At 67.9% G+C, this 56,815-nt stretch carries 48 protein-coding genes (1 of these 48 running past the window's edge); 18 read left to right on the top strand and 30 right to left on the bottom strand.

Annotated features, from left to right (window positions below):
- Positions 1-93: the 3' portion of a phosphoethanolamine transferase gene (locus LG3211_RS22815; RefSeq protein ID WP_057944849.1), read on the top strand. 1,581 nt of this gene lie to the left of the window's left edge; 93 of the gene's 1,674 nt are visible here — the last part of the coding sequence; its start codon lies off the left edge, out of view; its stop codon occupies positions 91-93.
- 466 nt (positions 94-559) lie between these two features.
- Here the strand turns inward: LG3211_RS22815 and LG3211_RS22805 are convergent, their stop codons facing one another.
- From LG3211_RS22805 to LG3211_RS22795, 3 genes are all read right to left on the bottom strand, one after another.
- Positions 560-1,831, bottom strand: a complete 1,272-nt coding sequence (locus tag LG3211_RS22805; protein WP_057944847.1) for a patatin-like phospholipase family protein — start codon at positions 1,829-1,831, stop codon at positions 560-562.
- Positions 1,832-2,001: 170 nt separating this feature from the next.
- Positions 2,002-3,402 carry a glycosyltransferase gene (locus LG3211_RS22800; protein ID WP_222837548.1) on the bottom strand — a complete coding sequence of 467 codons (1,401 nt, stop codon included), beginning with the start codon at positions 3,400-3,402 and terminating at the stop codon, positions 2,002-2,004.
- A 10-nt stretch (positions 3,403-3,412) separates the two neighbouring features.
- A complete protein-coding gene (locus LG3211_RS22795; RefSeq protein WP_057944845.1) occupies positions 3,413-7,435 on the bottom strand; it encodes a non-ribosomal peptide synthetase in 4,023 nt (1,340 codons plus the stop codon).
- Between the two features lie 871 nt (positions 7,436-8,306).
- Between LG3211_RS22795 and LG3211_RS22790 the strand changes: the two genes are divergently transcribed.
- Positions 8,307-8,969: a TetR/AcrR family transcriptional regulator gene (locus LG3211_RS22790; RefSeq protein ID WP_057944844.1), complete on the top strand. Its 663-nt coding sequence runs from the start codon at positions 8,307-8,309 to the stop codon at positions 8,967-8,969.
- A gap of 21 nt (positions 8,970-8,990) precedes the next feature.
- Here LG3211_RS22790 and LG3211_RS22785 read toward each other — a convergent pair whose 3' ends face one another.
- From LG3211_RS22785 to LG3211_RS22765, 4 genes are all read right to left on the bottom strand, one after another.
- The gene (locus LG3211_RS22785; protein ID WP_148649109.1) at positions 8,991-9,443 is read right to left on the bottom strand and encodes a hypothetical protein; all 453 of its coding nucleotides are present in this window, start codon (positions 9,441-9,443) and stop codon (positions 8,991-8,993) included.
- A gap of 102 nt (positions 9,444-9,545) precedes the next feature.
- Positions 9,546-10,907, bottom strand: coding sequence for an ATP-binding protein (locus LG3211_RS22780; RefSeq protein WP_057944842.1), 1,362 nt, complete (start codon positions 10,905-10,907; stop codon positions 9,546-9,548).
- On the bottom strand, positions 10,908-11,606 hold the full coding sequence (locus LG3211_RS22775; protein ID WP_057944841.1) for a response regulator: 699 nt from the start codon (positions 11,604-11,606) through the stop codon (positions 10,908-10,910). It lies immediately after the preceding gene.
- 613 nt (positions 11,607-12,219) lie between these two features.
- Positions 12,220-13,212: an alpha/beta fold hydrolase gene (locus LG3211_RS22765; protein WP_057944839.1), complete on the bottom strand. Its 993-nt coding sequence runs from the start codon at positions 13,210-13,212 to the stop codon at positions 12,220-12,222.
- A gap of 146 nt (positions 13,213-13,358) precedes the next feature.
- Between LG3211_RS22765 and LG3211_RS22760 the strand changes: the two genes are divergently transcribed.
- From LG3211_RS22760 to LG3211_RS22750, 3 genes are all read left to right on the top strand, one after another.
- Positions 13,359-14,213, top strand: a complete 855-nt coding sequence (locus tag LG3211_RS22760; RefSeq protein ID WP_057945685.1) for a helix-turn-helix domain-containing protein — start codon at positions 13,359-13,361, stop codon at positions 14,211-14,213.
- A 90-nt stretch (positions 14,214-14,303) separates the two neighbouring features.
- Positions 14,304-14,762: an SRPBCC family protein gene (locus LG3211_RS22755; RefSeq protein WP_057944838.1), complete on the top strand. Its 459-nt coding sequence runs from the start codon at positions 14,304-14,306 to the stop codon at positions 14,760-14,762.
- Positions 14,752-15,120 (top strand): ArsR/SmtB family transcription factor, encoded by a 369-nt coding sequence (locus tag LG3211_RS22750; RefSeq protein ID WP_057944837.1) that lies wholly within the window; start codon positions 14,752-14,754, stop codon positions 15,118-15,120. Before LG3211_RS22755 ends, LG3211_RS22750 begins: the two co-directional genes overlap by 11 nt.
- A gap of 6 nt (positions 15,121-15,126) precedes the next feature.
- On the opposite strand, the gene LG3211_RS22745 is transcribed toward LG3211_RS22750, so the two are convergent.
- The 3 genes from LG3211_RS22745 to LG3211_RS22735 form a co-directional block, all read right to left on the bottom strand.
- Positions 15,127-15,600: a cupin domain-containing protein gene (locus LG3211_RS22745; protein ID WP_083512776.1), complete on the bottom strand. Its 474-nt coding sequence runs from the start codon at positions 15,598-15,600 to the stop codon at positions 15,127-15,129.
- A gap of 37 nt (positions 15,601-15,637) precedes the next feature.
- Positions 15,638-16,444 carry an MBL fold metallo-hydrolase gene (locus LG3211_RS22740; protein WP_057944835.1) on the bottom strand — a complete coding sequence of 269 codons (807 nt, stop codon included), beginning with the start codon at positions 16,442-16,444 and terminating at the stop codon, positions 15,638-15,640.
- 106 nt (positions 16,445-16,550) lie between these two features.
- Positions 16,551-17,246 carry a glutathione binding-like protein gene (locus LG3211_RS22735; protein WP_057944834.1) on the bottom strand — a complete coding sequence of 232 codons (696 nt, stop codon included), beginning with the start codon at positions 17,244-17,246 and terminating at the stop codon, positions 16,551-16,553.
- 89 nt (positions 17,247-17,335) lie between these two features.
- Between LG3211_RS22735 and pdxR the strand changes: the two genes are divergently transcribed.
- A complete protein-coding gene (gene pdxR / locus LG3211_RS22730; protein ID WP_057944833.1) occupies positions 17,336-18,799 on the top strand; it encodes a MocR-like pyridoxine biosynthesis transcription factor PdxR in 1,464 nt (487 codons plus the stop codon).
- A gap of 1 nt (position 18,800) precedes the next feature.
- Here pdxR and LG3211_RS22725 read toward each other — a convergent pair whose 3' ends face one another.
- Positions 18,801-19,253 (bottom strand): cysteine peptidase family C39 domain-containing protein, encoded by a 453-nt coding sequence (locus tag LG3211_RS22725; protein ID WP_057944832.1) that lies wholly within the window; start codon positions 19,251-19,253, stop codon positions 18,801-18,803.
- 227 nt (positions 19,254-19,480) lie between these two features.
- Here LG3211_RS22725 and LG3211_RS22720 point away from each other — a divergent pair, with 227 nt between their 5' ends.
- Positions 19,481-19,966 (top strand): hypothetical protein, encoded by a 486-nt coding sequence (locus LG3211_RS22720; RefSeq protein ID WP_057944831.1) that lies wholly within the window; start codon positions 19,481-19,483, stop codon positions 19,964-19,966.
- A 27-nt stretch (positions 19,967-19,993) separates the two neighbouring features.
- On the top strand, positions 19,994-21,469 hold the full coding sequence (locus tag LG3211_RS22715) for an XVIPCD domain-containing protein (RefSeq protein ID WP_148649108.1): 1,476 nt from the start codon (positions 19,994-19,996) through the stop codon (positions 21,467-21,469).
- A gap of 166 nt (positions 21,470-21,635) precedes the next feature.
- Here LG3211_RS22715 and LG3211_RS22710 read toward each other — a convergent pair whose 3' ends face one another.
- On the bottom strand, positions 21,636-24,758 hold the full coding sequence (locus LG3211_RS22710; RefSeq protein WP_083512775.1) for a TonB-dependent receptor domain-containing protein: 3,123 nt from the start codon (positions 24,756-24,758) through the stop codon (positions 21,636-21,638).
- 706 nt (positions 24,759-25,464) lie between these two features.
- Here LG3211_RS22710 and rpoH point away from each other — a divergent pair.
- Both rpoH and LG3211_RS22700 read left to right on the top strand, forming a co-directional pair.
- On the top strand, positions 25,465-26,343 hold the full coding sequence (gene rpoH / locus LG3211_RS22705) for an RNA polymerase sigma factor RpoH (protein ID WP_057944828.1): 879 nt from the start codon (positions 25,465-25,467) through the stop codon (positions 26,341-26,343).
- 247 nt (positions 26,344-26,590) lie between these two features.
- Positions 26,591-27,058 (top strand): DUF1203 domain-containing protein, encoded by a 468-nt coding sequence (locus LG3211_RS22700; RefSeq protein WP_057944827.1) that lies wholly within the window; start codon positions 26,591-26,593, stop codon positions 27,056-27,058.
- A 94-nt stretch (positions 27,059-27,152) separates the two neighbouring features.
- Here LG3211_RS22700 and LG3211_RS22695 read toward each other — a convergent pair whose 3' ends face one another.
- A complete protein-coding gene (locus LG3211_RS22695; protein WP_057944826.1) occupies positions 27,153-28,430 on the bottom strand; it encodes an NAD(P)/FAD-dependent oxidoreductase in 1,278 nt (425 codons plus the stop codon).
- 10 nt (positions 28,431-28,440) lie between these two features.
- A complete protein-coding gene (tal, locus tag LG3211_RS22690; protein WP_057944825.1) occupies positions 28,441-29,391 on the bottom strand; it encodes a transaldolase in 951 nt (316 codons plus the stop codon).
- A 165-nt stretch (positions 29,392-29,556) separates the two neighbouring features.
- Between tal and LG3211_RS22685 the strand changes: the two genes are divergently transcribed.
- Complete coding sequence (locus tag LG3211_RS22685; RefSeq protein WP_057944824.1) at positions 29,557-30,378, top strand: NYN domain-containing protein; 822 nt, start codon at positions 29,557-29,559, stop codon at positions 30,376-30,378.
- A gap of 45 nt (positions 30,379-30,423) precedes the next feature.
- Here the strand turns inward: LG3211_RS22685 and LG3211_RS22680 are convergent, their stop codons facing one another.
- Entirely contained in the window at positions 30,424-31,065 is a 642-nt protein-coding gene (locus LG3211_RS22680) for a hypothetical protein (RefSeq protein ID WP_057944823.1), read from the bottom strand.
- Positions 31,066-31,356: 291 nt separating this feature from the next.
- Between LG3211_RS22680 and LG3211_RS22675 the strand changes: the two genes are divergently transcribed.
- The gene (locus tag LG3211_RS22675; RefSeq protein ID WP_057944822.1) at positions 31,357-31,803 is read left to right on the top strand and encodes a hypothetical protein; all 447 of its coding nucleotides are present in this window, start codon (positions 31,357-31,359) and stop codon (positions 31,801-31,803) included.
- A 42-nt stretch (positions 31,804-31,845) separates the two neighbouring features.
- On the opposite strand, the gene LG3211_RS22670 is transcribed toward LG3211_RS22675, so the two are convergent.
- A complete protein-coding gene (locus LG3211_RS22670) occupies positions 31,846-34,089 on the bottom strand; it encodes a primosomal protein N' (RefSeq protein WP_057944821.1) in 2,244 nt (747 codons plus the stop codon).
- A gap of 443 nt (positions 34,090-34,532) precedes the next feature.
- On the opposite strand from LG3211_RS22670, the gene LG3211_RS22665 reads away from it, so the two are divergent.
- Together LG3211_RS22665 and LG3211_RS27235 are read left to right on the top strand one after the other, a co-directional pair.
- The gene (locus LG3211_RS22665; protein WP_148649106.1) at positions 34,533-35,546 is read left to right on the top strand and encodes a hypothetical protein; all 1,014 of its coding nucleotides are present in this window, start codon (positions 34,533-34,535) and stop codon (positions 35,544-35,546) included.
- Positions 35,546-36,196, top strand: coding sequence for a DUF3106 domain-containing protein (locus LG3211_RS27235; RefSeq protein ID WP_057944819.1), 651 nt, complete (start codon positions 35,546-35,548; stop codon positions 36,194-36,196). Before LG3211_RS22665 ends, LG3211_RS27235 begins: the two co-directional genes overlap by 1 nt.
- A gap of 196 nt (positions 36,197-36,392) precedes the next feature.
- Here the strand turns inward: LG3211_RS27235 and LG3211_RS26590 are convergent, their stop codons facing one another.
- Together LG3211_RS26590 and LG3211_RS22650 are read right to left on the bottom strand one after the other, a co-directional pair.
- The gene (locus LG3211_RS26590; protein WP_057944818.1) at positions 36,393-36,728 is read right to left on the bottom strand and encodes a DUF4286 family protein; all 336 of its coding nucleotides are present in this window, start codon (positions 36,726-36,728) and stop codon (positions 36,393-36,395) included.
- Positions 36,725-38,230 carry a DUF3667 domain-containing protein gene (locus tag LG3211_RS22650; protein WP_057944817.1) on the bottom strand — a complete coding sequence of 502 codons (1,506 nt, stop codon included), beginning with the start codon at positions 38,228-38,230 and terminating at the stop codon, positions 36,725-36,727. Before LG3211_RS22650 ends, LG3211_RS26590 begins: the two co-directional genes overlap by 4 nt.
- Before the next feature lie 124 nt (positions 38,231-38,354).
- Between LG3211_RS22650 and LG3211_RS22645 the strand changes: the two genes are divergently transcribed.
- Positions 38,355-39,776: an MATE family efflux transporter gene (locus LG3211_RS22645; protein WP_057944816.1), complete on the top strand. Its 1,422-nt coding sequence runs from the start codon at positions 38,355-38,357 to the stop codon at positions 39,774-39,776.
- Positions 39,777-39,954: 178 nt separating this feature from the next.
- Complete coding sequence (sppA, locus tag LG3211_RS22640) at positions 39,955-41,841, top strand: signal peptide peptidase SppA (RefSeq protein ID WP_057944815.1); 1,887 nt, start codon at positions 39,955-39,957, stop codon at positions 41,839-41,841.
- Between the two features lie 384 nt (positions 41,842-42,225).
- Here the strand turns inward: sppA and LG3211_RS22635 are convergent, their stop codons facing one another.
- Positions 42,226-42,453 carry a hypothetical protein gene (locus tag LG3211_RS22635; RefSeq protein WP_057944814.1) on the bottom strand — a complete coding sequence of 76 codons (228 nt, stop codon included), beginning with the start codon at positions 42,451-42,453 and terminating at the stop codon, positions 42,226-42,228.
- 94 nt (positions 42,454-42,547) lie between these two features.
- On the opposite strand from LG3211_RS22635, the gene LG3211_RS22630 reads away from it, so the two are divergent.
- Complete coding sequence (locus LG3211_RS22630) at positions 42,548-43,324, top strand: SDR family oxidoreductase (RefSeq protein WP_057944813.1); 777 nt, start codon at positions 42,548-42,550, stop codon at positions 43,322-43,324.
- 207 nt (positions 43,325-43,531) lie between these two features.
- Here LG3211_RS22630 and LG3211_RS22625 read toward each other — a convergent pair whose 3' ends face one another.
- From LG3211_RS22625 to LG3211_RS22575, 11 genes are all read right to left on the bottom strand, one after another.
- Entirely contained in the window at positions 43,532-44,203 is a 672-nt protein-coding gene (locus LG3211_RS22625; RefSeq protein ID WP_057944812.1) for a DUF4124 domain-containing protein, read from the bottom strand.
- Complete coding sequence (locus LG3211_RS22620) at positions 44,203-44,985, bottom strand: DUF4124 domain-containing protein (RefSeq protein ID WP_057944811.1); 783 nt, start codon at positions 44,983-44,985, stop codon at positions 44,203-44,205. Before LG3211_RS22620 ends, LG3211_RS22625 begins: the two co-directional genes overlap by 1 nt.
- A 73-nt stretch (positions 44,986-45,058) precedes the next feature.
- On the bottom strand, positions 45,059-45,493 hold the full coding sequence (locus tag LG3211_RS22615) for an EamA family transporter (protein ID WP_057944810.1): 435 nt from the start codon (positions 45,491-45,493) through the stop codon (positions 45,059-45,061).
- A 117-nt stretch (positions 45,494-45,610) separates the two neighbouring features.
- Positions 45,611-46,171, bottom strand: coding sequence for an L-threonylcarbamoyladenylate synthase type 1 TsaC (gene tsaC, locus LG3211_RS22610; protein ID WP_057944809.1), 561 nt, complete (start codon positions 46,169-46,171; stop codon positions 45,611-45,613).
- 239 nt (positions 46,172-46,410) lie between these two features.
- On the bottom strand, positions 46,411-47,406 hold the full coding sequence (locus tag LG3211_RS22605) for a lytic polysaccharide monooxygenase (RefSeq protein WP_057944808.1): 996 nt from the start codon (positions 47,404-47,406) through the stop codon (positions 46,411-46,413).
- A gap of 405 nt (positions 47,407-47,811) precedes the next feature.
- Positions 47,812-50,328, bottom strand: coding sequence for a DNA topoisomerase I (locus LG3211_RS22600; protein ID WP_057944807.1), 2,517 nt, complete (start codon positions 50,326-50,328; stop codon positions 47,812-47,814).
- 284 nt (positions 50,329-50,612) lie between these two features.
- Positions 50,613-51,725: an RDD family protein gene (locus LG3211_RS22595; protein ID WP_057944806.1), complete on the bottom strand. Its 1,113-nt coding sequence runs from the start codon at positions 51,723-51,725 to the stop codon at positions 50,613-50,615.
- A 139-nt stretch (positions 51,726-51,864) separates the two neighbouring features.
- Positions 51,865-52,671, bottom strand: coding sequence for a pilin (locus tag LG3211_RS22590; protein ID WP_057944805.1), 807 nt, complete (start codon positions 52,669-52,671; stop codon positions 51,865-51,867).
- A gap of 300 nt (positions 52,672-52,971) precedes the next feature.
- Positions 52,972-53,460 carry a DUF494 family protein gene (locus tag LG3211_RS22585; protein ID WP_057944804.1) on the bottom strand — a complete coding sequence of 163 codons (489 nt, stop codon included), beginning with the start codon at positions 53,458-53,460 and terminating at the stop codon, positions 52,972-52,974.
- Between the two features lie 89 nt (positions 53,461-53,549).
- Positions 53,550-54,767, bottom strand: coding sequence for a DNA-processing protein DprA (gene dprA / locus LG3211_RS22580; protein ID WP_057944803.1), 1,218 nt, complete (start codon positions 54,765-54,767; stop codon positions 53,550-53,552).
- A gap of 87 nt (positions 54,768-54,854) precedes the next feature.
- Positions 54,855-56,009 (bottom strand): LysM peptidoglycan-binding domain-containing protein, encoded by a 1,155-nt coding sequence (locus tag LG3211_RS22575; RefSeq protein WP_057945684.1) that lies wholly within the window; start codon positions 56,007-56,009, stop codon positions 54,855-54,857.
- 160 nt (positions 56,010-56,169) lie between these two features.
- Between LG3211_RS22575 and def the strand changes: the two genes are divergently transcribed.
- A complete protein-coding gene (gene def / locus LG3211_RS22570) occupies positions 56,170-56,682 on the top strand; it encodes a peptide deformylase (protein ID WP_057944802.1) in 513 nt (170 codons plus the stop codon).
- Positions 56,683-56,815: the final 133 nt, after the last annotated feature.

Genomic DNA, 56,815 nt, shown 5'->3' with positions numbered 1-56,815 from the left:
GTACTGGGGCTGATGCAGGTGGAGACCGGTGTGTATCAGAAGCGGCTGGATTTGTTCGCGCCGTGCGATGGCGGGGCTGTGGCGAAGGGTTAAGAGCTGGCTCGGAGTCGCTTGTTGTTTCCGCGAAGGCGGGCTCCGCTTTACTTCGGCGGAGCCGAACATCCAGAGACTTCAGCGCCATCCCTCCAGACCGTCATTCCCGCGAAGGCGGGCTCCGCTTTACTTCGGCGGAGCCGAACATCCAGAGCCTTCAGCGTCATCCCCCAGACCGTCATTCCCGCGAACGCGGGCTCCGCTTTACTTCGGCGGAGCCGAACATCCAGAGCCTTCAGCGTCATCCCCCAGACCGTCATTCCCGCGAACGCGGGAATCCAGCGACTTCAAAGGTTCTCGCACGAAAGGCCCTGGATGTTCGGCTCCGCCGAAGTAAAGCGGAGCCCGCCTTCGCGGGAATGACGGGCAAAAGCGGTTCGACGCGAGGCTGTGGCTTATCGCACCGCCGCACCGCCGCACCGCCGCACCGCTGCAGCAGCCACAGCCACAGCCGCAGCCCCACAAATCAAGTCGTCCCCCACCACCGCCGATGCAGCACGCGCGCGTGGCTGCGCCGCAGCCAGCGCCGCACCTGACTCTCGTTGGCGCGCTGTGGATACGGCCACGCCGGCGGCGTCGCCGTCCGCGACACCCAGCCGTTGTCCTGCCCCAGCGCGTCGGCGCAGGCGAAATAGCCGTGGTTGAGCAACACCTCGAACTCGACATCGAGGAAACGGTCGAGATCGGTGCGGATCTGTCCGATCACTTCCGTGACCAGCGCCGGGCTGTAGCCGTCGGCGCCTTCGTCGCGATGGCTGGTCAGGCCCCAGTACACGCCGATCATCGAGCCGCTCTGCGCCTGCCCGAAGAACAGGCGCTTGCGCAGCGCCTCGGCCTGATTGCTCATGACCTGGGTGTAGCGCATCAAGTGCTGCAGCCACCAGCGCTTGCTTTCGAACACGAACGGACCGCCGGCATCGGACACCAGCACTTCGCGATAACGGCGCAGGGTCGGCTCGGTCGCCAGATTGTCGTAGACGCCGCCGTCGCTGAGTTCGATGCGGGCGCGCAATTCGTCGGCGTCGTCGCCCTGGTAGTTGCCGCGCTGATAGTCGCCGGGCGCGGCTTCGAAGCGCACCGGCCCGAACACCGGCGGAAACGACGAGGACGCCGCCACCGCGCAGCTCAACCGCACCCGTTGCGCGCCCTCGCGCAGGTAGCCGGCGAGGTAGTCGCCGACGCGCCGGCGCGAGAATTCCCAGTTCACGCCGAAGGTGAGGTCGGTGGCGCAGAACACGAACGACGGGGTTTCCGGCAGTTCGTCCAGATGGCGTTCGCCGAACATGCGCTGATAGCCGCGGTCGAGCAGGGCGATGCGGTGCGACGGCCACAGCCAGTTGTGCGCGGCCGTGGCCAGCACCGGCCAGGTGCGCAGGTCGCGCGCGACCACGGCGCGGAACGGCTCGACCACGGCCGCGCGGAAATCGATGCGGTCGCTCCAGGCGGCGAAGCTTTCGTGTTCGTCGCGGCGGGTATCCAGGTAACGGCAGGCGAGCCAGGCCGAGACGATGCTGCCGCCGGACACCGAGCTGACCATGCCCAGGCCGGCCAGCACGCCGGTCTCGTGCAGCCGCAGCAGGCCGCCCAGATGGAACAGCGCGGCGCGGTAGCCGCCGCCGGACAGGCACAGGGCGCGGCCTTCGCGGTCCTTGGCGCCGCCGCTGGCGGCGGCGAGCTCGGCGCGGCGCGCCTCGCGGCGGATGCGCAGGCGTTCGAGTTCGACGTCGGTGCTCTTCATGCGAACGCTCCGGAGGTTTGCGGCGCGACAACAGCATCGCGCGGCCAGCCGGTCATTGTCCGATGAAAGCGTCTCGGTGTTTAGGATCCCAGTTCGATCGGCTCCGCGCTCCGGCCCCTCTCGCTATGAGAGAGACCGGAGCGCTCGCGCCCCTTGGTCGAGGCGGTCGCTCAGGCTACCTGCACCAGCTCCAGCTCAGCCGGTGCGGCGGCCGGCGCCGTCGCCTCATCGCTGTCGCGCAACGGCGGCAGCAGTCCCCACTCCCCTAAGGTCCGTACCGCGGTCGCGGTGCCGTTCTCGGCGTGGATTTTCTCGCCCAGCTCGCGCGCGGCCTGGATGCGCTGCGGCTGCAGCGCGTCGTTGATCGCCTGCGCCATCTGTTCGGCGTTGACCGTGCGCCGGTCCAGCGCCGGCGGCGCGGTGCCCAGCTCGTTCATGCGCCGCGCCCAGAACGGCTGATCGCCGAAGAACGGCACGAACACCGAGGGAATGCCGGCGCGCGCCGCAGCCACCGTGGTGCCGGCGCCGCCGTGATGCATCGCCATGGCCATGCGCGGGAACAGCCAGTCGTGCGGCGCGGCTTCGATCACGTAGATCTGGTCGTCCATGCGCCCCGCGTCGCGGCGCAGGCCGCCCCAGCCGGTCGCCAGCACCGCGCGCCGCCCGCTCAGGCGCACCGCATCGACGACGATGTCGGTGAAGGCTTCCGCGTTGTTGGCCAGCATGCTGCCGAAACCGATGTAGATCGGCTTCTCGCCTTCGGCCAGGAAGTCGGTCAGCGACTGCGGCGGCTGCCATTCGTCGGCCTGATCGAGGAACCAGCTGCCGGTGACGCAGACCTGCTCGGGCCAGTCGTCCGGACGCGGCAGGATGTGGCGGCTGTAGCCGTACAACACCCGCATGCGCTCGGGGTCCTTGTCGAAGAACGGCCCGTACCACGGGAACAGCGGCAGCTTGAGCTGCGGCCGGATCGCGCCGTTGACCGCCGGCTTGAGCGTGTACCAGGCCAGCAGCTTCATGACCGAGAACAGCGCCATGTTCAACCAGCCCGGGAATTCGCGCTTGGACCAGAACGACAGCGGCGAGAGTTTGCGCGAAGGCGTGAACGGTTGCAGATGCGCCTGCAGGAACGGAACGCCCTCGGCCTCGCCCAGTGCTTTCGCCAGTTGGGTGACGATGCCGGTGCCGATCAACAGCGATGCGCCCTTGCACACCGGCCGCGCTTCCTGGGCCCAGGTCGCGGCCCACTCGGCGAACTTCGCCCGCGTGTGCTGGACCAGGAACCAGGGATTGAGCGCCTTGTCGACGGTCTCGGGATTGTTCGTCAGCAGATCGCTGAAGTCGGCGCTGATGCCGTAGAACTCCAGCCCGGCTTCGCGCACCAGCGGGGCGAAGTTCTCGCTGGTGACGATGCGCACCGGGTAACCGGCGCGATGCAGCGCCTGGCCCAGGCCGATGCACGGACGCGCATCGCCCTGGGTGCCGACGGTGAAGATCACGATCGCGCCGGGCGTGGTGTCGCTGTTGGCGGCGGGCGTGTGGGCGGAAACGGAAAGCGCAGTGGCGGACACGTGCATCTCCTTACGAATAAGCGGCGATCGCCAGCGGCGCGGCGCCGACCGGGGCCGGCAGCGGGGTTTCGCGGCGCTGCGGCTCCGCGTGCGGCGCCTGCAGGCGCTCGCGCAACACCCGCGCGATGTGCGCGGCCGAGCGCGGCTCGAGCATGGTCTGGTGATGGCAATCCACGTCGTGCACTTCGATCTTGCCGCCGACGAAGGGCTGCCATGCATGGGCGTGGTAGTGCAGCAGGCCGTCGAGATCGACGTGATCCTTGAGCCGTGCGTTGAAGAACACCACGTCGGCGTCGATCGGCGTCGGCCGGTAACGCCGCGCCAGCATCAGGTTGTTGCGGGTGACCGCGGCGACGTTCTCGATCAGCTTGGCGTCGGCCTTCATGATCTCCTGCACCAGCGGAATCGCGAACACCTCGTACTCCTGGCACAGCAGGTCGGCCAGGCTGCGCATGTCCTGCGGCGGGTTGTCCTTGGCGCGATGATGGAAGCCGAGGAACTTCAGCACCGCCAGCGCCTGCTGGGCTTCGCTGGATTCCACCGGCTCGGCGACGAAGGGATACGAGTCCATCATCGCCAGCAGCTCCACCCGCTCGCCGATCTGCTGCAACTGCGCGGCGATGGCGTGGCCGATCAGTCCGCCGAGCGACCAGCCGAGCAGGCGGTACGGCCCGTGCGGCTGGATCTTGCGCATCTGCGCGATGTAGTCCGCGGCGATCTCCTCGATGCTGCCCGGCAGTGCGCCGCCGCCGCGCAGACCGCGCGACTGCAGCGCATACACCGGCAGCTGATCCAGGTGGCGCAGCATCGTCGCGTAGGCCCAGCTGAAACCGGTGACCGGATGGATGCAGAACAGCGGGCGCTCTTCATCGGTGGGGCGCAGCGACAGCACCGCGCCGAGCGGATCGTTCTCGCCGCCGCTGCGTTCCAGGTAGGCGGCCAGGCTGGCGATGGTCGAGCCTTCGAACAACGCGCCCAGCGACAGTTCGGAATTGAAGTGCTTGGGGAAGGTGGCGATCAGTTCCGCCGCGCTCAGCGAATCGCCGCCGAGTTCGAAGAAGTTGTCGTGGATGCCGATCTGATCGATGCCGAAGATCTGCTGCCACAGCGCCACCAGCTTGCGTTCGGTCTCGCTGCGCGGCGCCACGTAGGTCGATTGCCGGTTGCGCGCCGGCGGGACCAGCGCCTTGCGGTCGAGCTTGCCGCTGGGGGTGAGCGGCAGCGCGTCCAGTTCCACATACACCGACGGCACCATGTAGTCGGGCAGGCGCGAGGACAGCACGCGCCGCACCGCTTCGCTGTCGATCTGCGCGGCGGCGGCCGGCACCACGTAGGCGGCCAGCATGAGGTGACCGACCGGATCGCGATGCAGTGCGACCGCGGCCTCGGCGATCGCGTCCAGGGCGCGCAGATGGGTTTCGATATCGCCCAGTTCGACGCGATGGCCGCGGATCTTGACCTGCTGATCGACGCGGCCGAGGTATTCGATCACCCCGTCCTCGCGCCAGCGCGCCAGATCGCCGGTGCGGTACATGCGCGCGCCGGGCGCGGGGTTGAAGGGATCGGGCAGGAAGCGTTCGGCGTTGAGTTCGGGCCGGTTGCGATAGCCGCGCGCCACGCCTTCGCCGCCGATGTACAACTCGCCGATGCTGCCGACCGGCATGGGATTGCGCGCCGCATCCAGCACGTAGACCTGGGTGTTGAGGATCGGCCGGCCGATCGGCGGCGCCATGCCGGCGCCGGCGTCCACGTCCTGCGCGGTGAGCTCCATCGCCGTGGACCACACCGTGGTTTCGGTCGGCCCGTACAGATTGGTGACCCTGGCCGCCATCTGGGTCAGGCGCTGGGCCAGTTCCACCGGCAGCGCTTCGCCGCCGACCAGCGCATGCACCTCGTCCAGGCGGATGTCCGAACCGGTCAGCAGGATGCGCCACAACGACGGCGTGGCCTGCATGACGTCGATGCGCTCCTCGCGGATCACCCGCGCCAGCGCCAGCGGATTGCGCGTCACCTCGCCGGTGACCATCACCACGCTCGCGCCGACGGTCAGCGGCAGGAACAGCTCCAGGCCGGCAATGTCGAAGGAGATCGTGGTCTGGGCCAGATAGCGCTGATCCGCCGAGGGCCGCAGCTGCTGCTGCATCGCCCGCAGGAAGTTCCACAGGTTGCGGTGGGTGAGCTCCACGCCCTTGGGCACGCCGGTCGAGCCGGAGGTGTAGATCAGATACGCATTGGCCTGGCCATGCGCGAGCGGCAGCGGCGCGGCGGCGTCGCTGTCGTAGTGCTCGTCCTGTTCGTGCGCGAAGAGCACCGGCAGGCCGCGGCCGCTGAAGGCGTCGGCGAAGTTCGGCGTGGTCAGCAGCGCGCGCGGGGCGGCATCGTCCAGGGTCAGGGCGATGCGTTCCATCGGCGCTTCCGGGTCCAGCGGCAGATACGCCGCGCCGGCCTTCCACACCGCCAGCAGCGCCGCCATCAATACTTCGTCGCGCGGCAGGGCGATGGCGACGATGTCGTCGGGACGCACGCCGCCGGCGATCAGGCGCTGGGCCAGGCGGGTGCTGGATTCGTCGAGTTCGCGATAGCTCAGCCGGGTTTCGCCGGCGACGACAGCGACTGCATCGGGCGTGCGCGCGGCCTGCTGCTGGAACTGCTCCAGCGCGGTGGTCTGCGCCAGCGGCGCGGCAGTGTCGTTCCAGTGGCTGAGCACCCGCTGGCGCTCGTCGTCGCCGAGCACGTCGATCGCGCCGAGCGTGGTCGCCGGATCGGCCAGCACCGAATCGATCAGCCGCATCAGCCGGCGCCGGTGTTCGTCCAGGTGCGCGGCCGGGTACAAGGTGGGGTTGGCGTCGAAGTCGATGATCAGGCCGTTGCCGTCGAGACGGTCGAACACGAACACCATCAAGTCTTCCGCGCTGCCGTTGTGCAGGTTCTTGCCGCTGGCGCGGTGGCCGCCGAAGCTGCCGTAGTCGTAGGGCTCGATGTTGATGCCGAGCCAGGCCATGTGCTGGTCGGGATTGACCAGGCCCAGGTCGCGGCGCAGGTCTTCGTAGCGATACTGCTGATGGCGCAGCGCCGACTTGACCACGCGCGAGACCTGCGCGAACAAATCCGACATGTGCATGTCCGGCTCGAACTTCAGGCGGATCGCGACCACGTTGGCGACCATGCCCGGGGTGTTGCGCATGGCGTGATTGACGCGGCCGGTGACCGGCATGCCGAACACCAGATCGTGCGCGCCGCTGGCGCGGTGGTAGTACGCGGCGATCAGGCCGATCAGCACCTGCGGCAGGCTCACGCCGCAATCGCGCGCGATCTGCGCCAGGCGCTCGCGCGAAGCCTCGGATACGTGACCGCTGGCGCGGCGCAGGCCGCCGCCGTTGCGCACGCGGCGGCGCGCGAGGGTGACCGCTTCGGGCAGGTCGGACAGTTGTTCCAGCCAGTACTCGCGATCGCGGCGATAGCGATCGGATTGGCGGTAGCTGGTTTCCATCTCCACCAGCGAGGCCACCGTGCCGAAGCCGGCCGGCTCGGGCTCGCGGCCTTCGAGGTAGGCGCTGTAGAGCTCGTTCAGGCGCTTGGCGGCCATGCCGCCGCTGAAACCGTCGTAGACGGTGTGGTGCGCGCGCTGGTACCAGCAGTACAGATCGTCGGCGTACTTGAGGATCGCGCCGACCCACAGCGGATCGTGGACCAGATCGACCGGCCGGTTGAGCTCGGCCTGCATCCAGGCCTCGGCGGCCGCGCGCGGATCGGCTTCGCCGCTGAAGTCGATGTAGGGGGATTCGAACGGGTAGTTGTCGCGCACGATCTGATACGGCAACCCGCCGTGTTCGACGATGCATGCGCGCGTGGCTTCGGCTTCCTGCGCGAACTGGCGCAGCGCGCGTTGGAACAGCGTCGGATCGATCGGTCCATGAATTTCAACCGCTTCGGCGATATTCAGTGTGGCTTCGACCGAAGCGAGCTTCTGTCCGACCCACAGACCGCGCTGTGCGGTGGTCAGGGGCAGGCCGGGGGGATGGACGTCGTTCATGGCGCTTCCTTTGAGCGGCCGCCGGGGCGCACGCCGCCAACGGCCAACGGACGCAATGTCCGTCGGCGCGTGGTGTTCGACGCGCGCGAGCCTGCGGCCAACTCGTTCTTACGAGTGGCCCCCTCTCCGTGTGTGTTACGAACTAAGTACAAGCATGGCCGCGGTGCTGCGCACCTGGGCATGGCCTCTTCCGTGTGCATCCGGCGCTTGCGCGCGGACGGCGGGCCTGAATTCTTATGTGTGTTGCTGGGGTACGGCGGGGGAGTGCATGAAATCGGCCTGGACGAGCGCGCCAGAAGCAACGCTGATCGCTCGCGCAAGCCGTGGTGTACGAAAACCCGATCGCGCCAAGGGCGTGTTGGGCCTTCGGAATCAATATCCCCGAGCGCTCAAGTCATGTCTATCAAGGCGGATGAGAGCCGGATCACAAGTCGAGTATTTACGGCGCGAGCGTTGAGAGCAGGGTCACAAGACGGATATGTGAACCTTTTAATGCAGCCCTTTATGAATGGAATAGGCCGCGCGCGGATTTGTATGACAATGGTTTTTTCCCGGGAAATCGGCTGTTTTTTACGGGCTGGTGCAAGCCGGTTCGAATTCACGCGCGAGTTGTGATCATTTCGGATTTGTTTCCGTTGCGCGCGGATCGCTTTTGTCTTCGCAAAATGGATTTGTCTCAGATCAATATCGATGTTCGTCGCATACGCCGGTGAGCATTGGTGAGTATTGGCGCTTGCGGAAAAAATCGCCGCAGCGGAAATATCGATTGCGTGCGCTGGCAAAACGGCGAGGTCGATGTGGGTCCGGCCGGGCTCGGCACGGCCGCCCGGGATCGGTTATGATGAGAACGATTCTCATTTGTAGGGGTCCGATGACGGCCTTCCTGTTGCCGGTCGCGGGACCGGAATCCGCATTCCCACCGCCCGCCGCGGCCGCCGCGACGGGCGAGGCCGCGGTGCGCGCCGCGGCGCTGGACGCCGCCGCGCGCCTGTTCGTCGAGCGCGGCCTGGAGCGCGTGGGCCTGGCCGATATCGCCGCCGCGGCCGGCCTGGAGCCGCGCGCGCTGCGCGCCTGCTACGCCTCGCGCGAGCACGTGCTGCTGGCCTTGCAGGAACGCTTCGTGCGCGACTTCTGCCAGCGCGCGGCGCAGGCCATGGACGCGTGTCGCGAAGGCGACTGGAGCGGCCGCCTGCGCGCGTGGGTGCGCACCGGCGTCGATGGGTATCTCGACAACGTCGCTTTGCACGATGTGGTGTTTCACGATCTGCGCACCCACGACCGCCACGCGTGGCAGGACAACCCCGTGGTCGATCAGCTGGTGGAACTGCTCGAAGGCGGCATCGCCGCGCGCGTATGGGCCGCGCCGGATCCGCGCATGACCGCGCTGATTTTCTTTACCGCCCTGCACAGCGCGGTGGACCGGGTGATCGTCTGCGGCGAGCCGCAGGACGATCCGGTCCAGGTCAGGCACCGCCTGGCGCAGACGCTGATCGGCTACTTCGAGCGCTCGGTGCAGTGGTGGTCGCGGTTCTGAGCGCAGCGGCGGCGGCCACGCTCATGCCGCGCGCGTCTGCGCCATCAGCTGTGCGATGCCGTCGCGATGCTCGCTGTCGATGGCTTCGAAGAAACGCGAGCCGATCATCGACTGCGCCTCGCGCAGCGCGTCCAGCGCCGCCTCGGCATGGCCGCGGCGGAACAGCGACTGGCCCAGCAGCAGCGACGCCAGCGGCGTCTGTTGCTGCAGGCACCAGGCCCGCGCTTCGCGCGCGGCGGCGATGCAGGCATCGTCGTCGCCGAGCTGGTACAGCGCCTCGGCCAGGCCGCTGCGCAGCCAGTAGCGGATTTCGTCTTCGTCCATGCCGGTATCGGCCAGCGCGATCGCCCGCGCCCAATGTTGCGCGGCCTGGCGGGGTTCGCCGTTGACCTGATGGCCGATCGCCTGATTGGCCAGGTCCAGGACCTGCGACTCGACGTCGTCGAGCAGGGGGTTCATATCCGTATGCATCATGGTTCCTTCCTAGGAGCCGGTTACCGCGTAAGTCCGTGGGGCGCAGGCGCCTACAACTCGGGGCTCTGCAAACCAGTCAACGTAGTCTGATGGAAAAAAGGGTCACTGGATGTGAAAGGAATGATCCAGTTCATCCAGATCCTCGTCGCCGGCCCGGCGCCGGTGCGGCCACAGCCCCGGCTGGCGGGGCAGGCGCGCGACCAGCCGGGCGCCGCCCAGCGCTGAGCTTTCCACGTGAATGGCGCCGCCGTGGCGCTCGATCACCTGGCGCACGATGCTCAGGCCCAGGCCGAAGCCGCCGGTGGAGCGGTCGCGGCTGCGGTCGAGGCGATAGAAGGGTTCGAACACCCGGCGCCGGTCCTCGGGCGGAATGCCGACGCCGTCGTCCTCGACGATCAGCAGCCAGTCCTCGCCGTCGAGTTCGGCGGCGACGCGGATGGTGTTGTCGGCGTAGCGCACGGCGTTGCGCATCAGGTTGGAGAAGGCGCGGCGCAGGCTGCGCGGCTCGACGTTGACCTCGTCCAGCGCCGGCGAGATCGCCCATTCGATCGTGGTCGAACGAATCCGCAGTTCCTCGGCCGACACGCCGGTGGAGGCGCGCAGGAACGCGGACAGCTGCACCGGTTCCAAGGTGGGCTCCGGGCCGTTGCGTTCCAGCATGCCCAGGGTCAGCAGTTCGCCGACCAAAAGGTCCAGTTCTTCCACGTCGCAGCGCAGCGCGTGCACCCGCGCCCGCGCCACTCGATCGTCCAAAGTGTCGGCCAGATTCGCCAAGCCGAATTCCAAGCGCGTGATCGGCGTGCGCAGCTCATGCGAAGCGGCGTTGACCATGTCGCGCTGCGACTGGATCAGCCGGCCGATCTGATCGGCCATGTTGTTGAAGTAGGCGCACAGCTGGCGGATCGACGAGCCGCCGCGCAGACGCGCACGCGCGCCCAGATCGCCGTCGCCGAATTGCGCCGCGGTTTCGCGCAGGCGCTCCAGATCGCGCCAGTGCGGCTGCAGCCACATCAGCAGTCCCAGCAGCACCATCGCGAACACGGTGAGGTAGGCGATGTAGCGGATCGGAAAATCGTTTTCGTTGTAGCCGATCTGCACGACCTCGCCGCCGGCCAGACGCAGATAGATGTGGTGATGCTCGCTGCTGACATGATCGCTGGCGGTGCCGCCGAGGAGCAGGTCGTCGCGCACGCGCTGGGGCAGCGCGGCCACCTGCGGCGCCGGCATCAGGCTGTAGCGCTCGGGCGTTTGTCGATTGAGCGCGGCCAGGCGCAGCGCCAGATCGCGGCCGCTGGCGCCGTCGAGACGGTCGCGCAGCAGGGCCAGTTCGCCGACGAACTCGTGCCGGGCCGATTCGGAGTACTGATCCGGAAACAGGTACGGAAACACCTGCTGCACCACCAGGATCGAGCACAGCAGCAGCCCGGCGACGGTCAGGTACAGCCGTACCAGCATCGAAAGCATTCAGTCCTCCCAGGCGATCGGGCTGAACAGGTAGCCGCGCCCCCATACGGTCTTGATCTTGCGCGGCTCGTGAGCGTCGTCGGCGAAATGCCGGCGCAGCCGCGAGATGCTGACATCGACCGTGCGGTCCACGCCGTCGAAACCGATGCCGCGCCAACGCCGCAGCAATTCGTCGCGGCTGAGCACGCGGCCGGCGGCCTGGGCCAGGATCACGAACAGATTGTAGTCGGCGGTTTTCAGGTCGACCTCTTCGCCCTTCCACCGCACCTGACGCGCGGTCAGGTCGATCTGCAGGCCGCCGTAGCTGAGCATCGACGGGCCCGCCGCCTGCGGCTGGGCCTGGCTGCGGCGCAGGATGGCGCGCAGGCGCGCCAGCAGCAGGCGCGGTTCCACCGGCTTGAGGACGTAGTCGTCGGCGCCGACTTCCAGCCCGGTGACCTGATCGAACAGGTCCGCGCGCGCGGTGAGCATCACGATGGGCAGACTCGATTGCTTGCGGATCTGGCGACACACGTCGAAGCCGTCCATGCCGGGCAGCATCAGGTCGAGCACGATCACATCCGGCGGATCGTCCTCGATCGCGGCCAGCGCCTGATCGCCGCGCAGCACCACCGAGGTTTGAAAGTCGTAGCGTTGCAGGTATTCGGAGATCAGCCCGGCCAGACGGGCGTCGTCCTCTATCAGCAGGACTTTATTCATGGCCACCTCATGCGAGCCGGCATGGTAGCGCCGGCTGGTGCGACCCGTTAGGGGGATACAAATAAACACATCTGGCGTTGAGGCTAGCGTCAGGCGGCGAGGCGTGTGTGAACATGCGGGTCCGATAGTGGGGGAAACCCGGAGCGGGAAGGTCCTGAGAACGCGGCGGAACTCAGGCAGACGGGGCATGAGATGCGGGGCGATAGCGAAACGTTGTCAGTGATACTCGCAGGGGCGCGATGGTTGCAGTCGCGCGCGATTGCATCGGCCCGAGGACGACACGAACGTGGACGCGCGCGTCGCTACAACCGTGCGTGGCGGCCGCGTCGACGAGCGTGCACATTAGCGCAGCGACTGAGAGATTGCGCCGGAACGGCGCGAAGACAAGCGCGAGTGCAGCGAATGCATGCGCTTCTTGCCGCGGCGGCGAACGCGCGGCGCCAAATATTTCCATACGGCGATGCGCGCGCGAAGGCTGACACTTGTCATGCCGGCGTTGTAGCGGCGGCGTCGGCGCAATCGCAATTTGCGCAGCGGCGATGATGCGTGGCTCATCGCCGCTTGCGCAGGGCCCGATCGTCACCTTGCGTGACGACTCGGGCGTTGCCGCGTTTTACATCGAAGCCCACAGCTTCAGCGCTTCCTGCGCGACCTCGTGCGGAAACTCTTCCGGGAAGAACAGCTTGGCGCCTTCGATCCGGCGCACCCCGCGCGAGTTCGGAAACAGCCGGTCCAGATAGTCCGGGCTGGCCGCAGAGAAGATGGTGTCGCCGGTGCCCCACAGGATGCGCACCGGCTGGGTGCGCTGCTTGAGCGTGGCTTCCAGCCCCGCCAGCGGATTGGGATCGAGCCCGATCGCGTAGGCATCGGTCAGGCGCACCCGTTCGGGCGATTCCACCAGCGGCCGGAAATAGGTGTCGATGGCTTCGTCGCTGGGATGCTGCGGATAGGTGAAGCACAGCACGCCGATGCCCTTGTCCGAACGCGAGAAGGCGTGGTCGGCCAGTTGCGGCGGGAACGTATCCAGTGCGAAGCGGCCGCGGCGCGCGGCTTCGATCACCGGCACCACCGCCGCCGGCGGGCTGTCGATCTCGGTGTCGCAATTGCTCAGCAGCATGCTGCGCACGCGCTGCGGGTGCGCGGCGACCAGCAGTTGCGCGACCTGGCCGCCGCTGTCGTTGGCGATCACGTCCACCTCGTCGATGCCGAGCTTGTCGAGGAAGGCGATCAACATGCCGACCTGATCGGCGGGCGTGACGCTCTGGCCTTGCGCGACGCGGGTATAGCCCAGGCCCAGCCAGTCCGGGGCGATGCAGCGCCGATGCGCGGCCAGTTCGGCCATCACCCCGCGCCACTGGAAGCCGTTGAGCGGAAAGCCGTGCAGCAACAGGGCGACCGGGCCGCGGCCGCGTTCGACGTAGGCGATCTGGCCGTACGACGTCGGCAGGTAGCGCCGCGCGGCGTGGAACGCCGCCGCGTCCCAGGCGCCGTTCGCGCTGCCGCCGGTGGCCGCGGCGATGGCGCCGCCGGCGCAACCGGCGAGCACGCCCGCGCCCATCGCGCTCATCGCGCCCAGACCCAATTGAATGAAGCTTCTGCGATTCATGACTTGTCTCCCGGTGCCCCGCGGGGCGTTTCGATGGGAGGCGATGATTCGCCGATTCGGTCATGCGCTCAATGACGCGACAGGTGAAATCTTCATGACCTGGCAGGTCATGGTTTCGGCTGCGCGCGGATTCTATGATGCGTGCCATGCCTGCCTCCCACTCCGTACAAGCCACCGCGCCGAGCGCGTCCTCGTCCCGGTCCTCTCGCGCCCCCGGCGTCGGCGCGCTGCTGCGCGAATGGCGCGGCGCGCGCCGCCTGAGCCAGCTTGATCTGGCCTTGGACGCGGGCATTTCCGCGCGTCACCTGAGTTGCCTGGAAACCGGCAAGGCCCAGGCCAGCCGCGAGATGGTCGAACGATTGGCCGACGCGCTGGACATGCCGCTGCGCGAACGCAACGCGATGCTGGTCGCCGCCGGCTTCGCGCCGAAGTACCCCGAGACCGCGCTGGCGACGCCGGAACTGGCGCAGATCCGCCGCGCGATCGAATTCATCCTCAGGCAGCAGGAGCCGTACCCGGCCTTCGTGCTCAACCGGCATTGGGACGTGGTGATGGCCAACGAAGCGGCCGCGCGGGTCGGCCAGTTCGTCATGGACGGACGGCCGAATGTGCACAGCAACATGATCCGGCAGATTTTCGATCCCAACGATCTGCGCCCGGCGGTGGCCAACTGGGAAGAAGTCGCCGGCGATCTGATCCGTCATCTGCACAACGCCGTGGCGGCGGCGCCGTCGGATACGGTCGCGCGCGACCTTCTCGCCGAAGCGCTGGCCTATCCCGGCGTGCCGGTGCATTGGCGCCGCCGTCAGTTCGATTCGGCGCCGTCGCCGCTGCTGACCACCATCCTGCGCCGCGGCGAACGCGAGCTGCGTTTCTTCTCCACCATCACCACCTTCGGCACGCCGCGCGACATCACCCTGGCCGAGCTGCACGTGGAATGCTGTTTCCCGATGGACGAGGCGACCACGAAGCTATGCCGGGAACTGCTGGCGCGCGGCTGAGCCCGCCTCGATACCGGTCCCGTTAACAGGCAACTTGACGGTTGCATTTCATCCGTGCCAGGATGAAATGCACCCAGGAGGTTGCCTATCATGAACGCATCCAGCAACGACCGTATCGAACGCGAGATTCTGCTCAAGGCGCCGCGCGCCAAGGTCTGGAACGCGCTGACCGACGCCGAGTCCTTCGGGCAATGGTTCGGCGTGAAGTTTCAAGGCCAGCGCTTCGTGCCTGGGCAAGTGACCCAGGGCTACATCACTTATCCGGGCTACGAACACCTGCTGATGCAGGTTGTGGTCCAGCAACTGCAGCCGCAGCGGCTGTTTTCCTTCCACTGGCATCCCTACGCGGTGGATCAGGATAAGGACTATTCGCAGGAAGAACCGACCCTGGTCGAGTTCATCCTCGACGAGGCCGAAGGCGGCACCCTGCTGCGGGTGATCGAGTCGGGTTTCGACAAGGTTCCGGCGGCGCGGCGCGAGGAAGCGTTCCGGATGAATTCCGGCGGCTGGGACGAGCAGATCGGGAACATCCAGCGCTATGTCGAATAAGAGCGAGCCATCCAGGCCGGCGCCCGCGCCGCTCAAGGCACCCGCGCTGCGCAAGTCGGCGCGAGTGTTCGGCGCGCTCGGCGACGAAACCCGCCTGCGTCTGGTGGTGGCCTTGTGCGCGGGCGGCGCGCTGTCGATCGCGCAGCTGACCGCCGGCACCCAGATCAGCCGTCAGGCGGTGACCAAGCATCTGCAGGTCCTGGCCGAGGCCGGTCTGGTGCGCGATCTGAAAAGCGGGCGCGAGCGCCTGTGGGAGTTCGAGCCCGCCCAACTCGATCAGGCGCGGCAGTCGCTCGATCGCATCGCCCAGCATTGGGATCAGGCCTTGCTGCGCTTGCAGGCCTTCGTCGAAGACTGAGGCGGCTCAGCGGTCGGTAAGGTCCAGGATCGGGCGGCGATGGTCGCGGCAATAGCGCTCGTACTCCGCGCGCTGGGTTTGCGCCGACGCGCGCAGGCGCACGGTGTCGCCGGGGCCGAGGAATTCGACCGCGCCCATCACGATCACCAGCGCGATCATCGGTTCGGCGCCGACGATCTTCCACCAGTCCACGTTGCCCGGCGGTTCGAACACGTAATCGCCCGGGCCGATCAACTCGCCGGTGCACAGCTGGCGGGTGCCGCTGAGGTTGTAGGCATGGATCTCGCCGGTGTGGCGATGCAGCGGCATGGTCACACCCGGATCCATGCGCAACAGCTCTACGAAGCCGCGGTCGTCGGCGAAAAAGCGCAGCGGCTTGGCGTATTTTCCCGGCGTGGAGGAAGGAATCCACGGCAGATCGGCGCTGGCGCTGATGCGCGCGGGCAGATAGGCGTGCATGGCGTCCGGAATGCTTTGCATGGTCGCGGTTCCTGTAGAGGGAGGGCGGCGCGGTCGCTCAGTCCGCGATCGCCTTGAAGTAGCGATCGAACGAAGCATCGACCGCCTCGCGTCCGCCGCCGATGATGTTGCGGCCCCAGGTGTAGCCGTACACGTCCTCGAAGGCGTAGCGCGCCACGCGCTCGCGCATCGCGCGCACGTCGGCCGGCTTCATCGGGATGTAGTTGGGATAGCTGTACATGAAGGTCACGTGGCGGCGGTCGGACACCACCTGCAGCGCATCGCCCGGAAACAGCGCGTCGCCGCGCTCGCCGCCGCGGCGCCAGTGCAACGCGGTGCTGCCGGTGAAATGGCCGCCGCAGCGGATCAGGCTGACATCGTCGGACAGCACGAGTTCGTCGCCGCTCCAATAACGGATCAGCGGCGAGGGACGCTGCACCCATTCGCGGTCGGCTTCGTGCACGTAGATCGGCACGCCGCCCAGCGCCTGGCTCCATTCGACCATCGAGGCGTAGAAGTGCGGATGCGAGATGGCGATCAGGTCCACGCCGCCGCGCGCCCGCAGCGCGGCGACGGCTTCATCGGTGACCAGGGCCAGGCTCTCCCACAGGATGTTGCCGGCGCCGGTCTGCAGATAAACCATGCGCTGGTTGATGGCGAAATCCGGGCTCAGGCCGATGCCGAGCACGCCTCCGTCGTCTTCGAATTTCAGCGTGTAGCGCAGCGCCAGCGACTCGTGAGTGGTCCAGCGCTGGCCGTTCCAGCCGACGTATTGGCGTTCGTCCTCGCAGATCGGGCATTGCGCCGGCGGCACGGAGGATTCGGCGAACTGGGTGCCGCAGGTTTCGCAGATGGGGTAGGGCATGGCGGGCCTCGTGGAGGTTGGCTGTGCGCGCGAGGAGCGCTTTCAGGATTTTTGCGGGAGGGTCTTCAGCCCCGGCGCCTTTCAATCAGCGCTCGGCGAAAGCACGTCAGGATTTGGCGTTCGCGCCGAACAACACCCGCCGCTCTTCCTCGGTGAAATTCGCCGTCTTCGCATACGGGTCATCGACGCCTTCATACGCGCGCCGCGTCGCCGGCCGCGCGCGGATGCTCTCGAACCAGCGCTGCAGATCCGGCGTGTCGGCCAGGTTCTGGCCCAGCCCGGCATGCGGCACGATCCACGGATAGCAGGCGATATCGGCGATGGAATACGCGTCGCCGGCGATGAAGTCGCGGCCCTGCAATTGCCGGTCGAGCACGCCGAACAATCGCTTGACCTCGCGGGTGTAGCGCTCGATCGCATACGGCACCGGCTCGGGCGCATGCGCGCGGAAATGTCCGGCCTGCCCGGCCATCGGGCCCAGGCCCGCCATCTGCCAGAACAGCCATTGCGTCGCTTCCAGTTGCGCGCGTTCTTCGCGCGGCCACAGCTGGCCGGTCTTGCGGGCGAGATAGAGCAAGATCGCGCCGGACTCGAACACGCTCAGCGGCGCGCCGCCGTCGGCGGGCGCGTGGTCGAGGATCGCCGGGATCTTGTTGTTGGGCGAAATAGCCAGGAATTGCGGTTGGAATTGCTCGCCGGCCGACAGCCGCACCGGGACCACGCGGTGCTCCAGCCCGCTCTCGGCCAGGTACAGCTTGAGCTTGAGGCCGTTGGGAGTGGCGGCGAAATACAGGTCGATCATGAGTCTGCTCCGCGCGGCGCCGGGCCGCTTCCATGAGCACAGCTTAGGAGTACCCTGGCGCCCTGATTGGGCCAGAGCTGAGAGATTCGATGGAACCAGTTTTCCAGTTCCCGCTGGCCCTGCCCGATCGCGGCCACGGCAACCTGACCCAGGAACTGCACCAGCAGCTGCGCTCGGCGATCCTCGACGGCCGCCTTATCGCCGGTTCGGCGCTGCCGGCCACGCGCCAGGTCGCCAGCGCCCTGGGCATCGCCCGCAACACCGTGGTCAGCGCCTACGACCTGTTGATCGCCGAGGGCTACGTGACTCCGCGTCCGGGCGCGAAGGCCGTCGTCGCCGACGTCGCCGCGCGCCGAGACCGCCGCGGCCCGCAGCGTCTGGATGCCGGCCTGGAAGACCCGCGCCTGAATCCGCTGTGGCGCACGCCGTTCCTGCGCCCGGACGCGCCGCGGCAACTGCCTGAGCGCTGCTTCCGCCTCGGCATTCCCGATCATCGCCATTTCCCCCACGACGTCTGGCGCCGGCTGTCGGCGCAAACCTTGCGCACGTGGTCGAAGACGCGTTTCGGCTATCCGCCGTCGGAAGGCATCGCCGAATTGCGCGACGCCATCGCCCAGCACGTCGCGTTCGCGCGCGCGGTGGCGTGCGTGGCCGACGATGTGATCGTCACCTCCGGCGCGCAGCAGGCCTTCGATCTGCTGGCGCGCCTGCTGGTGACGCCGGGCCAGACCCGGGTCGCGGTCGAGGAACCCGGTTACCCGCCGGTGCGCGCCGCCTTCGCCGCCGCCGGCGCGCGGCTGGTGCCGATGCCGGTCGATGAAGAAGGCCTGTGCGTGGAGCAATTGCCCGAGGACGTGCGGGTGATCAGCGTGACGCCCTCGCATCAGTCGCCGACCGGCGTGGCGCTGTCGATGCGCCGCCGCCGCGCGCTGCTGGATTTCGCCCGCCAGCGCAACGCGATCGTGATCGAGGACGACTACGACGGCGAATTCCGTTTCGGCGGCCGTCCGCTGGATGCGTTGCAGACGCTGGATCGCGATGCGCTGGTGTTCTACGTAGGCACGTTTTCCAAGAGCCTGTTTCCGTCCTTGCGCAAGGGTTTCATCGTCGCCCCGGCGTGGTCGCGCGACGCGTTGATCACGGTCAAGCACTGCGCCGATTCGCATTGCGACACCATCACCCAGTCGGTACTGGCGGCGTTCATCCGCGACGGCCATCTGGCCCGGCACGTGCGGCGCATGCGCGCGATCTACGAGGAACGCCGCGACGCCTTGCTGGAAGGCTTGCGCGGCCCGCTGGCGCCGTGGCTGGAGCCGATTCCGTCCGAAGCCGGCCTGCATCTGGCCGCGCGCATCCGCGATCTCGGGCTGGCGCCGGCGATCCTGTCGCGCCTGCCGCGCTACGCGCCTGGAGCGCAGTCGATCGCCGAATACGCGATGAGCGCGTCCGCGCATCCGGCGATCACCTTCGGTTATGGGGTGATCGACGCGGACGAAATCCGCATGGCGCTGCGTGCCTACGCGGTGTCGTTGGCGGAGTTGGACGCGCGTTGAGTCAGCGCGGCTCGAGGGATACCGGAATGAAGCGCACTGGTCGCATGCGTCCGAAGTCGGTGCGTCGCTCGCTGCGCACGCGTGCGTTAGGGTCTAGCACGCAGGCGCCGTTGCGATCGCGCAAGTGCACGACCCAGTGCCAGCTGTCGTTCGCCGCGTCATAGTTGATCGCGGCGATTCCGTCGCCGTCGCATTCGTCCCAATCCGAGACTTCGCGTTCGGCCTCGCTGCGCAGCCCCAGCAGCTTGAGCATGCGCCGTAGTTGGCGCGCGTCGGTCAGATAACCGTCGCGCGCCGTGCGCGATCCCGCGCCGGCGCGATAGCGATACGGCTTTGGTCCAACACCGAGCGCCTGCGCCAAGCCGCGCACTTGCGCATAGCCGATGCTGGCCAGCATCGCCACGCAGGCCAACCCGCAGCCGCTGCGGTCTTGCTGGAGTTGGCGTTGGATCATGGCGGACTTTGAGCGTTAACGAGGCGCGAAACGTGAGCTTAGCAGCGATGCCAATAGCAGGTGCAGCCATTGAGTAGGAGGTGCGCGTCTGTTTTTTTGCCGATTGGTGACGTTCTTTACGCAGAGCTTGGACGATCCTAATGTGGGCCGAATACTAGAATCAGAATGCATGGGCAGCCACGACAGGTCCGGTCTACACTGGCCGCAACGGCAGAAGGAGACTCGCCATGAAATTCCGTGCCCTCGCGGCCTTGCTCGTCCTGGTGTGCTGCGCGCTAACAAGCTGCAGAACCATCGAGCCAGCCAATAGCACGCTGAAAGACTTGCAACAGTGGGCAACACCTGAGCCGTTTGACAGCTTGTCGCCCGAGCACGATCAGCAGCGCGCCAAAGCGGCGATGGTGCAGTGGGTGGAGCAGTACTTGAAACATGAATATCGGGTGATCGATCAACGTTTCGTCTTGACCGCGCCTGGGTCCACCGACAGCGCGGCGATCGGTTCCAAGGCGCACCAATACGTCACCCAGAACTTGGGCGGGGCGATGCAAGCCGATGGTTGGTTGGATGATGATAATTACATGATGTTTCTATGGAAACTTGGCGGTGACTCACCGCGGTATGTCGCTTTTGTGATGACCAATGATTTTCTGCCAGACACCCGCGAGCGCGGTTTGGTGGGCTATTTTGAACTCGTGCCCTCTGCGAAACATTGACGCGAACGACCCAGGGAAGAAATCAATATGGCAACGGAACGGCAATACACAGCGGCGGATTTGTATGGGGCGGACGGCAGACCGCGCGCGTCCGATATCGACCAGGACCGTCTTTATGATTGCTATTTCCTCGCGCCGATGGGCGTGCTTGGCGAGCAGCAGCCCGATCGCATTCGCAATGCCATCGGCTTTAATGCCGAGGCCGGCGAGTTCACGGTAACGCTCTATCGCCCACCGAACACGCTCGAGCGTGGCCAAGGGCAGAACGACCCGATCCGGGAATCGATCGTCGTGTCGCAAGATGATATTCGACGGAACATCAGCAAGAAGGGGGGCGGCACGGCCGACAACAATCGCGAAGGCGATGGCCCCATGTGGCCGACCGTGATCGAAGCCGGATTCGCCGAATTGTATGGCCGCGACGCGCAAGGGAAAGTCGATCTGGACCGGGGCTACCGGACGATCGGCGCGGTGACGGGCGGCGGTGGTCTGTCCGACGGCGTGTATGCCTTGACCGGAGAATCAGGCCGCAGTCTTCAGATTCGAAATCCCGACGCCCCGCCGATGCGGCCCACCGGCCCCAACCATGTCAAACCCTCTGAGCCACCGGCATACCGTGCGCCTTCACAGGGCGCCAAGTTGGAGCTGGATTCGGTCTATACCGAGGTGGAGCAGGCGCTGGCGTCACATCGGCCGGTATCGATGGCGACGCAAGGCCGGGACGTTCAAGATGGCCTTGAGGAAAGCCATGCCTACATGGTGGTGGGCGTGTCGCGCGATCCGCGGACCAACGAGGCTCAGGTCACGCTGCGCAATCCCTACGGGAACAACGAGCGCGCACAAGAAGGCAACCAGAACATCGGCGCGGGCTGGAACGCAGACAACCCGGAGATCAAGGTCAACCTCAATCGGCTAGTTCGCGACGGCAGTTTCGCCGAGTTCAACATCGGCCCGGCGGCACGCGCGCAGACACAGCAGCCCAGCGCGCCCGCGCCCGAGCAGGGCGCGCCAAAGCAACCGGCGCAACCGGGACCGCAAGCGCCGGCCTCTTCGCCTCCGGGCGCCGCCAGCATCACCGACCACAATCACCCCGGCCACGAACGCTTCCAGCAAGCGATGAACGCGATCGAGCGCTCGCCGAACATCCCTGCCGGCACATTCTCGGGCGAGCGCTTGCAACAAGCCGCCGCCAATCTGACCTACGCCAGCCTCGCGGGCGCGCAACGACCGCAGGGCGGGCAGAACGAGCGGCTGGATCGAATCGATTTTGTCGTCTTCAACAACGACCGCAGCGGCCTGATAGCCGGTCAGGGTGAAATGGGCAACCCGACAGCGAAACTGGCCTTGCTGCCCGCGGCACAGGACAACGCCACGAGCTTGGTCCAAGCCTCGCAGCAGATTCATTCCGCGCTGGCGCAACAGCAAGCGCAAACGCAGAGCGGGCCGCAACCAACACCCACACAGACGCAAGACGATCCAGCCCCGAAGGGGCCGAAGCTGTAACGAGTCGGCACGCACGCCAGCGTTGCCCGCGAATGGTGAAACGCACCTTAGAAGCGTCTTGGCTCAACCTCATATGCGAGCGGATAACGTTTCGCGAGTTCCTTGAGACACCCAACTCACCAACCTCTCTCCCCTGCGGAAGAGAGGTTGTGGCGAAGACCGTGCTTCAATCGAACCGATACGTCACACTGAAGTTATAACGCCGCCCCAGGATGTCGTACGTGCCGATACCCAACTCGCCCGGCGTGGTGCCCAGCGGCGGGTCCTTGTCCAACAGGTTCTGCACGTTGAAGCGCAGCACCACGTTATCGCCGAAGCGATAGTTGGCGCCGGCGCTGAACAGCCAGTAGGCCGGGGCGCGCAGGATGTCGGAAGTCTCCACGGTGTTCTCGTTGTCGAACACCGACGGACTCAGATAACGTCCCTGCAGGTTCAAGCCGACCGGCCCCTTCTGGTAATCCACGCCGAACTGGAACTGCCGCTCGGACATGCCGATCTCGCCGCGATCGTCGTCCACCGACACGCCGGTGGTCGAGCTTTCGAAGCGCTTGACGATCAGCGCATTGGCGCTGAAGTCGAACTGGCCCCAATCGCCGGCGTCCCAGCGATAGGTCAACTCGCCGGTGATGCCCTGGAAGTGGATGAAGTCGCCGTTGCGATAACGCACGCCGACGATGTCGAACTGGCCGTCGGCACGGCGCTGGACCTGCTGGCAGTAGTAGTTGGCGGTGTTGACGTTGCCGGCGTTGAAGTCGGGATTGTCGTAGCAGGCCGACAGCACATCGTTGATGCTCTGGGCGAAGATCTGGTCCTTGAGCTTGACCTCGTTGTAGTCCACCGCCATGCGCAGGCCGCGGATGAAGTCGGGCTGCCAGACCACGCCGGCGGTCCACGAATCGGCCGATTCGTTGTCCAGGTTCGGCTCGCCCTGGCGCGCGCCGCGCGCGGTGGACGCGTTCTGCTGGAAGTCCACCGGGTTCAGGCCGTACTGCTGGTAGAACGCCGCGCAGTTGCGCGCGCGCACCGCTGGCGCCGGGCCGCCGGTGACGTTGCGGCGATCGCAGGGATCGGAGGTGCTCTGGAACAGTTCCACCTGCGGCAGGAACAACTCGGTGATCACCGGCGCGCGCAGCGAGCGGGTCTTGTTGCCGCGCACCAGCAGGCCGGGAATCGGCTCCCACTGCAACCCGTAGGTGTAGGCGTTGAAGCCGCCGTTGACGCTGTTATCGACGCGGCGGAACTTGCCGGTGATATCCAGACGATGCAGGCCGGGAATGTCCGCGTTCTCCGACACCAGTGGCAGCAACGCTTCGGCGTAGTACTCGTTGGTGTGGAACTTGCCGTTGAGCGGCGGAATCGCCACCGAGCGGCCGAGCCCGCGGCGGGTGAAATCGTTCGGGGTGAAGCCGCCTTCCTCGACCCGGTGCTCGTAGCCCAGCGCGACATTGAGCGGACCGCTCCACAGATCGGCGATGTTGCCGTGCATGAAGGCGCTGAACACCTTCTGCTTTTGTTCGAAATCGGTGACGGCGCGGCCGGTGACGTAGTTGATCGCTTCCTTGGACGGGCGGCCCTGGCCGAACAGATCCAGCGGCACGCAGTTGGGATCGGCGATCGGCTCGGAATTGGCGCCGGCCGAGGCCAAATAGACGGCATTGCGCGCGGTGGGATCGCACACCAGCTTGCCGCCGACGTTGCGCACGTTGATCGCGTTGATGAAGTTCTGCTGGTTCAGCGACACCGACGAGGTGCTGGCCTGCATGCGGCCGTAGTTGGCCGACACTTCCCAGTCGAACTGGCGCGTCCACAGATCGAAGTCGCCGCGGGCGCCGATCACGATGCGGTCGATGTCGCTTTCGACATGGTCCGGTGTCAGCCCGAGATCGGCCGAGGTGCGGGCGAGGCGGAAAGTCGGAATTTTCAACGCCGCCAACTGCTGCCGCGCCTGCGCGTTGAGCAGCGGGTGATCGGACTTCACCAGCAGCGCGCTGTTGAGGCGGGTGCCGGCGGTGGTGTTGCCGGTGCTGGCGATATCCACCGGCGGATCGGCCTCGGAGTGGTAATGCATGCCCTCGACGAACAGGCGCACATTGTCGGCGACATCGTAGTGCGCGATCACGTTGACCGACTGCCGCTGCAGGCTGGTCAACAGCGCGGTGATGTCGGCGGTGTTGAGCCCCTGACCGCCCGAGGCGGTGCTGGTGCCGAAGTTGATGCCCGGGTCATAGGGCACGATGTCGCCGTTCGGCGCGAACTGCAGATAGGTGCGCTTGTTCGGGCCGAAGCCGACCAAGGCGCCGCCGGGGGAGGTGATCGCGCCGCTGGCCGGCAGCAGCAGACCGCCGAAGGTGGTGGTGAAGGTGCGCGCGTTGCGGATCAGCACGGTGCCGGGGATACCGTCTTCCGGGCCGGTGTCGAAGGGAATGTCCGGATTGACGCGGCCGTCGTTGCCGGGCGTGCGGCCGGGCTGGTTGGTCGCCATCTGCGCGGCGTTGGGATTGGCCGGGAAGGCGTAGGCGCGGGCGAAATCGGTGCGGTCCGAACGCACCAGGCCTTCGGATTCGTCGTAGGAACCGCTGACGATCACGTTGCCGCGACCGTCGGCGAAATCCGAACCGGCGACGAAGTTGTAACCCATGATCTGGTTGTCGCTTTGATCGCTGATGCCGTAGTTGAAATTGACCTCGGCGCCCTGGAAGCGGTCCTTGAGGATGACGTTGACCACGCCGGCGATGGCGTCGGAGCCGTAGGTCGGCGCGCCGCCGATGGCGACGTTCTCGACGCGGTCGATCATCTGCACCGGGATCGCGTTGAGATCGACCTGGGCGCCGGCGGAGAAGCCGAAGTTGGTCAGCGCGCGCGAGGTCACCACGCGGCGGCCGTTGATCAGGGTCAGCGTGCGGTTGCTGCCCAGGCCGAACCGGTTCACGAAGTTGACGCCGCCGGCGAAGCTGCCCTGGCCGCCTTCGGGCGTCTGGCCGACGCCGAAGCCGACGGTCTGGTTGAGCGCGTCGGCGATGTTGGTCACGCCGCGCTCGCGCACGGCGTCGCCGTTGATCACCGTGGCCGGTTCCAGCGAATCGAAGCCGGTGCGCGGAATGCGCGAGGCGGTGACCTGGATGCCTTCCAGTTCGGTGGCGGCACGTTCGGCCGGCGCGGCGGCGGGAGCCGTGGACGTCTGCGCGTCCTGGGGCCCTGCGACCGCGAAGCCCGGCGCCGCCATGGCGAAGGCGATAGCGATGAGCAAGGGACGGCGCCGCAGCGCCCTCCCGTTGGAAGTGGTGGTCATGTCGTTCCCCGTCGTACGCCGGCCCGAGGCGGCCGGCCCGTCCACTACGCGCAGTCCGAGCCCGAGTCGCAACCGGTCGGCGTGGCGGGAAACATTAAAAATTTGTGATGAGCTTCTCTATCTTACTGATTCTGCGAGAACGCTCGCACGGCCTAGGCGGTTTTGGCGACTGCGGGCCAGCGATTTGCACGGATCGGGCTGACCGATTCGCAAGTCGTGTCCAGGCATGCGGAAGGTGCGCAGATGCGTTGCCGTGCATGCGTTCGGACCCGCCTGCCACGGCTTGCTCCGGCGATCGCCCGCGGCTTCGACGAGCGGCACGTTTGTCCCGGGCGGCCGCGCCACCTGAACGGAGCCCCGGTGTCGGCTGGAACTTCGGCCCGCGAAGAGTGGTCTCAGATGGGCTTGCGATGAAACCGGCGGCCGGATGCGGCACGAATCCGCGTCCAATGCCACTCGGACGGAGGCGGGCCGTGATCCGGCTGCTCCGTCATCGCAACATTAACTCATTGTTTTCGCGGAATAATTTTAAATTCATCCAGTCGGAGCAGGATGCACATCGTTGAAGCATCCGATTCCCGCGGCGCCGACGCGCGACGACGCTACCCGCCGTCACGAGTTCGCAGTTCCGACGTTCTAATGCCGCAACACAGTGAACTTCCCCTCGCTTTAGCACTCCTATAGGCCGACTGCTAAGATCGCTGCCATGACCCCTATTGCCCAATCCACTGCTCTAGTCGCCAACAACCTGCCTGTGCCCAGCGCGCTCGGTTCGCTGGACGCGTACATCGGCGCCGTGCACCAGATCCCGGTGCTTACGGCCGAAGACGAGCAGGCGCTGGCGCGCCGTTTCCGCGACGGGGAAGACCTCGACGCGGCCCGTGAACTCGTTCACTCGCATCTGCGCTTCGTGGTCCACGTGGCCCGCGGCTACAACGGCTACGGCCTGCAGATCGGCGACCTCATCCAGGAAGGCAACATCGGCCTGATGAAGGCGGTCAAGCGCTTCGACCCGGAACAGGGCGTGCGTCTGGTCTCCTTCGCGGTCCACTGGATCCGCGCCGAGATGCATGAGTTCATCCTCAAGAACTGGCGCATCGTCAAGGTCGCCACGACCAAGGCGCAGCGCAAGCTGTTCTTCAACCTGCGCAAGAGCAAGAAGCGCCTGGGTTGGATGAACGCCGAGGAAGTCAGCCAGGTCGCGAAGGACCTCAACGTTTCCGAGCGCGAAGTGCTGGAAATGGAATCGCGCCTGTCCGGCCGCGACATCGGTTTCGATGCCCCGGCCGACGAGGACGACGACCACGCCCCGCCGTCGCCGGCCGCGTACCTGCGCGCCGCCGAGGAAGACCCCTCGCAGAGCTACGAGCGCGAGGACGAAGAAGACAACCAGCTCGGCCTGCTGCGCGAAGGTCTGGCCGGCCTGGATGCGCGTTCGCGCGACATCATCAAGCGCCGCTGGCTCGATGCCGACAGCAAGATCACGCTGCAGGAATTGGCCGATGAGTACGGCGTCAGCGCCGAGCGCATCCGCCAGATCGAGGCCAACGCGTTGAAGAAGATGCGTGGGCTGTTCGCGGCCTAACGAAGCTGCGTACAACGCGCTGCGACTCAACGGCCCGGGAAACCGGGCCGTTTGTTTTTCCGCGCGCGAATTCATCCGCCCGATCCGATCGCACCGCGCGAATCCGCGGCCATCGCGCCGAACCAGCGCTCTATGCCCAGCCCGTCTTCACGGCAGCGAATACATGCCCCCAATCGACCGCAAGACGCGGATATCGTCGCGACTCCCGCGGCCCTATCGTGCAGGCGAATTTCCATTCGGAGTCGCCATGAACACCTATCGCATCGACGGCCTCGCGCCGGAACCCTTCGCCCCGCTGTTCGCGCTCGACGACGCCAGCCTGCACGCGCACGGCATGCGCCGGGTCGTCGCCGACAGCCCGACCGGTTATCCGTGCCGGGTTTCGCTGGCCAACGCCGCGCCCGGCGAAACCCTGCTGCTGCTGACTTACGAACATCACACCGACGGCCCGTATCGCGCCAGCGGCCCGATCTACGTGCGCGAAGCCGCGGCGCGCGCGATGCATTTCGAAGACGAACTGCCGCCGATGCTGCGCACCCGCTATCTGTCGCTGCGCGCTTACGACGGCGACGGCTGGATGCTCGCGGCGCGCACGCTGGACGGCGCCGACGCCGATGCCGCGCTGGCCGAGGTGATGGCCGATCCGGCCGTGGCGACGGTGCATGCGCACAACGCGCGCACCGGCTGCTTCCTGTGCGCGATCGCGCGCGCTTAAGCGATCTTCGTCGCATCGATGCGAAGCCGGGGCGCCGCATGGCGCCCCGGCTGTTTTCAGTGCGACCGTGGCGTTTCCCGATCGATCCGGCCGCTCAGTGCGAGGCCGCGTCGTCGGCTTCGGCGCGGCCGCCGAAAATGATCCGCGCGTGGCGTTGGTACGTGAAATACGCCCACGACCAGTTGAGCATCACGATCAGGCGGTTGCGGAAGCCGATCAGGAAGAACACGTGCGCGGCCAGCCAGAACGCCCAGGCCAGGAAGCCGGAGAACTTCAGCCCGCGCAGATCCACCACCGCCGCGCGCCGGCCGATCGTCGCCAGATTGCCGTAATCGATGTAGCGGAACGGCTCCAGCGTGCGCCCGGCCAGGCGTGCGCGGATCGCGCGCGCGACGTAGCTGCCCATCTGCTTGGCGCCGGGCGCGACGCCGGGCACCGGTTGGCCGTTGGCCTGTTGGATGGCGGCCAGATCGCCGGCGACGAAAATCTCCGGATGCCCGGGCACGCTGAGGTCGGGCGCGACCTGCACGCGGCCGGCGCGATCGCGCGGCGCGTCGAGCAGGGCGCCGAGCCTGGACGCGGCCACGCCGGCGGCCCACAGCACCGTGCGCGCCGGCACGAATTCGGCCCCGAGCATGTAGCCCTCGCCATTAATCGAAGCCACCGGCGTGCCGGTGGAGACTTCCACGCCCAGCCGCTGCAGCTGCGCGCGCGCTTTCTCCGACAGCGACTCGGGAAAACTCGACAGCACGCGCGGGCCGGCTTCGATCAGGCGCACGCGCGCCTGCGCCGGATCGATGCGGCGGAACTCGCGGCGCAAGGTCTTGCGCGAAATCTCCGCCAGCGTGCCGGCCAGTTCGACCCCGGTCGGGCCGCCGCCGACCACGGCGAAATGCAGCCACGCCGAACGTTCTTCTTCGCTCTCGGCCGCTTCCGCGCGTTCGAACGCCAGCAACACGCGGCGGCGGATGTGCAGCGCGTCGTCGAGGGTTTTCAGGCCCGGCGCGTCGTCGGCCCATTCGTCATGGCCGAAGTAGGCGTGGGTGGCGCCGCTGGCCAGCAGCAGATAGTCGTAGGCCACCACCTCGCCATCGGCGAGCGAGACGTTGCGCGCGCCGGCGTCGATGCCGGTCACCTCGCCCAGCCGCACTTCCACGTTGGCTTGATTGCGCAGGATGTGGCGCAGCGGCGCTGCGATGTCCGGCGCCGACAATCCGGCGGTGGCGACCTGATACAGCAGGGGTTGGAACAGATGGTGGTTGCGGCGGTCGATCAGGGTGATGCGCACATCGGCCGAGGCCAGCGCGCGCGTCGCCCACAAACCGCCGAACCCGCCGCCTACGATGACGACGTGCTTGCGCGGATCGTTCATCGCCGTGTCCTCAGCCGCGCATGCGTTGCGCAAGCTGATCTTCCAGCTTGCGTTGATCGGCGGCGAAGCGGCGGATGCCGTCGGCGAGCTTGTCGGTGGCCATCGCGTCTTCGTTGTGCTGCCAGCGGAACGCGGCTTCGCTCAGCGGCGCCTCGGGCTTGCCGCGCTGGCCGTCGTCGTTGAGCGCGCGCGGCACGTCGCCGGAATTGGCTTCGAGTTCGCCGAGCAGTTCCGGCGAGATCGTCAAACGGTCGCAACCGGCCAGCGCCAGCACCTGCCCGGTGTTGCGGAAGCTGGCGCCCATGACCACGGTGCCGTAGCCGTGGCGCTTGTAGTACTGCCAGATGCGGGTGACCGACTGCACGCCCGGATCGTCCTGCGGCGTCGCCGGCTTGGCCATGCCGTTGGCCAGATGCCAGTCGAGGATGCGGCCGACGAAGGGCGAGATCAGGTACACGCCGGCTTCGGCGCAGGCCACCGCCTGGGCGAAGGAAAACAGCAGGGTGAGATTGCAGTGGATGCCTTCGCGCTCGAGTTGCTCGGCGGCGCGGATGCCTTCCCAGGTCGAGGCGACCTTGATCAGCAGGCGCTCGCGGCCGATGCCGGCGCGCTCGTAGAGTTCGACGATGCGATGGGCCTGGGCCAGCGTGGCCTGGGTGTCGAAACTCAGGCGCGCGTCGACTTCGGTGGAGACGCGGCCGGGAATCAGCTTGAGGATTTCGCCGCCGATGGCGACCGCCAGACGCAGGCCGGCGTCGCCGACGCGGGCGGCTTCGTCCTCGCCCTGGGCGCCGGCGATGGCGGCGTCGATCAGCGGCGCGTAGGCCGGCAGGCTGGCGGCCTTGAGCAGCAGCGAGGGGTTGGTGGTCGCGTCCAGCGGGCGGAAGCGGGCGATGGCTTCGATGTCGCCGGTATCGGCGACCACGGCGGACAGTTCGCGCAGTTGTTCGAGTTGGCTCATGGGGGAGAGTTTCTTTTCGTCGTTGGATTCGCGGCCATTGTCCCGCATCGGGGTTAGCCCGTCATGAAGCCGTCCTATCTTCTGCCACGCGCCGCGCCCGCGGTTGCGCTAGGCTGGCCGCGACAAGGCCGCTCCGAGCCCGGGCGGCCGGCACGGAGCGATCGCATGGCCGCCGCCGCAGAAGAAAAACGCATCGCCCTGCTGATCGACGCCGACAACGCGCCGGCGGCGAAGATCGACGTGATCCTGGCCGAGGTGGCGCGCTTCGGCGTGGCCAACGTGCGCCGCGCCTACGGCAACTGGAAAAGCCCCGGGCTCAAGAGCTGGGAAGCGGTGTTGCACGAATACGCGATCCGGCCGATCCAGCAGTTCGCCTACAGCAAGGGCAAGAACGCATCGGACATGGCGATGGTCATCGATGCGATGGACCTGATGTACGCGCGCAACCTCGACGGCTTCGCCATCGTCTCCAGCGATGCCGACTTCACTCCGCTGGTGATGCGGCTGCTGACCGAAGGGGTGAAGGTGTACGGCTTCGGCGAAAAGAAAACGCCCGAGCCCTTCGTCAACGCCTGCTCGAAATTCACCTACGTCGAAGGCCTGGGCCAGCCGCCCAGCGAGGACGCCGGCGCCGACGAAGCCGCCAGTGCGACCACTCAGCCGCGCAGCGCCAAGGAACTGCGCAGCGACACCCGTCTGGTGCTGATGCTGCGGCGCGCGGTGGAAGCGGTCAGCGGCGACGACGGCTGGTCGCATCTGGGCGCGGTCGGGCATCAGATCGCCAATCAGGCCTCGTTCGATTCGCGCAACTACGGCTACCGCAAGCTCAGCGATCTGATCGAGGCGATCGGCCTGTTCGAGACCCGGCGCGACAATCAGATCGTGTGGATTCGCGACAAGCCCAAGGGCGGCGCGAAGCCTGCGGCGGCCGCGCCGGCAGCGGCGCCTGCCGGCGCGAGCAAGCCCAAGGTCAAGCCGAAAAGCTAGCGGCCGCGTCCACGTGGCCGCTTGCGCATCGAAGCCCGCGCGAACTCACTCGGTGGCGATGCTTTCCAACTGCTGCGAGAAGAGCGTTTCCTTGCCCTGATAGCGGACGAACTTGATCAGGCCGAAACCCGGCGCGTACCAGAATTCGGCCGAGCTCTCGGCGTCGCCGGCCTTCAGGTGGCAGGTGCCGGAGAACGTGCGCGGAGTGAAATCCACCGGCAATTCCAGGTCTTCGAAGCCGACGAAAGTGAAGTCGCCGAAACCCGGATAGTTCAAGTCTTCGACGCTGTCCTCGTTGTGCAGCGTGCGCTTGCCGGCGCCGTGCAGCTTGAACTTGTCGCCGGGCTTGGCCTTGGCGGGGAACTCCGGCGTCTGGGTGTAGCGCTCGGTGATGACCGGCGCGGAGGCGTCGCCGCCGAGCGCGGCGATGCCGTACTGCACGCTGCCGAGCAGGGCGCGCCCGTCGGGATCGTAATAGGTCGAGGTCTTGACCCCGCCGCCGCTGGTGACCAGCGCGATCGCGTCGCGATCGCCGAAACGCTCGCGCACGATGCGGATCTTGCTGTCGTTCATTTCGTAGGCGAGGCCGGGCTTGAGGCTGAAGCAGGCGGCGAAGTCGGCGGCTTGAGCAACGGGGACGGCGACAAGGGCCAAGCCCAGGGCGATGCGGATGCGTGTGGGGTTCATGGCTTTCCTTGGATGAACTCGATGGAGCGCGGTCGCGCGGGACGGGCAGGCTTGCCCGGGTTCAAGACGAGCCAGGGCGTGGCATCCCGCACGCGATTCGGACGCGCGGTGCCAGGCGATCGTATTTTTGCGGCAGTCCGTGTGGATCGAATGCATGCGAAAGATGTGTGGCGACCCGGCGCGCGCCGGTGCCGCCACAAAAATCCGCGCGAACGCGCGCCGTTGCTTGGCCCATGCGGCGCGAACCGCGCTAGATTCCACGTAGTTCCCTCCTCGCCAACGAGCCCGCGCATGCCCTCGCTCTTTCTCTGTTTCGCTCGAACCGCCGTCTTCGCGCTGTCGCTGGGCCTGGCCGCCGGCGCGGTCTGCGCCGCCGACCAGGTCACCACCGTGCCGGTGACGTTCGCCAAGGGCACGACCGGCGCTACGGTGAAAGGCGCGATCAAGGGCTACGACTCGATGGAGTACCTGGTCGCGGCTCGCGCCGGCCAGAGCCTGCGCGCGAGCTTGTCGGGCAGCAGCAACGCCAATCTCAACGTGTATCCGCCGCGCGCCGCGGGCGTGTCCGCCGAGGCGCGCGAGGCGCTGGCGGTGGAGACGAGCTCCGATAAGTCCGGCGCCGTGTACAGCGCGCGCTTGCCGGCCGATGGCGAATACCGCATCCAGGTCTACCAGCCCCGCGCCGCCGCGCGTCGCGGCACCTTGTCGAAGTTCTCGTTGCGGATCGACATCCGCTGACGATCCGCGGCGGCCCGGCCCGCACCGCTCGCGCCGGAGCGTTCAGTACAGATCGGCCGGATCCACATCCAGCGACCAGCGTACCTTGCGCGCTTCCGGCGCGGCGTAGATCGCCGGCAGCGCCGCATCGAGCGCTGCGTGCAGTTCCGGCCGCTGCGGTGCCGACAGGATCAGCTGCGCGCGCAGATAACCGGCGCGTCGCGGCATCGGCGCGGGCACCGGGCCGTTGACCTCCAGCGTGGTGCGGGCGGCGCCCGCGCGTTGCGCGGCGACGGCTTCGAATTCGCGCCGCGCCAGCGCCAGGAAGGCATTGGCCGTTTCCACCTGCTGCGCCTCGGCGCGGATCAGCGCCATGTGCGCGAACGGCGGAAACCCCGCGGCTTCGCGCTGCGCCAGTTCGACTTCGGCGAAGGCCGGATAGCCGCCCGACAGCAGCGTGTGCAGCAGTTCGTGTTCGGGGTGATGGGTTTGCAGAATTACTTCGCCGAGCTTGTCCGCGCGGCCGGCGCGGCCGGCGACCTGGATCAGCAACTGCGCGAGTTTTTCGCGGGCGCGGAAGTCGGCGCTGAACAAGCCTTCGTCGATGCCGACCACCGCGACCAGGGTCAGGTTGGGCAGATCGTGGCCCTTGGCGAGCATCTGGGTGCCGACCAGCACGCCCGGTGTGGTGCCGAATTCCTTCAGCAGATTTTCCAGAGCGTCGCGCTTTTGCGTGCTGCCGCGATCGATGCGCAGCACCGGAAACTCCGGGAAGCGCGCCGCCAGCGATTCCTCGATGCGCTCGGTGCCGGCGCCCTGCGATTGCAGGGCCAGGCCGCCGCAATCCGGGCAGGCGTCGGGCGCCGGCCGGCGCGTGCCGCAGTGATGGCACTGCAGACGGCGGCCGCCGGCGTGCACGGTCATCGGCGTGCCCTTGAGCGGGGTGCTGCAGCGCGGGCAGTGCGCGGTCCAGCCGCAGTCGTGGCACAGCAGCACCGGGGCGTAGCCGCGCCGGTTCTTGAACACCAGCACCTGGCCGCCGGCGCGCAGCTCGGCGTGGATGCGTTCGATGAGTTCCGGCGACAGCCCGGCCTGCAGCGGCCGCTTGCGCACGTCTAGCACGCGCACCCGCGGCGGCTGCGCCTGGCCGGCGCGGCGCTTGAGGTGCAGGTGGCCGTAGCGCCCGGCCTGGGCGTTGCGCAGCGACTCCAGCGACGGCGTGGCGCTGCCCAGCAGCACCGGCACGTCCAGGGCCTTGGCCCGGACCAGGGCGAAGTCGCGGGCGTGGTAGCGGATGCCGTCGAGCTGCTTGAAGCTGCCGTCGTGTTCTTCGTCGATGACGATCAGGCCCGGCTCGCGCAGCGGCAGGAACACCGCCGAGCGGGTGCCGACCGCGACCCGCGCCTCGCCCCGCGCGAACGCGGCCCAGGTGCGGGCGCGCTCGCCGTCGCTCAGGCCCGAGTGCAGCGCGTGCACCGGCACGCCAAGGCGAGCGCGGAAGCGCGCCAGGGTCTGCGGGGTCAGGCCGATCTCCGGCACCAGGATCAGCGCCTGCTTGCCGCGCGCCAGACAGTCGGCGATGGCGTGCAGGTAGACCTCGGTCTTGCCGCTGCCGGTGACGCCGTCGAGCAGGAAGCCGGTGAAGCCGCGCGCGGCCAGCAACGCATCGACCGCGGCCTGCTGTTCGTCGTTGAGCGCCGGCCCGGGGCGCGGCGCCGGGGCGTGGTGGACGGCCGGGATGGCGATGCGCTCGGCCTGCTCGCGCTTGGCCAGGGCGCGGGCGGCGCTGCGCCAGTCCTCAAGCAGGTCGTCGAGGCGGTCTTCGTCGAGCGCGCCGTGTTCGGCCAGCAGGTCGGCGAGGCGGCGCGGCTTGCCGGCGCGCAGGCCTTCGCGCGCGGTCGCCCCGGCTTCGCTCAGGCGCCAGGCCCAGGCGTGGGTGTCGGGCAGCGGCTCGCCGTGGCGCAGCGGGCCGGGCAGGGCGGTCGCCAGCACCTCGCCGAGCGGGGCGTGGGTGTAGCGGGCCAGCCAGCGCAGCGAGGCCAGCAGTTCGCCGTCCAGAAGCGGGTCCGGGTCGAGCCGGGCGATCGCGGCCTTCAGCGCGGCCGGGTCGGTGTCGTGCTCGGGCGCGCCGGTTTCGGCGACCACGCCGACCAGTTCGCGGCGCCCGAACGGCACCTGCACGCGCGCGCCGACCGGGTCGGAACCGGCATCGCCGGGCGGCGGCAGATAGTCGAACAGGCGCGGCAGCGGCAGCGGCAAAGCGACGCGCCATACGGTCGGCGGCGGCAGGGGAAGGGCCTCGAACATGGCTTCAGTCTAGCGAGCGGCGGGGACCGGCGGCAGACGAGGCAGTTGCAGGTCATTGCTTCCGTTTATCTGACGAAAGTCACGTAACTAACCGGATCGGAAAGAGAAATCTCCTTATCCACATGGCCTGTGGATAAATCTGTGCATGGCGGGTCGGCAGCGATGCGCGAGAGCGTTGAAATAAGCCCTCGGGTTAGGTTGGTGAAAAAATCGCCAACGCGCCAAATGCCTTGCGTATCAAGGCTTTGACCGTGAAACATCGTTGTAATGAAGGCTTGCGCGCCGGCGAAATGAGGCCCCATGACGGTTCCATTACTGCTGTGCACAACCGGATTTGGCTGCAAGCCGCGTCCTGCTTCGCGCTGATGCGTCTGTGCGGTTTGTCAAGCGGTTTTCCACGCCGCGCGCATCGCTATGATGCACCGTATGGTGAAGCCGTCCCGATGAGTTCCGCAGCCCCCGCCCCAGGCTCTTCCGCCCCCCGAGCGAATGCCCCCGCCGCCCTCTCGGCCTTCCTGCGCGGCGTCGAACGGCGCGGCGCGGTACTGGCCGAATTGCAGGCCGGCGACGCCTCCGCCGGCGATGCCGCGCTGGCCGCGGCGATGACCGGTTTCCGTGCGCTCGCGGCCGAGGCGGCGCTCAGCGAATGGCCCAGCCGGTTCTGGTCGCTGCTGCTGACCCAGCCCGGCCTGCGCCAGCGCACCCCGGTCGCGATCCCGGTCGAGGTCACCGACCGCCTGGCCGAGTTGGGCAGCGGACCGCGCGCGGCGCTGCTGCTGCGGCTGGCCGCCGGGCTCAACGAAAACGAGGCCGCGGCGGTGCTCGGCGTGGCCCCGCCAACCTACCGGCTGGCCCTGCAGCGCGCGCTGCCGCGGCACGCCGACGGCCGCGCCGACCCGCAGGCCTGGCAGCAATTGCGCGAACAGGTCCACCGCCGGATCAAGACCTTACCGCCGGAGCGGCTGCAGCGTCTGGCCCAGGCGCGCGAAGCGGCGCTGCAAGGCGTGGCGATGACCGCCTCGGCGGCGCAACCGCGCGCGGCGGCGAAGCGGCCGCGGCCTAGCTGGCTGATGCCGCTGCTGTGGAGCCTGCTGGCGCTGTGCACCCTGGCCTTCGCCGCGACCTTCTGGTGGCCCGGCGGCTTCGCCGGCCGCTGGCTCGGCGGCCCCGACGGGGTCACGGTCAGCGCCTTGCCCGAGGCCGCGGCGCCGGCCGATCGCTACGGCCGCGAAGCCGGGCTGATCGCCCATCGCGATTTCGAACTGCTGGCCGATCCGCAGGGCCAGGCCGCCTCCGACGACCTGGAACTGCGCAGCTGGCTGGCCGCGCGCGACGCCGGCACGATTCCGGCGCAGGCCCCGGCGGTTCCGCTGGAGGCCGCGCCGCCCGCTCCGGGCACGGCGCCGGCCGGCGGCGAAACCCAGGGCTCGGAAACCGACACCCAGGAGGGCGAGTGATGCGCCGCATCCATTCCGCCCGTTGGCTGCGAACGCTCGCCGTCGCGGCGGCGGTCGCCGTAGTCACTTTGTTGCCGGCGCAGGCGCTGCCGCCGGAGCTCAGCGAAACCCTGGCCCGCCTGCCGCCCGCGGCGCAGGCGCGGTTGCAGGCGAACGGCCAGCGCTGGGACTCGTGGAACGAAGACCAGCGCCGCGAGTTCGGCCGGCGCGCCGCGCAATGGGGCGAGCTGAGCGCGCAGCAGCGCGGCGAGCACCGCGAGCGTTATCTGGCCTGGCAGGCCTTGAGCGCCGACGAACGCGCCCAGGTGCAGGCCGCGGCCGCGCGTTTCGCCGCCTTGCCGGTCGATCAGCAGCAGGCGTTGCGCGCGCAGTTCGAGGCGATCGACCGCAGCGAACGCCGTGGCTGGCTGCTGGGCCCCGCGCTCGGCGCCGATTACCCGGCGCTGCAGCCCTTGCTCGCGCAATTGCCCGAATCCCAGCACGCGGCGATGCTGGCCGCCCTGCGCGGGCTCACCCCGGCGCAGCGCAAGGAGCTGGCCGTGCTGGCGCAGCGCACTCAGCCGCAGGATCGCGAGCGGCTGCGCGCCGGCCTGCTCGCCGCGCCGCCCGCGCAACGCGCGGCGTGGCTGAGCGATGCCTTGACCCGTTGATCGCGCGGCGGTGACCACGCTGCAGTGGTACGCGCTGGCGCACAGGGTGACCGCGATCGTCGCGACGAAGATGGCGTAAAGCGGAGGCTTTTGTGGGAGGGGCTGAAACCCCTCCCACAAAAGACCTCGGCAGACCGCGGCGAGTGGGCAGGATCGCTCAGGGGCGCGAACGCGCTTCGAGATTTGCCGCGTCGCCTCAGCCCGCCATGGTCCGCAACACCCGCCGCGAAGCGTTGAAGCGGCCGCCGAAGCGCGCAATGCCGTCGGCGCGCAGGCGCGGCGCGTGCTCGCGCAGGTAGTCGTCCAGCGCGGCCTGATCGCGCAGGCGGTAGTGCACGCACCACGCGGCGCGGCCGGGTTCGGCCACAGGTTCCTCCACCGCGTGCAGGTGGGCGTCGATGAAGCCCGGCAGCGCGCACAGCTCGCGCATGTGCGGACGCAGCCAGGCCAGATAGTCGTCGGCGATGGTGGCGTCGAGGTCGAGATTGACCTCGTAGATCAGCCCGCCGCCGATGGCGTCCACGCCGCTCACATCTGCACGATCGCGCTGATCGCCAGGAACACCGCGGCCATGCTCATCAGCACGAAGTACAGCGAACCCACCACCGTGTAGCGGATCAGGGTCAGCGGCCAGCCGTTGCCGTACACGCGCTTTTGCATGATCAGCAGATAGATCGGCATCCACGTCCACAGCAGGCCGATGCCCAGGCCGCTGATCCAGCCGAAGCCGCTCCAGTGCGGCGTGATCACGCCGCCGAGCAGCATCAGCACGAACATCGCCAGCAGCAGCAGGCACAGGTAGACGTGGCTGTACAACGCGATCGCCAGATGTTCCAGATAGCCGCGGCCCGAGCCCAGGTAGGCCAGCTTCAGCAGCAGCGCGAACAGCGGCACCATCAGGAACAGCGCGGTCGGGACGGCGCTGATCATGGCGCGCACGTAAAGCCAGGGCTCCTTCGTCAGCCGCTTGATGTTGGCTTCGCCGCGGCCGACCTGCTTGTTGAGCCAGTCGTTGGCGAACTTCGGCCACCAGGTGACGATGAGCGGATTGGTCGTCGCGCTCCAGGGCTTGCCGTTGAACGACAACGGATCGCCGATGTCGTCGCAATCGGGTTCGCCGTAATGGTCGAAGTCGGACTTGCGCACGTTGGCGCCTTCGCTGGCCACCGCGTGTTCGCGCTGTAGCTGGGCGATACGGCAGCCGGCTTCGGCATTGATGGTGCGGATCTTGTTGCCGCGCGCGATCGCCATGTCCGACTGCGCTTCCCACTTCGCCGGATCGTCCTGCATCGTCTGGGCGATGCGGGCGTCGCGCGCGCTTTCCACCTCGGCCAGGGTCTTGGCCTGGTTGATGCTATCGCTTTCCGAAGTGGCCGCCGCGCGCTGGCCTTCGGCCTTCTGCGCGGCGACCTGCGCGCCATCGAGCTGCATTTCCATGCGCAGCGTGTCGATGCGCTTGTCGGCCTGGCGGTTGAGCCCCTGGATCGACTTGTCGATGGCGCCGCGCGCCTCGGCCGGCACCTGGGCGCTGGCGGCCTGCAGCTCCTTGAGCGTGCGCGCGCGCACTTCCTCGACCTCGGCGATGCTGTCGGCTCGCCTGATCAAACTCTTGGAGTTGCCCAGGCGGACCGTGCCTTCCTGCAGATTGGTGATGTTGACGAACTGGTTGGTTTCGTCGATGTGGATCGCGAACTTGGCGACGAAGAAGGTCAGCACCGAAACGATCACGAACAACCGCAGCGGCGCCACATAGCGCACGCGATGGCCGGCGATGTAGTTGCGGGCGACCCGGCCCGGCGAGAGCAGATCGCGCAAGGTGCGGAAAATGCGGCCGTCCAGGTGCCAGAAGGATTCGAACACTTCCTCCAGCGCGTGGCCGACGTGGCGGATCGGATTGACCACCGACTGGCCGCACTCGTAGCAATAATGCCCGTGCAGCGGGGTCTTGCAGTTTTCGCAGTGGGTCAGGTCGTGCTGGCCGTGGGCCGAATGGCCGCCGGCGTGGCTGGAGTCTGAAGAAGAAGTTGCGCTCATTGGCGGTCGAGTTAGAGGCTCCCCGGCCTTCACTTTCGAGCGGGTAAGATAGCCGTCCGCCGCGACCCGGCGCCAGCGCCCTAGACCGGATGCGCGGCCGCAGTCGTGCCGTTGGTCCCGCACAATGTCCGCGTCATCGCCTTCCCTCTCCCGCGCCGGCCTGGCCGGCGAGATCCGCACGACCCTGGTCCTGGCCGCGCCGCTGGTCGCCGGCCACGTCTCCACCGGCCTGATCGGCTTCGTCGATAACACCCTGGCCGGCCACCACAGCACCACCACGCTGGCCTCGGTGACGATCGGCACCGCGTTGTGGTGGCTGCCGATGATGGTGCCGATCGGCACCTTGCTGTCGGTGCCGCCGTCGGTGTCGCAACTCGAAGGCGCCGGCCGGCGCGGCGAGATCGGCGCCTTGTTCCGCCAGGCGCTGTGGATGGCGGTGTTGCTGAGCGTGTTTTTATTTGCGTTTCTGACCTTCATCCCGCACGCGCTGGCGGCGATGGGCATCGCCGCGGAGATCATTCCCGGCGCGCGCGACTTCCTCCACGGCATCCGCTGGGGCGTGCCGGCGCTGACGCTGTTCTTCTGCATGCGCTATCTCAGCGAAGGCCTGCACTGGACCTTGCCGACCATGCTGCTCAGCGCCGGCGGCCTGCTGGTGCTGCTGCCGTTGGGCTACGTGCTGACCTTCGGCAAGTTCGGCCTGCCGGAAATGGGTGCCGGCGGTCTGGGCATCGCCTCGGCGGTGATGCTGTGGGCGCAGGCGATCGGTTTCTTCCTGGTGCTGCGCAGCGCCAGGCGCTTCGCCGACCTGCGCTTGTTCGAGCGCTTCGACAAACCGCATTGGCCGACCATCCGCGGCCTGCTCGCCACCGGCCTGCCGATCGGCGTGACCGTGCTGATGGAAGGCAGTCTGTTCATCGTCACCGCGCTGCTGATCGGGCGCCTGGGCGAGGTGCCGGCGTCGGCGCACCAGATCGCGATCAACCTGTCCGCGTTGTGCTTCATGGTGCCGATGGGGCTGGCCGAGGCGACCACGGTGCGGGTCGGCCACGCGCTGGGCCGGCGCGACTACGCCGGCGTGCGCTATGCCGGGCTGGCCGGGTACGCGATCGTGATCGGCACCCAGCTGGTGTCGGGCATCTTGCTGCTGAGCGCCAACGAACTGCTGGTGAGCTTCTACACCGCCGACGTCGCGGTCGCGACCCTGGCCGCGTCCTTGCTGCTGTATTCGGCGATGTTCCAGTTCCCCGACGGCATCCAGGTGCTCTCGGCCGGCGCCCTGCGCGGGCTCAAGGACACCCGGGTGCCGATGGTCCTGGCCGCGCTGGCCTACTGGGGCGTGGGCATGCCGGTGGGCGCCTACCTCGGCCTGGGCCTCAACTGGGGCCCGAAGGGCATGTGGATCGGCCTGATCGCCGGCCTGACGGTGGCCTCGGTGCTGCTGTGCGCGCGGTTCATCCGCTCCAGCCAGCCCGACCGGCTGGCCGCGCGGATGGCCAGCGAGGCGCCGCACGAAGTCGATCCGCACGAAACCGGGTGCACCTGAGGGCGGGAATGGGAATCGGGAATCGGGAAAGGCAGAAGCGGGGAATCTCGGCTTTCGCCCTTGATCTTCCGATTCCCCATTCCCGACTCCCGATTCCCGGCCTTCACAGTTACGAATGGCGGGTGAAACCCCGCCCCGTGCCGGGTTAGTCTGAGCCGTACACATGGAGCCTGTGCCAATGAACGATACCTCCCCACGTCGCGGGCCTTTGGCCCGTTTCTTCATCGGCGTCTGGGACACGATGAACTTCACCCGCCGGTTGGTCTTCAACCTGCTGTTCTTCGGTTTCCTGCTGTTTTTCCTGGCCGCGCTGAGCCTCGGCGGAGGCGTCAAGCCGTTGCTGGAACGCACCACCCTGGTGATCGCCCCGGAAGGCGCGCTGGTGGAGCAGTACAGCAGCGACCCGGCCTCGCGCGCGCTCAGCCGCGCCTTCGGCGACAAGACCCCGGAAGTGCAGCTGCGCGACGTGATCCGCGCGCTGGACGCGGCCAGGGACGACAAGCGCATCGAGCGCGTCGTGCTGCGCCTGGACAAGCTGCAGGGCACCGGCATGGCCTCGCTGCGCGATGTCGCCGCCGCGGTGGCGCGGGTGCGGGCGAGCAAGAAGGAAGTCATCGCCTTCGCCGAAACCATGGACCAGAAGCAGTACCTGATCGCCGCGCAGGCCAACGAAGTGTTCCTCGACCCGATGGGCGGGATGATGCTCGAGGGCCTGGGCCGCTATCGCCAGTACTACCGCGAAGGCCTGCAGGACAAGCTCGGCGTGGACGTGCACCTGTTCCGCGTCGGCGAGTACAAGTCTGCCGCCGAGCCGTACATCCTCGATGCCGCCTCGGAAGACTCCAAGACCGCCGATCTGTTCTGGATGAACGACCTGTGGACGCGGTATCTCGACGACGTGGCCAAGGCGCGCAAGCTCAAGCCGGCCGACCTCATCGCCTCGATCGACGAACTGCCGCAGCGGCTGGACGCGGTCAAGGGCGACATGGGCAAGTACGCGCTGGGCCTGAAGCTGATCGACGGGCTCAAGACGCGCGAAGAAGTCGATGAGATGCTGACCAAGCGCGGCGTCGCCGACGAAGACGCCGAAGGCGGCTTCCGTCAGATCGCCATGGACGCCTACGTCGCCGGCCTGGATCGCACGCTCAATCCGGCCGACCAGCGTCCGCAGGTCGCCATCGTCGTGGCTGCGGGCGAAATCAGCGGCGGCGAGCAGCCGCCCGGTTCGATCGGCGGCGTGTCCACCGCGGCGCTGCTGCGCGACGCGCGCGACGACGAGAACGTGAAGGCGCTGGTGCTGCGGGTGGATTCGCCCGGCGGCGAGGTGTTCGCTTCCGAGCAGATCCGCCGCGAGATCGTCGCGCTCAAGGCCGCCGGCAAGCCGGTGGTGGTGTCGATGGGCGATCTGGCCGCTTCGGGCGGTTACTGGATCTCGATGAACGCCGACAAGATCTACGCCGATCCGTCGACCATCACCGGTTCGATCGGCATCTTCGGCATGATCCCGACCGTGCCGCGCGCGCTGGAGAAGATCGGCGTGCACACCGACGGCGTCGGCACCACGCGCTTCGCCGGTTCCTTCGACATCACCCGGCCGCTGGCGCCGGAAGTCGGGCAGGTGATCCAGACCATCATCAACAAGGGCTACGCCGACTTCACCGGTCGCGTCGCCGCCGCGCGCAAGAAGCCGGTGGAAGAGATCGACGCGATCGCCCGCGGCCGCGTGTGGAGCGGCGCGCAGGCGAAGGAACGCGGACTGGTCGATGACCTGGGCGGACTGCAGAACGCGATCGACGACGTCGCCGCGCGCGCCAAGCTCGGCAAGGCCGGCGACTACCGCGTGCGTTACGTGGAGAAGATGCCGTCGCCGTTCGAGCGCTTCTTCGCCGGCTTCGCCTCCAGCAACGCCGGCAGCGCGCTGCTGGGACGTTCGGACCTCGCCCGCGGCCTGCTGGCCAAGGCGTTGCCGCAGACCGCGTCGGACCTGCGTTTCGTCGAGAGCGCGATCAAGCCCACCAGCGGCGTGCCGGTGAAGGCGCTGGCGTATTGCTTCTGCGAGCTGTGAGGCTTGCGTCCCTCTCCCGCGATGCGGGCTGAGGGGCCGCGCTTGCTAGCCATGGGCTCGCGCGGCACCGAACATCCGAACGCTATGCGTTCGGGCGGGGCTAGGGTGGTGAGGGCGGTGCGCCCGGGCTTCGCGGCGAACTGAGCCGACAGCGTCGGGGCTGAAGCCCCTCCACAAAAGCTTTCGAAAGTCACTCGAAATTCCAAGTGCGACTTGGGCTCCCTCTCCCGCTGCGCGGGAGAGGGCTGGGGTGAGGGCCGCGCTACCGGCCTCAGCGGCGAACTGAGCCGAAAGCGTCGGGGCTGAAAGCCCCTCCCACAAAAATTCTCACGCGAACCGAGCCGGCGGCCCGCCTGTCGCAGCCGCCCGGCATCCGCGGCCGACTCAACCGCCGGCGGCGTCGATCGCGTCGCGGGTGTGTTGCGCGCCCTCATCGACCGCGCCTTCGACCGCCTTGGCCTTCTGGATCGGCTGCTGGATCGCATCGTGCATCTGCGTGGCCTGCGGATCGACCGGGCGCTCTTTCTCCGGCGGCTGCGGCTTGGAGCACGCGCCCAGCGCGCAGCACAGCGCGGCGCAGGCCAGGGTGGATACGATCCGGCTGGGGTTCATCGCGGCATCCTCGGGACGGTCCGGCCGTTATGCTACGCCGGTCGCGCGCCTCGCGCGTCGAACCACGGCACGGTCACTGCATACGGAGAACCTCATGGACCCCAAGCGTTGGCGATTGGACGGGCAACTCGCGCTGGTCACCGGCGGCAGCGCCGGCATCGGCCGGGCGATCGCGCGCGAACTGCTGGGCTTCGGCGCCGACGTGCTGCTGGCCGCGCGCGACGCGACCGCGCTGGAATCGGCGCGGGCCGAATTGCTCGAGGACTTTCCCGAACGCGAGGTGCAGGGTTTCGTCGCCGACGTCGCCGACGACGAGCAGCGGCGCGAACTGCTGGACTGGGTCGAGGACTTCGGCGAAGGCCTGCACATCCTGGTCAACAACGCCGGCGGCAACCTCAGCAAGGCCACCACCGACTACACCGAGGACGAGTGGCGGCAGATCTTCGAGATCAACCTGTTCTCGGCCTTCGAGCTGTCGCGCTACGCCTACGCGCTGCTGACCCGCCACGCCGCCTCGAGCATCGTCAACGTCGGCAGCGTCTCGGGCAACCTGCACGTGCGCACCGGCGCGCCCTACGGCATGAGCAAGGCGGCGATGCACCAGATGACCCGCAACCTCGCCGTGGAATGGGCCGAGGACGGCGTGCGCGTCAACGCGGTGGCGCCGTGGTACATCCGTACCCGCCGCACCTCCGACAAGCTGGCCGACCCGGATTATCTCGACGAAGTGCTGCTGCGCACGCCGCTGGGCCGCATCGGCGAAGCGGAGGAAGTCGCAGCAGCGGTGGCGTTCCTGTGTCTGCCGGCGTCGGGCTACATCACCGGCGAATGCATCGCGGTGGACGGCGGGTTTTCGCGTTACGGGTTTTAAGCGGCGCAGGCCGACGAAGCGTTAACACGCCGCCACCGCGTAGCGTTGAAGCTGTGAATCGTAGTGTCGCAGTGCGTGTAACAGTGATGATCCGCGCGACCGCGGACGGATGTGTGAGGCGATCAGGCATGCCAGGCTCGCCGCTATTTGCGCAACGAGCGCAGACAGAAGCCCGGCGACTGCGCAGTTGCTGGCACCGCAGTCGGCTTACTTGCCGCAGGTACTCTCAGTCACGATCCGCTGAATCCGCGCGACTTCCGCCGCCGATGCGTCGCGGCTGTCGCCGCGGCCGAAGCGCAGCGCGGACTGGGCTTCGCGCAGGCGCTGTTTCCAGTTCTCGCACAAGTGATCGTCGGCGATTCGCTGGCATTGATCATTGACCATTTCGCAGGCCACGCCGGTGCCGCTGCCGACGCTGCCCAGGCCGGTGGTCTGCAACTGCGCGCAGCGCTGCGGCGGCGTGCCGTCGTCGTTGAGGTAGCGGCTGCCGTCGTAAGTGCGGCATTCGAACAACACCGGCGGCGGCAGGCGGTCGGCGTCGGCGATGGTCGGGCCGGCCGGCGCTTTCGGCGTCGCCGGCCTGGCGGAAGGCTTGGCCGTGCCCACCGATGGCAACTGCGAGGACACTGGCGGATGCGGCGGCGGCGCGTTGGCCGGCGCGTAGGGCGCGACCGGCGAGGTGACGAAGGTCGGCGGCGCCGACGACACCGGCGCGTCTTCGATCACGCGCTTTTCCTGCTGGCTGCCCTTCGGGCACGGGGTGTTGTTCTGCACCGTCAACTGGCCCAGCGCGTCGGTGCAGCGATAGATGACGACCTTGCCTTGTGCGTGGGCGCCGGCGCTGGCCAGCAACAGCAGGGACACGAACCACACGCGCATCAGTAAGCTCCGCAATCGGCGTTCAATTGCGCGTCGATGACGCGCTGGTCCAGGGTGATCTGAGCGCGCTCGCTTTGCAGCGCGCTGTTGTAACGGCGGTCGCCGTCATAGCGGCGGTCGCGCAGGCGCGAGCACACTTCCTGCTGCGGCAGCTGCCGGCATTCGTCGCGCACCAGCTGGCTGCCGTAGTAGACGCCGTAGCCGTAATCGTAACCGCCGGAATAATAGCCGCCCGAACGCGCGGTGGCGGCGTACTGGACGTTGCCGTGGCGGCCGGACACGGCGATGCGCGCGCTCGGATCGCCCAGGCGCGGCTCGCGCGCGCCGATGCGGCTGCCCAGCGAAGTGCCGGTGCTGTAGACCGGCACGCCGTAGCCCAGATCGACGATCGGCATCATCCGCGGATTGCCGTCGCCGTTGCTGCTGGTGTAGCTGCTGCCGTCCGGCCGCACGCAGTCGTACATCGCCTGCGGTGTGCGCATCATCAGCACCTGCGGACGGGAACTGGCCGCGGGGCGGGGCGAGGGCGTGGCCGAGGCTTCGACGACGCGCGGCGGTGGATCGACCGGGCGGGTCATGGTCAGGGTCTGCTGGCGCTGGCCGTTGCCGCAGGGCGTGTCGCGCAGGCTCAGCTGGCCGCGATCGTCGGTGCAGCGGTAAATCAACACGTCGGCCGCTTGCGCTTCGCCGGCGCTCGCGCCGCCGAGCAGCGTGCCGGCCGACAGCAGCCCGGCCAGGGCGGCCGGTGCGAGACGGGAGCGACGGGCGCGGGTGGAGTTCATGCGCGCATCTTGCGCCTCCTCCGCGTTAGGGGAAAGTCGAATTGCGTCATGGATTCGCGGATTTACCCGCCGCTCATCGCCGCCACACCAGGACCAGCACGCCGCTACCGACCATCAGCAGCCCGAGCCATTCGCGCGCGCTGGGCCGGTCGCCCAGGAACACCACCGCGAACAGCGCCGCCAACACCACGCTGAGCTTGTCCACCGGCACCACCTGCGACACGTCGCCGAGCTTGAGGGCGCGGTAGTAGCACAGCCATGAGGCGCCGGTGGCCAGTCCCGACAGCACCAGGAACAGCAGCGAACGCGCCGGCAGAGTGCGCGGATCGACCCACTGTCCGCTCATCGGCACCAGCAGCGCCAGCACCGCGACGATCACCAGGGTGCGGACCAGGGTCGCGTAATCGGCGCTGACGCCCTGCACGCCGACTTTGGCCAGCACCGCGGTCAGGGCCGCGAACACCGCCGACAGCAGCGCCCAGACCGACCAGGCGGGCAATGAGTTCATGGCTGCGCTCCGAAGCGGACGGCCCGAGGATAGCGCCGGGCGCGTCGCAGCCGGGTCGGCGTGGCGGCGCGCTCGGCGCGGAAGCGGGGCAGAGTTGGGGAGGGCGAATCGCCGCGCTCAGGCGCGCAGCACCTCGCCGGTCGCGGCCAGGCGGATCGGCGTCGGCGCGGCCAAGCCGCCGGTTTCGCCCGCGCACACGCCGTCGCTGAGCGCGAGCATGGCGCGATCGAGTTGGTCGCGCTGGAATGCCGGCGGGTGGCCGGCGAGGTTGGCGCTGGTGGAGACGATCGGGCGCCCGTGCGCCTGGCACAGCGCCCGCGCCTGCGGATGCGCGGTGACGCGCACGGCGACGCTGTTGTGATCGCCGCGAATCCAGTCGGGCACCGCGGCGGTCGCCGGAACCGCCCAGGTGTTCGGCCCGGGCCAGCTGGCGCGCACCGCTTCGGCGCGTTCGTCCGCCAGGGCCGGCCAGTCGATCAGGCCGTCGAACTGCTCCACCGATGCGGCGATCAGGATCACGCCCTTGTCCATCGGCCGTTGCTTGATCGCCAGCAGGCGCATCACCGCGGCGCGGTTGTCGGCATCGCAGCCGATGCCCCAGACCGCCTCGGTCGGATAAACGATCACACCGCCGCGAGCGAGCGCGGCGGCGGCCTGTTCGATGCTCAGGTCGGTCATGCGGAGATCAGCGCGGTGGCGACGGCGCAGTGTCGCATGCCGGCTCGGGCGGCGGCGTGCGCGTGCGGCTGCGGCGCCGCGGGATTGCACAGTCCGCGCGCGCTGCGAAGGCGCGATGGCCTTCGCAACGCCCATGCTCCCTCTCCCGCGGCGCGGGAGAGGGTTGGGGTGAGGGCCGCGTCACCGCCCTCGCCGGCGAATCGCGCGCGACCCGCCGCCGCGCACTTCAATCGCCGATATCAATGATCGTGATGAGCATGCTCATCGGCGAACGGCTTGGCCGATTCCGGCAGCCGCACATCGAAGGCGTAGGAGCGGTTGCCGCTCAGATAGACGCGATTGTTCGCCCCGTCCTTCGCCTGCACCTGACCGCCGCGCTGCTCGCCGATGCGGGCGAAGCGGGCGCGTGCGTTGACTTGTTCGGCGACCTTGCGCGGCCAATCCACCACCGAGGTTTCACCCGCGCCGAGCACGGTTTCGATCTTCTCCGCATCGCTGCCGTCGGCGTTGAACACGCGCAGCGTTACCGAGGTGCCCGCCGGATAGTCGTTGACGACGTTCAAGTTGCCCGACTCGCGCCACGGCGATTTCGCATCGGCGAGCGAGTTGGTGAAATTGACGTCCATGCAGGTGTAGAACGCCTCGGTGGAATCCGAACGCTGCCAGGTGTTGTAGATCACGTGGCGGCCGGTGCGCGCCGGCAGGGTGCAGGTGATGTGGTAGTTGTTGCCGGCCGACAGCGGCACCGAGCCGGTCTTGCAGAACTGCTGCAGGTCGCCCCAGCGCAGCGTGCTATTGGGGTTCCAGCCTTGCGACGTCACGTAGAACGTCCAGTCCTTGGTCGCGTGCGGCGCGGTGGCGTAGAAGGTGAAGGTGTAGCTCGAACCCGAGCGCACGTTGCTGGTCTGCCAGTCGCTGCGCACCACGTTCAGGCCGCGGAAGGTCGAGTTGTTGCCGCCGCACAGCGTACCGTCGGGCACCACGGCGCGATGGTTGCTGTTGGCATTGGCCTGGTTGATGCCGTTCCAGTCGTAGAACAACTGCGAGCCGGCGACCGCCCATGCGGCGCGGCAGGCCGGATCGGTCGGGTTTTCCTTGTTGCCCAGGTAACACTTGTAGATGCGGCTCTGCGGATTGACGAAGGTGCCGTGCGCGAATGCGGACGACACGGGCAAGGCGGACGCGCACACGGCGACGGCGGCGCTGAGCAGGGAAAAACGTTGGACGCGGTTCATGACGACTCCTGTCGATGGGATAGGTGAACAACACCCCCCAGCAGGTTTCGTGATGGCGACCGCGCGCGCGATTGAGATCGCGTCTCGACGGGCTATGGCCCGTCGGGCCTGCCCTTATTCGCGGCCGATCCTAGTGGCGGCGGCCGGCCGAATCTGTGCGACCGGTCGCCTGCGGCGCATGGATCGATGCGTTGTCGTCGATGGGATGCCGGAAACGGAAGCTGCGTCACGGCTTGGAGGCGCGGCTGCGACAGGGTGTCGCTGGCGTTTGTTGCAGCGCGTCGGGCCTTCAGGCCCGACCGGCGAGGCGACGAGTCCCCAAATGAAACGGGCGCCAAATCGGCGCCCGTTTCATCAGCCGCATCGCCCGACCGCAGTGGCGATTGATGCGCGATATCGCGGCGATTACTTCGCCGCGACTTTCTTGACGACCTTCTTCACCGCTTTCTTGCTCGCGGTTTTCTTCGCGACCTTCTTCGCGGCTTTCTTCGCCGGCGCCTTCTTCGCCGCGGCTTTCTTCACCACCGCCTTCTTGGCCGGCGCTTGACCATCGTCGGTTTTCTTCGCGACCTTCTTCGCCGCCTTCTTGGCCGGTTCTTTCTTCGCCGCGGTCTTCTTGCCGAAACGCCCGCGCATCGGCTTGCCGGTGTCTTCCATCAGCTTGATCACTTCTTCCAGGGTCAGCGAAGCGGGTTCGCGATCCTTCGGAATGCGGCCGTTGAGCTTGCCGTCGCTGATGTAGGGGCCGAAGCGGCCGTTGAGCACCTGGATGTCGCTGCCTTCGAATTCCTTGATGATCCGGTTGCGCGCGATTTCTTCCTTTTCCTCGATCAGGAATACCGCGCGCGCCAGGTCGATGGTGTACGGATCGTCTTCTTTCTTCAGCGAGGCGTAGACGCTGCCGCGCTTGGCGAACGGGCCGAAACGGCCAACGCCGACGCTGACTTCCTCGTCCTTGTCCAGGCCCAGCTTGCGCGGCAGCTTGAACAGCTCCAGCGATTCCTCGAGCGAAATCGTGTGCATGCTCTGGCCGGGGCGCAGGGACGCGAAGGTCGGCTTGTCCTCGTCCTCGGCGGTGCCGATCTGCGCATACGGCCCGTAACGGCCCAGGCGCACGCTGACCGGCTTGCCGCTCTTGGGATCGGTGCCCAACTCGCGCGCGCCGGTGGCTTCGCTGCGATCGACCGATTCCTTTTTCTCTTCGACCAGTTGCTTGAACGGTCCCCAGAACCGCTCCATCAGCGGCACCCATTCTTCTTCGCCGCGCGACACCGCATCGAGCTCGTCTTCGAGCTTGGCGGTGAAGTCGTAGTCGACGTACTGGGTGAAATGCCCGGACAGGAACTTCGACACCGCGCGGCCGACGTCGGTCGGGCGGAAGCGGCGGCTGTCGAGCTCGACGTATTTGCGGAACAGCAGCGTCTGGATGATCGAGGCGTAGGTCGAGGGACGGCCGATGCCGTATTCCTCGAGCGTCTTGACCAGAGAGGCTTCGGAGAAGCGCGGCGGCGGCTCGGTGAAGTGCTGGTCGGCGTGAATCTGGTCGAGCGGGATGCGGTCGCCGACTTTCATCAGCGGCAGCTTGCGGCCTTCGTCTTCGTCCTCGGCGGCCTTGGCGTCCTTGCCTTCCTCGTACACGGCGAGGAAGCCCGGATCGATCACGGTCGTGCCCGAAGCGCGGAAGCTGTGCTCGGCGCCGGCGGCGAGATCGACGCTGACGGTGTTGAGCGTGGCCGGCACCATCTGCGAAGCGACGGCGCGCTTCCAGATCAGTTCGTACAAGCGGCGGCCGTCGTCGTCGAGAAAACGCGCGACCTGCGCCGGCGTGCGCAGCGCCGCGGTCGGGCGGATCGCTTCGTGCGCTTCCTGCGCGTTCTTCGACTTGGTCTGATAGGTGTTGGGCTTGTCGGGCAGCGCCTTGGTGCCGAAGTCGCGCGCGATCACGTCGCGGATTTCGGCGATGGCTTCCTGCGACAGACTCACCGAGTCGGTACGCATATAACTGATCAGGCCGACGGTGCCCTCGTCGCCCAGCGCCATGCCCTCGTACAGCTTCTGCGCCACGCGCATGGTGCGCGAGGTGGTGAAGCCGAGCTTGCGCGAGGCTTCCTGCTGCAGGGTCGAGGTGGTGAACGGCGCGGCCGGGCGGCGCTTGCGTTCCTTGCTGGTGACGTCGGTGACGTGCAGCGCGCCGTTGGCGGCGGCGACGATGCGCTTGCGCGCGTCCTCGGCGGTGGTGCCGTCGGTGATGGTGAACTGCTCGAACTTCTTCCCGTCGAACTTGTTGAGCTTGGCGGTGAAGGCCTGCTGCGGATGCGCGCACTCGGCTTCGATCGACCAGTACTCGCGAGCGACGAAGGCTTCGATCTCTTCCTCGCGCTCCACGATCATGCGCAGCGCCGGCGACTGCACGCGGCCGGCGGACAGGCCGCGTTGCACCTTGCGCCACAGCACCGGCGAGAGATTAAAGCCGACCAGGTAGTCGAGCGCGCGGCGCGCCTGCTGCGCATCGACCAGGTCGCTGGCGATCTCGCGCGGATGGCTCATCGCTTCCTTGATCGCGCGCGGCGTGATCTCGGTGAACACCACGCGCTGCAGCGGCTTGCCTTCCAGCAGGCCGCGTTCGCGCAGGATCTCGCCGATGTGCCAGCTGATCGCCTCGCCTTCGCGGTCCGGGTCGGTCGCGAGGAAGAGGTTGTCGGCGCTCTTGGCGGCCTTGGCGATCGCGTCTACGTGTTTCTCGTTCTTCTCGATGACGGCGTAGTCCATCGCGAAGTGATTGTCCGGATCGACCGCGCCCTCTTTCGGCACCAGGTCGCGGACGTGGCCGTAGGAGGCCAGAACGGTGAAGTCCTTGCCGAGGTACTTGTTGATCGTCTTGGCCTTGGCGGGCGACTCGACGATGAGGAGGTTCTTGGCCATTGCTACTCCGCAGGCCCGGGGCGGGGCGCTGCTCGACTGCTTGCTTGTGTTGGGGCGGCTTCGTCGGCCGGGGCCGTGCGAGGCGGAATTTAAGAAGACGACGCCCGCAGCGTTCGGCCGCGGGCGTTCAGGTTTCCTTTTCTAGTGGAATCATGAGGCGGCCGAGGCTGTCAAGCCCGGCCTCCCGGAAACGCCAATAAAGTGGCACCGAAATGCTTGAAGATGGCGTGATGGAGTGTGCCCTGTTCAGGTTTCATCGCGCTGTGACGCTTTCGGCGAGCCGGTCAATGACCGGCCGCCGCGACCATCGCGCCGAACGCTGCGAGCCCCACCACCAGCAACCACATCAAGCCTCCGAGGATCAGCACGACCCAGGCGACCGGGCCGAGACTGCGCTGCTGCATCTGCGGACGCGCAGTGTAGGCCCAGCGGTCCACGACCTGGGTCTTGGCGATCATGTCGTGCAGGCCGCGCTTGCCGTCGGTGAAGGCGATCAGCAGGAAACCCACGCACAAACTGGCGTAGGACAGCAGGCTGGCGGCCCAGCGGCCGAGCGCGCGCATCCGGGTCAGGCGCCGGCCTTCGCTATCGACGACCTTGACCCCGACCGCCAGCTTGCCCAGCGTGGCCTGCATGGCCGAGGACTCGAAACCGACGTAATAGGCCACGCTGATCAGGCCGATGATCACGTAGACCGCCACCACCAGCATCCATACCCCCGCGCCGGCGTTCTGGGCCCAGGAAGCGGCATCGCCGCCGAACAGGCCGGAGGCGAATACGAGCACGAACAGCATCGTGCTGACGGCGTAATAAGTGATGCCGATCAGCAGCGAATCGATGACGTACGCCGCCAATCGCTTCCAGAAGCCGGCATGGACGACTTCCAGTCCCTGCACCACGGTGGTGTCGTCGGCCACGCCGGCGCGCGGCGCGGCATAGGGCGAATGCGCCTCCGGGCCGGCCGGGGCGGTGGTTCCGGATGGGCTTGTGGCGGCGTCGGCGGAGGTGGCCTGCGACGGCGTCGCGGCGCTGGCCTGCACAGGCGCCGCGGCGTGGCTTTGCGCGGAATCGGGACTGGCGGCGCGCGGATCCTGGCGCTGTTCGGCCTCGGCGCTCGCCGCGGCGATGGCTGCTGCGGCGCTCGCGCCGACCGCTTCGGCGCTGCCGGGCGCCGGGGCGGAGGCGGTTGCGGGCGCTGGCGAGCCGGCGGGGGCGAAGCCGGGATCGGCGATCAGTTCGACCGCCATTTCGCGCCACGGCCGCCATTGGCTCATGCCGTCGCGCCAGACCAGGATGTCCGCGCCCAATTCGCCGCGGCGGTGGCGTTCGATCATCGCCTCGCCGTCCAGCGGTCCGTGCCGGTTGCGCTCGCTGTCGCTGTAGTACCACTGGGTCATCGCGAATCGGGGCCTGGGTCGCTGCGGTGGTCGCCATGATGCCACCGCGCCGAGGCGAACCGGCGATGGGTCGGGCGAAGCGCAAGACATCGCGCCGGCCCCGGCTTGCGCTCAGGGCGGCGCGATCGGTGCGGCCGGATCAGCCGCCGCGGCAGTTCGCCGGCAGCGTGGCCTGTTTCTCGATATCCGAGCCGCAGGTCCAGCTCAGGTTGGCCGGGTCGAAGGACTGCCAGACTTTCTTGCCGTCGAGTTGCGGCGTGTTGAAGCCGCGCAGCTCGATCTGGATGCCGCACTGGCCGCTGTCCTGCATGCGGCCGAACTCGATCGAGGCGATCTGCGCGGTCGCATAGGCCTCGGCGGGGCGGAAGCCGGGCGAGGCGTTGTTCGGGCAGCCGTCGTGGGCGAGGTAATGCTCGGCGACCTGGGTCTTGTACGGGCCGGTCGCGGCCAGCGCGGCCATGACCTTGGCGCGGAAGGTGTAGTCCTGGTACGCCGGCAGGGCGATCGCGACCAGGATGCCGAGCACCGGAATGGCCAGCACCGCGAGCACGATCAACACGATCACGCAGCCCGACAGGCCGCGCTTGGGAGCCGGAGCGGGCTGACGGCGGGCGACGTGGGCCGGGGCGTAGTCGGCCGGGCTGACGCTGCGCTGGGCGTGATTCTGCGCCGGCGCGGAGGCGGCCGCGTCGTTGCCGTCGGTGGTGTAGTGCGGCGGTTCGGGCAACGGCGGCGGCACGACCGGCGGCGGGGGCGGCGACAGCAGGTCGTCGTCCAGGCCCAGTTCGGCCGACAGCCGTTCCAGCGGCTGCCATTCGCGCAGGCCTTCGCGCCACAGCAGGGTGTCGCGGCCGATGCGGCCGGTGCGGAAGTGGCCGCGCAAGGCGTCGGCGTCGATGGGGCCGACGCGGCCCTGGGCCGGGTCGTGGTAGTACCAGTTCGTCATGTGCTCCCCCTGCGGATCTCGCGATCGTCCTTGTGATGGCTTGCGCCGGCGCGGGCAGCGTCGCGGGCGCGCGACTCGCCTGACGGCCAGCGTCGCGCAGCACCCATGGCATGCGCGAGAGGCATGAAACTAGCACGGAGTTCGCAAAACGCTATTCGCCCGGCATGGGCGGTGCGTATTGCGCGACGGATGGGAGCGAACAATGCGCCCGTCGCGCAAGCATGACGGCCGGATGCAGGGCCGTGGCGTGATTCAAGGACGAAACCCGCCGCCGCGAACCGCTCGCGGCCGCGGCCGGTGTCAGTGCACCGGCTCGGGCTCGTCCTCGAACATCTGCGTTTCCATCCAGGCGTAGGCCGCCTCGGAGCCGGGCTGGTTGAACAGCACCATCAGCACGACCCATTTGAGGTCGTCCAGGTCCAGCTCTTCCTGGTCCAGCGCCATCGCCCGGTCGAGCACGAGTTCGCGCTGATCGGCGTCGAGGATGCCGTGTTGTTCCAGGAACAATAGGAAGCCGCGGCATTCGACATCGAGCTTGTCGAGTTCCGGGCCGAAGTAGATCCGGGTCGGGCCGCCCACGCGCGGAGCACTGACGCTGGGCCGTTGCTGAGCCAGCGCATCCAGCCATTCGATGGCTTTGTTGATCTCGGCGGGACTGAAACCGGCCTGGCCCAGTTCATCGAACAGGGGGCCGCTGCGGAGCGAATCGCGGTCGCGGACAAGGTCCGCATCGTCAGTGAAGTAATGCTCGAACAGGTACAGCAGGACGTCCAGGATGCTCTCTTTCATTTCCCTCGGCCTGCGCCGCATGCGGCGCGGTGGGTCAGGAGTTGCTGATTGGCCGGGTGAATCGCCGGTGGGTGGACACCGATTCAGATTCAGCGGTTACGGAAGTAACGGCCGTGCTGCGCCGCGACGAGACCCTCAAGCTCCATGACCAGCAGCATGGAGGACAGTTCCGCAGTCGTCAATCCAGTACGTTCGACGAGTTGATCCATACCGGTAGGGTCGTGGCCCAGCGCGTTCCACAAGGACTGGTAGTCGGGGTCGGCGAAATCTGAAGGCTCGGCAGCTCCTGAGACGGGGCTGGAGCCATCGTGATCGCCGTGTGTGACCAGCGCGTGGCCGAGGTTAATGGGGGCGGCCAGACGGCGACGCAAGCCGTCGGCCAACTCGGCCGCCATCGGTGCCAGCGCGGCCACGACTTCCGAGGCGCTTTCTACCAGGCCGGCGCCTTCGCGGATCAGCCGGTGGCAGCCGCGCGCCAGCGGGTTGTGGATCGAGCCGGGCACGGCGAACACCTCGCGCCCGCATTCGCTGGCCAGGCGCGCGGTGATCAGCGCGCCGGAGCGCTCGGCCGCTTCGATCACCAGGGTGCCCAGGCTCAGGCCGGCGAGGATGCGGTTGCGGCTGGGGAAGTGTTCCGGCCGGGCCGGGGTGCCGGGCGGGTACTCGCTGACCACGGCGCCGTCGGCGGCGATGCGCTGCAGCAGCTCGCCGTGGCGGCGCGGGTAGGCCAGGTCCGGCCCGGTGCCGAGGACGGCGACGGTCAGGCCGCCGGCGTCCAGGGCGGCGCGATGGGCGGCGGCATCGATGCCGGCGGCGAGGCCGCTGGCCACAGCCAGGCCCGAGCGCGCCAGCGCGCGGGCGAAGTCGGCGGCGTTGTCCTGGCCGCCCGGGGTCGGAGAACGGCTGCCGACCACCGCCACCGCCGGATGCCACAGCAGTCCCGGCTCGCCGGCCACGAACAGGGCCAGCGGCGGATTGGGCGCGCGTCGCAGCAGCGCCGGGTAATCCGGGCTGGTCCATTCGATCAGGTGATGGTTGCTATCGCCCAGCCACGCCAGCAGCCGTTCGCCGGTGTCGCCGGGCCAGCCGGCCGCGGCCCAGGCCGCCGCGTCGGCGGGCGCGCGCAGCCGCGCGATCTGCGGTGGCGACAGCTCCGCCGCGGTCCAGGCGCGGGCACCGGCGGCGAGCGCGGCGGCGGCGCTGCCGTGCTGCTCCAGCAAGCCGCGCCGGGCCGCGCTGGAGCCGCCCGCGGCGAGCAGTAGCAACGTGGCGATGGGGTCTGGGGCGGCGGCAGCGGTCTGGTTCATGCCCCAGCCTAGTCCGCAAACGACGACGGCGCCCGAAGGCGCCGTCGCGTGGTGTTGTAGGAAAAGCCCGCGGGCTGTTCCGTGGACTCAGTACGGCGAGTCCGGATGCTTGAGCTCGTAGCCGACCTTGGTCGGACGCACGCCGTCCATGATCAGGGCGTAGCTGACCTTGTCGAAGGTGCGGAACACCATCGCGTGGCCGGAGAACTCGTCGGGCAGACGCACGCGCGAGTTCTTGCCGTACAGGTCCTCGGAGCGGTCCGGGCCGATCTTGACCCGGTCCGGCACGCGGCTGCCGACGCGCCAGGTGGAGAACACCGTGCCGTTGTCGATGCCGTCGCGGGCGCCGACCGACAGCGCGATCACGTCGCGCGGACCGCCGTTGCGGACCAGATCGGCGACCGACAGGACCTGGGCGCGACCGTAGTCGAACTGGGCCTTGGGCGGATGCGGGAAGAACTGCAGATCGTAGGGCTGCATCTCCACCGGGATCAGGCGGTCGCCGACACGGATTTCGCGGCCGGTGTCGTCGATCACGAGGGTGGACGCTTCCATGCCGCCCACGGCGCCGCGGCTCAGGGTGCCGGTGGAGACCTGCATCAGCTCATAGCCGAGCAGCTCGCGGCCCTTGTCCGGCACGACCACGTCGGTCCAGATGGATTCGAAATCCACCGTGCGCTTGCCGCGGAAGTCCAGGTCGGCGGCGCGCATGATGTCGCAGCAGGCCTTGCGGTCCAGGCGGGTGTAGCGCTGGGTCGGGCGGACCACGGCGAAGCGGGTGCCCGGGCTCTGCTCGGGCAGGCCCTTGATGTAGGCGACCTGGCCCTGAGTCACGCGCAGGCGGTCTTCTTCCAGGCCGACCACGTAGGGCAGCTGTTCGAACTGCTCGACCACGCGCAGGTTCTTCAGGAACGGCTCGATCTCGGCCAGCGGCACGCCGGTGATCGGGGCCTCCTGGCGCGGACCGGGCTGGACCTGGGCCGCGGCGACGCGGTCGAGGTACGCCAGCGAGATCACGTCGCCGGGATAGATGAGATGCGGATTCTTGATCTGCGGGTTGGCCTGCCAGATTTCCGGCCACAGCCACGGTCGCTTGAGGAAGCGAGCCGAGATATCCCACAAGGTGTCGCCCCGCTTCACCACGTAAGTGTCGGGGTGGTCGCCACGCATTTCCGCCGCGAGGGCGTACGTAGCGACAGTCAGCAACGCGGCGGCGAAAACCGCGCGGATCGGTTTAAACATGGCGGCCATCTACCTGATTCCCCTTCCAGGTTTGCCCTCTGCGGGCACCCGGACTATAGCTCAGAAGGTGCGAACACTAGCAGGCCTTTGCAGCCTATAACGGGGGTACAATGCAACCAAAGCTTGCGTATGTGACCCACGCCCCCATTTTCGGTGCCCTATGGCCGTCTTATCCATTCTCGAATTCCCCGACCCGCGATTGCGCACGAAAGCGGTGGCGGTCGATCCTGCGCGCGTGACCCAACCGGAGTTCCAGCGCCTGCTCGACGACATGTTCGAGACCATGTACGAATGCCCCGGCATCGGCCTGGCCGCGAGCCAGGTCGATGTCCACCAGCGCTTCATGGTCATCGATGTGTCGGAAGAAAAAAACCAGCCGCTGGTGTTCATCAACCCGGAGATCCTCGCCCGCGACGGCGAGCAGGTCTACCAGGAAGGCTGCCTGTCGGTGCCGGGCATCTTCGCCGATGTGACCCGCGCCAACGCGATCACGGTCAAGGCGATCGGCCGCGACGGCCAGCCCTTCGAGCTGAGCACCGACGGCCTGCTGGCGGTATGCATCCAGCATGAGATGGATCACCTGGAAGGCAAGTTGTTCGTCGATTACCTCTCGCCGCTCAAGCGCGAGATGGTGCGCAAGAAGCTGGCCAAGCAGCGTCGGCAGTCGGCTTAAGGCCGGAAAACAGTGGGGAGGAGTGAGGAGTGAGCAGGTATCGCGCCGCTCAATCCGGCTTCCAGCGCTCTCGTCAAAAGCGTTGCCTTCGCCGGTACGATTGACCGGCCGAATCAGCACCGGCGCAGTGAGG

The sequence above is a fragment of the Lysobacter gummosus genome, from assembly GCF_001442805.1.
Taxonomy (GTDB): Bacteria; Pseudomonadota; Gammaproteobacteria; order Xanthomonadales; family Xanthomonadaceae; genus Lysobacter; species Lysobacter gummosus.
The sequence above is the reverse complement of the archived record's forward strand: the minus strand, read 5'-3'. Positions and strand labels throughout refer to the sequence as shown.

Coding starts and splice junctions, on each gene's coding strand:
- LG3211_RS22695 (WP_057944826.1), bottom strand. CDS start 28,430: ATGAACGATCCGCGCAAGCACGTCGTCATCGTAGGCGGCGGGTTCGGC.
- LG3211_RS22775 (WP_057944841.1), bottom strand. CDS start 11,606: ATGAATAAAGTCCTGCTGATAGAGGACGACGCCCGTCTGGCCGGGCTG.
- LG3211_RS22755 (WP_057944838.1), top strand. CDS start 14,304: ATGAACGCATCCAGCAACGACCGTATCGAACGCGAGATTCTGCTCAAG.
- LG3211_RS22620 (WP_057944811.1), bottom strand. CDS start 44,985: ATGAACTCCACCCGCGCCCGTCGCTCCCGTCTCGCACCGGCCGCCCTG.
- LG3211_RS22680 (WP_057944823.1), bottom strand. CDS start 31,065: ATGAACCCCACACGCATCCGCATCGCCCTGGGCTTGGCCCTTGTCGCC.
- pdxR (WP_057944833.1), top strand. CDS start 17,336: ATGGAACCAGTTTTCCAGTTCCCGCTGGCCCTGCCCGATCGCGGCCAC.
- LG3211_RS22630 (WP_057944813.1), top strand. CDS start 42,548: ATGGACCCCAAGCGTTGGCGATTGGACGGGCAACTCGCGCTGGTCACC.
- tal (WP_057944825.1), bottom strand. CDS start 29,391: ATGAGCCAACTCGAACAACTGCGCGAACTGTCCGCCGTGGTCGCCGAT.
- LG3211_RS22785 (WP_148649109.1), bottom strand. CDS start 9,443: ATGATGCATACGGATATGAACCCCCTGCTCGACGACGTCGAGTCGCAG.
- LG3211_RS22725 (WP_057944832.1), bottom strand. CDS start 19,253: ATGATCCAACGCCAACTCCAGCAAGACCGCAGCGGCTGCGGGTTGGCC.
- LG3211_RS22675 (WP_057944822.1), top strand. CDS start 31,357: ATGCCCTCGCTCTTTCTCTGTTTCGCTCGAACCGCCGTCTTCGCGCTG.
- LG3211_RS22710 (WP_083512775.1), bottom strand. CDS start 24,758: ATGACCACCACTTCCAACGGGAGGGCGCTGCGGCGCCGTCCCTTGCTC.
- LG3211_RS22720 (WP_057944831.1), top strand. CDS start 19,481: ATGAAATTCCGTGCCCTCGCGGCCTTGCTCGTCCTGGTGTGCTGCGCG.
- LG3211_RS22590 (WP_057944805.1), bottom strand. CDS start 52,671: ATGACGAACTGGTACTACCACGACCCGGCCCAGGGCCGCGTCGGCCCC.
- LG3211_RS22585 (WP_057944804.1), bottom strand. CDS start 53,460: ATGAAAGAGAGCATCCTGGACGTCCTGCTGTACCTGTTCGAGCATTAC.
- LG3211_RS22740 (WP_057944835.1), bottom strand. CDS start 16,444: ATGCCCTACCCCATCTGCGAAACCTGCGGCACCCAGTTCGCCGAATCC.
- LG3211_RS22750 (WP_057944837.1), top strand. CDS start 14,752: ATGTCGAATAAGAGCGAGCCATCCAGGCCGGCGCCCGCGCCGCTCAAG.
- LG3211_RS22780 (WP_057944842.1), bottom strand. CDS start 10,907: ATGCTTTCGATGCTGGTACGGCTGTACCTGACCGTCGCCGGGCTGCTG.
- LG3211_RS22670 (WP_057944821.1), bottom strand. CDS start 34,089: ATGTTCGAGGCCCTTCCCCTGCCGCCGCCGACCGTATGGCGCGTCGCT.
- LG3211_RS27235 (WP_057944819.1), top strand. CDS start 35,546: ATGCGCCGCATCCATTCCGCCCGTTGGCTGCGAACGCTCGCCGTCGCG.
- LG3211_RS22595 (WP_057944806.1), bottom strand. CDS start 51,725: ATGACCCAGTGGTACTACAGCGACAGCGAGCGCAACCGGCACGGACCG.
- LG3211_RS22795 (WP_057944845.1), bottom strand. CDS start 7,435: ATGAACGACGTCCATCCCCCCGGCCTGCCCCTGACCACCGCACAGCGC.
- LG3211_RS22635 (WP_057944814.1), bottom strand. CDS start 42,453: ATGAACCCCAGCCGGATCGTATCCACCCTGGCCTGCGCCGCGCTGTGC.
- LG3211_RS22625 (WP_057944812.1), bottom strand. CDS start 44,203: ATGCGCGTGTGGTTCGTGTCCCTGCTGTTGCTGGCCAGCGCCGGCGCC.
- LG3211_RS22700 (WP_057944827.1), top strand. CDS start 26,591: ATGAACACCTATCGCATCGACGGCCTCGCGCCGGAACCCTTCGCCCCG.
- tsaC (WP_057944809.1), bottom strand. CDS start 46,171: ATGACCGACCTGAGCATCGAACAGGCCGCCGCCGCGCTCGCTCGCGGC.
- def (WP_057944802.1), top strand. CDS start 56,170: ATGGCCGTCTTATCCATTCTCGAATTCCCCGACCCGCGATTGCGCACG.
- LG3211_RS22765 (WP_057944839.1), bottom strand. CDS start 13,212: ATGAATCGCAGAAGCTTCATTCAATTGGGTCTGGGCGCGATGAGCGCG.
- LG3211_RS22615 (WP_057944810.1), bottom strand. CDS start 45,493: ATGAACTCATTGCCCGCCTGGTCGGTCTGGGCGCTGCTGTCGGCGGTG.
- LG3211_RS22605 (WP_057944808.1), bottom strand. CDS start 47,406: ATGAACCGCGTCCAACGTTTTTCCCTGCTCAGCGCCGCCGTCGCCGTG.
- LG3211_RS22600 (WP_057944807.1), bottom strand. CDS start 50,328: ATGGCCAAGAACCTCCTCATCGTCGAGTCGCCCGCCAAGGCCAAGACG.
- LG3211_RS22650 (WP_057944817.1), bottom strand. CDS start 38,230: ATGAGCGCAACTTCTTCTTCAGACTCCAGCCACGCCGGCGGCCATTCG.
- rpoH (WP_057944828.1), top strand. CDS start 25,465: ATGACCCCTATTGCCCAATCCACTGCTCTAGTCGCCAACAACCTGCCT.
- LG3211_RS22575 (WP_057945684.1), bottom strand. CDS start 56,009: ATGTTTAAACCGATCCGCGCGGTTTTCGCCGCCGCGTTGCTGACTGTC.
- LG3211_RS22745 (WP_083512776.1), bottom strand. CDS start 15,600: ATGCAAAGCATTCCGGACGCCATGCACGCCTATCTGCCCGCGCGCATC.
- LG3211_RS22790 (WP_057944844.1), top strand. CDS start 8,307: ATGACGGCCTTCCTGTTGCCGGTCGCGGGACCGGAATCCGCATTCCCA.
- LG3211_RS22805 (WP_057944847.1), bottom strand. CDS start 1,831: ATGAAGAGCACCGACGTCGAACTCGAACGCCTGCGCATCCGCCGCGAG.
- LG3211_RS22685 (WP_057944824.1), top strand. CDS start 29,557: ATGGCCGCCGCCGCAGAAGAAAAACGCATCGCCCTGCTGATCGACGCC.
- dprA (WP_057944803.1), bottom strand. CDS start 54,767: ATGAACCAGACCGCTGCCGCCGCCCCAGACCCCATCGCCACGTTGCTA.
- sppA (WP_057944815.1), top strand. CDS start 39,955: ATGAACGATACCTCCCCACGTCGCGGGCCTTTGGCCCGTTTCTTCATC.
- LG3211_RS22760 (WP_057945685.1), top strand. CDS start 13,359: ATGCCTGCCTCCCACTCCGTACAAGCCACCGCGCCGAGCGCGTCCTCG.
- LG3211_RS22645 (WP_057944816.1), top strand. CDS start 38,355: ATGTCCGCGTCATCGCCTTCCCTCTCCCGCGCCGGCCTGGCCGGCGAG.
- LG3211_RS22715 (WP_148649108.1), top strand. CDS start 19,994: ATGGCAACGGAACGGCAATACACAGCGGCGGATTTGTATGGGGCGGAC.
- LG3211_RS22735 (WP_057944834.1), bottom strand. CDS start 17,246: ATGATCGACCTGTATTTCGCCGCCACTCCCAACGGCCTCAAGCTCAAG.
- LG3211_RS22665 (WP_148649106.1), top strand. CDS start 34,533: ATGAGTTCCGCAGCCCCCGCCCCAGGCTCTTCCGCCCCCCGAGCGAAT.